Annotated in this window: 45 protein-coding genes (2 of these 45 cut by a window edge); 14 read left to right on the top strand and 31 right to left on the bottom strand. The window is 71.6% G+C overall.

Annotated elements, in window-relative coordinates; translation table 11 throughout:
* Positions 1-474, bottom strand: the start of a protein-coding gene (locus tag FHL80_RS03525; RefSeq protein WP_138732073.1) for a PDDEXK-like family protein. Its footprint begins 669 nt before the window's first position; 474 of the gene's 1143 nt are visible here — the first part of the coding sequence; the start codon lies at positions 472-474; its stop codon lies off the left edge, out of view.
* A 260-nt stretch (positions 475-734) separates the two neighbouring features.
* Here FHL80_RS03525 and FHL80_RS03520 point away from each other — a divergent pair, with 260 nt between their 5' ends.
* Complete coding sequence (locus tag FHL80_RS03520) at positions 735-1250, top strand: HAD domain-containing protein (RefSeq protein WP_138732072.1); 516 nt, start codon at positions 735-737, stop codon at positions 1248-1250.
* Positions 1251-1311: 61 nt separating this feature from the next.
* Here FHL80_RS03520 and FHL80_RS03515 read toward each other — a convergent pair whose 3' ends face one another.
* The 15 genes from FHL80_RS03515 to FHL80_RS03445 form a co-directional block, all read right to left on the bottom strand.
* Complete coding sequence (locus FHL80_RS03515) at positions 1312-2283, bottom strand: Lsr2 family DNA-binding protein (RefSeq protein ID WP_138732071.1); 972 nt, start codon at positions 2281-2283, stop codon at positions 1312-1314.
* A gap of 190 nt (positions 2284-2473) precedes the next feature.
* Positions 2474-5191 (bottom strand): MGH1-like glycoside hydrolase domain-containing protein, encoded by a 2718-nt coding sequence (locus tag FHL80_RS03510; RefSeq protein ID WP_246078432.1) that lies wholly within the window; start codon positions 5189-5191, stop codon positions 2474-2476.
* A 126-nt stretch (positions 5192-5317) separates the two neighbouring features.
* A complete protein-coding gene (locus FHL80_RS03505) occupies positions 5318-6955 on the bottom strand; it encodes an AMP-binding protein (RefSeq protein ID WP_216870384.1) in 1638 nt (545 codons plus the stop codon).
* Positions 6939-7184, bottom strand: a complete 246-nt coding sequence (locus tag FHL80_RS27180) for a FitA-like ribbon-helix-helix domain-containing protein (RefSeq protein ID WP_138732070.1) — start codon at positions 7182-7184, stop codon at positions 6939-6941. Before FHL80_RS27180 ends, FHL80_RS03505 begins: the two co-directional genes overlap by 17 nt.
* Before the next feature lie 29 nt (positions 7185-7213).
* Positions 7214-10447 (bottom strand): acetyl-CoA carboxylase family protein, encoded by a 3234-nt coding sequence (locus FHL80_RS03495; protein ID WP_246078431.1) that lies wholly within the window; start codon positions 10445-10447, stop codon positions 7214-7216.
* A gap of 153 nt (positions 10448-10600) precedes the next feature.
* Positions 10601-11275: a DUF4352 domain-containing protein gene (locus tag FHL80_RS03490; protein ID WP_138732068.1), complete on the bottom strand. Its 675-nt coding sequence runs from the start codon at positions 11273-11275 to the stop codon at positions 10601-10603.
* 188 nt (positions 11276-11463) lie between these two features.
* Positions 11464-11916, bottom strand: a complete 453-nt coding sequence (locus tag FHL80_RS03485; RefSeq protein WP_138732067.1) for a hypothetical protein — start codon at positions 11914-11916, stop codon at positions 11464-11466.
* A gap of 101 nt (positions 11917-12017) precedes the next feature.
* On the bottom strand, positions 12018-12809 hold the full coding sequence (locus tag FHL80_RS03480) for a matrixin family metalloprotease (protein WP_138732066.1): 792 nt from the start codon (positions 12807-12809) through the stop codon (positions 12018-12020).
* Positions 12810-12874: 65 nt separating this feature from the next.
* Positions 12875-13816, bottom strand: a complete 942-nt coding sequence (locus tag FHL80_RS03475) for a matrixin family metalloprotease (RefSeq protein ID WP_246078430.1) — start codon at positions 13814-13816, stop codon at positions 12875-12877.
* Positions 13817-13903: 87 nt separating this feature from the next.
* A complete protein-coding gene (locus FHL80_RS03470) occupies positions 13904-14599 on the bottom strand; it encodes a biosynthetic peptidoglycan transglycosylase (RefSeq protein WP_216870383.1) in 696 nt (231 codons plus the stop codon).
* Between the two features lie 245 nt (positions 14600-14844).
* Entirely contained in the window at positions 14845-18072 is a 3228-nt protein-coding gene (locus FHL80_RS03465) for a heavy metal translocating P-type ATPase (protein ID WP_138732064.1), read from the bottom strand.
* Positions 18073-18166: 94 nt separating this feature from the next.
* On the bottom strand, positions 18167-18610 hold the full coding sequence (locus tag FHL80_RS03460; RefSeq protein WP_138732063.1) for a hypothetical protein: 444 nt from the start codon (positions 18608-18610) through the stop codon (positions 18167-18169).
* 178 nt (positions 18611-18788) lie between these two features.
* Positions 18789-21014 (bottom strand): MMPL family transporter, encoded by a 2226-nt coding sequence (locus FHL80_RS03455; protein WP_138732062.1) that lies wholly within the window; start codon positions 21012-21014, stop codon positions 18789-18791.
* Positions 21015-21091: 77 nt separating this feature from the next.
* Positions 21092-21325 carry a heavy-metal-associated domain-containing protein gene (locus FHL80_RS03450; RefSeq protein WP_138732061.1) on the bottom strand — a complete coding sequence of 78 codons (234 nt, stop codon included), beginning with the start codon at positions 21323-21325 and terminating at the stop codon, positions 21092-21094.
* A gap of 88 nt (positions 21326-21413) precedes the next feature.
* A complete protein-coding gene (locus FHL80_RS03445) occupies positions 21414-22895 on the bottom strand; it encodes an MFS transporter (protein ID WP_138732060.1) in 1482 nt (493 codons plus the stop codon).
* Positions 22896-23026: 131 nt separating this feature from the next.
* Here FHL80_RS03445 and FHL80_RS03440 point away from each other — a divergent pair, with 131 nt between their 5' ends.
* Positions 23027-25726 (top strand): helix-turn-helix transcriptional regulator, encoded by a 2700-nt coding sequence (locus FHL80_RS03440; RefSeq protein ID WP_138732059.1) that lies wholly within the window; start codon positions 23027-23029, stop codon positions 25724-25726.
* 210 nt (positions 25727-25936) lie between these two features.
* On the opposite strand, the gene FHL80_RS03430 is transcribed toward FHL80_RS03440, so the two are convergent.
* Entirely contained in the window at positions 25937-26512 is a 576-nt protein-coding gene (locus tag FHL80_RS03430; protein WP_138732057.1) for an EAL domain-containing protein, read from the bottom strand.
* Between the two features lie 59 nt (positions 26513-26571).
* Here FHL80_RS03430 and FHL80_RS03425 point away from each other — a divergent pair, with 59 nt between their 5' ends.
* The gene (locus FHL80_RS03425; protein ID WP_138732056.1) at positions 26572-26829 is read left to right on the top strand and encodes a type II toxin-antitoxin system Phd/YefM family antitoxin; all 258 of its coding nucleotides are present in this window, start codon (positions 26572-26574) and stop codon (positions 26827-26829) included.
* Positions 26826-27251, top strand: coding sequence for a type II toxin-antitoxin system VapC family toxin (locus tag FHL80_RS03420; RefSeq protein WP_138732055.1), 426 nt, complete (start codon positions 26826-26828; stop codon positions 27249-27251). Before FHL80_RS03425 ends, FHL80_RS03420 begins: the two co-directional genes overlap by 4 nt.
* Positions 27252-27625: 374 nt before the next feature.
* Here the strand turns inward: FHL80_RS03420 and FHL80_RS26070 are convergent, their stop codons facing one another.
* The 3 genes from FHL80_RS26070 to FHL80_RS03405 all read right to left on the bottom strand — a co-directional run bounded on the left by FHL80_RS26070 (position 27626) and on the right by FHL80_RS03405 (position 31515).
* Positions 27626-28819, bottom strand: a complete 1194-nt coding sequence (locus FHL80_RS26070; protein WP_246078429.1) for an excalibur calcium-binding domain-containing protein — start codon at positions 28817-28819, stop codon at positions 27626-27628.
* A 141-nt stretch (positions 28820-28960) separates the two neighbouring features.
* The gene (locus FHL80_RS03410; RefSeq protein ID WP_138732054.1) at positions 28961-29599 is read right to left on the bottom strand and encodes a response regulator transcription factor; all 639 of its coding nucleotides are present in this window, start codon (positions 29597-29599) and stop codon (positions 28961-28963) included.
* Positions 29596-31515: a sensor histidine kinase gene (locus FHL80_RS03405; RefSeq protein ID WP_216870382.1), complete on the bottom strand. Its 1920-nt coding sequence runs from the start codon at positions 31513-31515 to the stop codon at positions 29596-29598. The genes FHL80_RS03410 and FHL80_RS03405 overlap by 4 nt, the downstream gene beginning before the upstream one ends.
* Before the next feature lie 200 nt (positions 31516-31715).
* Between FHL80_RS03405 and FHL80_RS03400 the strand changes: the two genes are divergently transcribed.
* The gene (locus FHL80_RS03400; protein WP_138732052.1) at positions 31716-32201 is read left to right on the top strand and encodes a hypothetical protein; all 486 of its coding nucleotides are present in this window, start codon (positions 31716-31718) and stop codon (positions 32199-32201) included.
* 44 nt (positions 32202-32245) lie between these two features.
* Positions 32246-32731: an allene oxide cyclase barrel-like domain-containing protein gene (locus FHL80_RS03395; protein ID WP_138732051.1), complete on the top strand. Its 486-nt coding sequence runs from the start codon at positions 32246-32248 to the stop codon at positions 32729-32731.
* A gap of 61 nt (positions 32732-32792) precedes the next feature.
* On the opposite strand, the gene FHL80_RS03390 is transcribed toward FHL80_RS03395, so the two are convergent.
* From FHL80_RS03390 to FHL80_RS03380, 3 genes are all read right to left on the bottom strand, one after another.
* Positions 32793-32975, bottom strand: coding sequence for a type II toxin-antitoxin system RelE family toxin (locus FHL80_RS03390; RefSeq protein WP_138732050.1), 183 nt, complete (start codon positions 32973-32975; stop codon positions 32793-32795).
* Between the two features lie 131 nt (positions 32976-33106).
* Positions 33107-34444, bottom strand: coding sequence for an NYN domain-containing protein (locus FHL80_RS03385; protein WP_138732049.1), 1338 nt, complete (start codon positions 34442-34444; stop codon positions 33107-33109).
* A gap of 94 nt (positions 34445-34538) precedes the next feature.
* Positions 34539-36194 carry a nuclease-related domain-containing DEAD/DEAH box helicase gene (locus FHL80_RS03380; protein ID WP_138732048.1) on the bottom strand — a complete coding sequence of 552 codons (1656 nt, stop codon included), beginning with the start codon at positions 36192-36194 and terminating at the stop codon, positions 34539-34541.
* Between the two features lie 443 nt (positions 36195-36637).
* On the opposite strand from FHL80_RS03380, the gene FHL80_RS03375 reads away from it, so the two are divergent.
* A complete protein-coding gene (locus FHL80_RS03375) occupies positions 36638-38305 on the top strand; it encodes a DUF6398 domain-containing protein (RefSeq protein ID WP_216870381.1) in 1668 nt (555 codons plus the stop codon).
* A gap of 9 nt (positions 38306-38314) precedes the next feature.
* Complete coding sequence (locus FHL80_RS03370; RefSeq protein ID WP_216870380.1) at positions 38315-39694, top strand: hypothetical protein; 1380 nt, start codon at positions 38315-38317, stop codon at positions 39692-39694.
* Positions 39695-40006: 312 nt separating this feature from the next.
* Here FHL80_RS03370 and FHL80_RS26660 read toward each other — a convergent pair whose 3' ends face one another.
* The 5 genes from FHL80_RS26660 to FHL80_RS26065 form a co-directional block, all read right to left on the bottom strand.
* Complete coding sequence (locus FHL80_RS26660; RefSeq protein ID WP_281283425.1) at positions 40007-40138, bottom strand: hypothetical protein; 132 nt, start codon at positions 40136-40138, stop codon at positions 40007-40009.
* Between the two features lie 145 nt (positions 40139-40283).
* Positions 40284-40655, bottom strand: a complete 372-nt coding sequence (locus FHL80_RS03365) for a type II toxin-antitoxin system death-on-curing family toxin (RefSeq protein WP_138732047.1) — start codon at positions 40653-40655, stop codon at positions 40284-40286.
* The gene (locus FHL80_RS03360) at positions 40652-40852 is read right to left on the bottom strand and encodes a ribbon-helix-helix domain-containing protein (RefSeq protein ID WP_246078440.1); all 201 of its coding nucleotides are present in this window, start codon (positions 40850-40852) and stop codon (positions 40652-40654) included. The genes FHL80_RS03365 and FHL80_RS03360 overlap by 4 nt, the downstream gene beginning before the upstream one ends.
* Positions 40853-41211: 359 nt before the next feature.
* Positions 41212-41373 (bottom strand): hypothetical protein, encoded by a 162-nt coding sequence (locus FHL80_RS25195; protein WP_216870379.1) that lies wholly within the window; start codon positions 41371-41373, stop codon positions 41212-41214.
* 85 nt (positions 41374-41458) lie between these two features.
* On the bottom strand, positions 41459-42607 hold the full coding sequence (locus FHL80_RS26065) for an NUDIX hydrolase (protein ID WP_246078428.1): 1149 nt from the start codon (positions 42605-42607) through the stop codon (positions 41459-41461).
* A 73-nt stretch (positions 42608-42680) separates the two neighbouring features.
* Here FHL80_RS26065 and FHL80_RS03350 point away from each other — a divergent pair, with 73 nt between their 5' ends.
* The 6 genes from FHL80_RS03350 to FHL80_RS03325 all read left to right on the top strand — a co-directional run bounded on the left by FHL80_RS03350 (position 42681) and on the right by FHL80_RS03325 (position 51609).
* Entirely contained in the window at positions 42681-43481 is an 801-nt protein-coding gene (locus FHL80_RS03350; protein ID WP_138732045.1) for an ARPP-1 family domain-containing protein, read from the top strand.
* A gap of 59 nt (positions 43482-43540) precedes the next feature.
* Complete coding sequence (locus tag FHL80_RS03345) at positions 43541-44962, top strand: ADP-ribosylglycohydrolase family protein (RefSeq protein WP_138732044.1); 1422 nt, start codon at positions 43541-43543, stop codon at positions 44960-44962.
* A complete protein-coding gene (locus FHL80_RS03340; RefSeq protein ID WP_138732043.1) occupies positions 44959-45225 on the top strand; it encodes a hypothetical protein in 267 nt (88 codons plus the stop codon). Before FHL80_RS03345 ends, FHL80_RS03340 begins: the two co-directional genes overlap by 4 nt.
* Positions 45226-45871: 646 nt before the next feature.
* Positions 45872-46573: an HD domain-containing protein gene (locus tag FHL80_RS03335; protein ID WP_138732042.1), complete on the top strand. Its 702-nt coding sequence runs from the start codon at positions 45872-45874 to the stop codon at positions 46571-46573.
* Between the two features lie 158 nt (positions 46574-46731).
* Positions 46732-48384, top strand: a complete 1653-nt coding sequence (locus tag FHL80_RS03330) for a hypothetical protein (RefSeq protein WP_138732041.1) — start codon at positions 46732-46734, stop codon at positions 48382-48384.
* 117 nt (positions 48385-48501) lie between these two features.
* Complete coding sequence (locus FHL80_RS03325; RefSeq protein ID WP_138732040.1) at positions 48502-51609, top strand: DEAD/DEAH box helicase; 3108 nt, start codon at positions 48502-48504, stop codon at positions 51607-51609.
* Between the two features lie 236 nt (positions 51610-51845).
* On the opposite strand, the gene FHL80_RS03320 is transcribed toward FHL80_RS03325, so the two are convergent.
* From FHL80_RS03320 to FHL80_RS03310, 3 genes are all read right to left on the bottom strand, one after another.
* Positions 51846-53861, bottom strand: coding sequence for an AAA family ATPase (locus tag FHL80_RS03320; protein ID WP_138732039.1), 2016 nt, complete (start codon positions 53859-53861; stop codon positions 51846-51848).
* Positions 53861-57091 carry a DEAD/DEAH box helicase gene (locus tag FHL80_RS03315; protein ID WP_138732038.1) on the bottom strand — a complete coding sequence of 1077 codons (3231 nt, stop codon included), beginning with the start codon at positions 57089-57091 and terminating at the stop codon, positions 53861-53863. Before FHL80_RS03315 ends, FHL80_RS03320 begins: the two co-directional genes overlap by 1 nt.
* A 526-nt stretch (positions 57092-57617) precedes the next feature.
* Positions 57618-57671, bottom strand: partial view of a C-terminal helicase domain-containing protein gene (locus FHL80_RS03310; protein ID WP_138732037.1) — the end only. 3138 nt of this gene lie beyond the right edge of the window; the window shows 54 of its 3192 coding nt (coding positions 3139-3192); its start codon lies beyond the right edge, outside the window; the stop codon is at positions 57618-57620.

The following is a 57671-nucleotide window of genomic DNA, read 5'->3' as shown; positions in this document are numbered from 1 at the left end:
GAGTCGACCGTCCAGCTCTTCCGCCCGCCGCTCGAGGATCCCCGCGGCCAGGTCGGCGAGCCACGCCGCCTCCGGATGGTCACTCTTCCGCCAGGCCCCGACCAACTCAGCGAGCGTGAGATCTGTGTGCCACGCCGGCAGCGCATCCGGGTCGTCGCCAGTGAGGGTCACCAGCCAACATGAGGCGGACAGGCCATGCTGCGCGGCCCACTCGTCGTAGACCGCGTACTGGCGGCCATGCTGTCCGGCTCCGATCTTCACCTCGACCAGGGCCAGCGGCCCACCGGCAGCGTTCTCCACCAGCAGGTCGACGCGACCGTCTCGGCCACTGACCAGGGCCTCTCGCCGGACCCTCAGTCCGTCGGCCTCGAGGCCGAGCACACGGGCCAACGGCTGTGGATCGAGATCGGCGAGAAACGCGACGAGGTCACTGACCTGGTCCTCTCCGTTGAGCAAGCGCTCCAGTCCGGCCATGCTGCCTCCTCCATCGACGCTCGTTACGACCGAGTCATCGGCCGCCCTGGTGCCGAGATGAACGGATTGCCTTCGGCGCAGGGGTGAGCGTGAGAAGGACTGGCGCAGTGATCCACTGCGGGGAGCCGCGGCGTGAGCCGCACCCCGCTGCCAGGACTGTCGGAGCGGAGCTCCCCACCGGCGACGACGGCCCTCTTAGGCTCGGATCAGGTCGTGCGTCGACGCCCGCTCGGGGCCGACGCGCCACGGGAGGGACCCGCATGTCATCGATCCGCCCACCCCTGTTGCTGCTGGACGTCGACGGGGTGCTCAACGCCATGCGCTGGGAACTACCGCCGGGCTGGCAGCAGGGCGTGTTCAACGGCTACGTGCTGTCCTGGGACCCCACGGTCACGGCCCGGTTGCGCGGGCTGCACGAGTCCGGCCGGGTGGAGATCCAGTGGCTGACCACCTGGGCGGAGAACGCAGACCTGCTGCTCGCCGAGCCCCTCGGGCTGCCCCGCGGACTGCGCGAGAGGTCCGGTGGACGAGCCCGACCGACCGGCTTCACGGGCCGGCTCGGCGGTCAGTCCGGCTGGTGGAAGCTGACCGCCGCGCAGGAGGTCGCCGCGGAGGAGCCCGGCCGGCGGATCGTCTGGATCGACGACGACCTGGCCGAGCAGGCGGCGGAGACCGGCGACTGGCTCGCCGCGAACCCGCACGTCCTCGTCGTCGCCCCTGACCTGTTCACCGGACTGACCCACGAGCAGCTGGACGCCATCGAGGCCTGGCTGTGACCTGGTGAAGCGGTCAACAGGTCAGCCTGAGTTCAGGCCGGAACGTCGGACCGCATCGTCGTCAACCCGGAAGGCCGGTGTCCTCCAGGTACTGGTGGACGACGTCCTGCGGAATCCGCCCACGGGCGCTGACCTGCAGTCCCCGCTCCCGCGCCCACTCGCGGACCACTGCCGGGCGGGGAGCCGGTGCCGGCACGGCGCCCCCTGGGGAGAACGTGTGCTCGACCCCGACCGTGCCCGCTGCGGCATCGAGCTCGGTCAGGCAGGCACCGAGCCAACGGTAGGCCCACTCCTGCGCCAGGGGTCGGGTCTCGCAGAAGACGATCGGCACCGAGGGGAACCGCGCCTGGGCCTCGGCCAGCGACTCCGCAGCAGCCGCTCCGGGGGCGTGCTCGAAGGTGAACAGCCGGCTGTACCGGTCCTCGACCGCCACGGCCGCGCGGGGCAGACCGGCGAGGTCGGCCAGGGCGTACGTGAGTCGCCCCGACAGCAGGCTGCTGACCAGGTCGCCGACGCTCTTCCGCTCGACCGCCGCCACCACGGCGTCGTCCCTCATCACCGCGTAGTCGCCGACCGGCAACCGCTGGCGGCGGGTGACGGCCTGCTGGTGGCCGAACGACCACGGGTACTTCTCGCCGGAGTCGACGACGATCTCCAGGACCTGACCGGCCGCGCGGGCCGTCGGGAGTGCTACCCGGGGGCGGGCCTGCTTGGTCGTGCTCGGGCTCTGCCAGAAGATCACCTGACGGCCGCGGACCTGGGTCAGCACGAACTGCGACCGGTTCTGCCGGGCGCGCGCCAGCACGAGGTCGATGGCCGGCCCTCGGCGGCTGCATGACCGCACCGCGTGCCGCTCCACGATCTCCGCGTCGGCGGGCCAGCCCCCGGCGCGGTGGCAGTAGACCTTGGAGGCACCGGGCCAGGTCTCCCGCGCCTTGACGACGATCCCGTCCGGACCCAGCGGGATCCGGATCACGTAGGGCAAGGACGAGCCGGGCTCGGGGTTGCGGGCCACCAAGAGGTCGTCGACCACGATCCCACCTTGGCACAGCCGCGGACGGCTGCGGGGATGGGACGTGGAGGCCCAGGACAGTCGTAGCTCCGGTCGAGCAGCACCCGAGGGCCCGACACAGAGGTGACCGTGCCCAGGTCCTCGGTGCGGCTGCGCCATCCCCCGTCACCACCTCGCCAAAGGCACGCTTGTGGCGACGGGCGGTCGAGCGTCAGACCCAGCGGGGGTCGGGTGGCAGCCGCGGGTTGAGCAGGTGGGCGACCAGCGCCGTCCAGCCGGTCTGGTGGGTGGCGCCCAGGCCCTCGCCGGTGTCGCCGTCGAAGAACTCGCTGAACGTCGGGTGCTCGCGCCACAGCGGCGAGTCGCTGGACTCGATCCGGTCGCCGTCCGCCGGGCGCTTGCCGTCGACCGGCCGGAACAGCGCGGTCAGCGAGTTGTCGATCAGGTCGGCGGCGTCCACCAGGGTGCAGTGGTTCCCCGACCCGGTCGGCAGCTCGATGGTGAACGAGTCGCCGTAGTGCCGGCCCAGCGTGCGCAGCTTGTCCGCGAGCAGCACGTTGACCGGGAACCAGACCGGCCCGCGCCAGTTCGAGTTGCCGCCGAACAGGCCGGTGCGCGACTCCCCCGGCTCGTACTCGATCGACACGTCCCGCCCGCCCACGTTGGCGAACACCTGCCCGGTCGACTTCGACAGCGACCGGACGCCGAACGGGGACAGGAACTCCGCCTCGTCGAACATCCGCTGCAGGATCCGCTTCAGCCGCTTCTTGTCCACCAGCGACAGCAGCATCTTGCGGCCCTCGGGTGCCCGGCGGGTGGTCAGCGGGCCCATCAGCTCCGGCCGGCGCTTCTGCAGCCAGCGCACCCGGTCGGCGACGTCCGGCAGCCGCTCGGTCACCCAGGCCGGGATCTCTGTCGTCCCCAGGATCGGCAGCAGGCCGACCATCGAGCGCACCCGCAGCGGCTCCGGCGAGCCGTCGGGTGCGACCAGGACGTCGTAGAAGAAGCCGTCGTCCTCGTCCCACAGCGACACCTCGTGCGAGCCGAAGGCGTTCATCGCCTCGGCGATGGCGAGGAAGTGCTCGAAGAACTTGGTGACGGTACCGTCCCACGCCTGGTCGAACCGGGACAGCTCGAGGGCGATCTTCAGCATCTGCTGGCAGTAGAACGCCATCCAGCTGGTCGCGTCGGATTGCTCCAGCCGGTAGCCCGGGGGCAGCGGCGCGGAGCGGTCGAACAGCGCGATGTTGTCCATCCCGAGGAAGCCGCCCTCGAAGACGTTCGAGCCGTCGGCGTCCTTCCGGTTGACCCACCAGGAGAAGTTCATCAGCAGCTTGGTGAACACCCGGATGAGGAACTGCTGGTCGCGGTAACCGTCGATCCGGTACACGTGCCACGCGGCCCACGCGTGCACCGGCGGGTTGACGTCACCGAACGCCCACTCGTAGGCGGGCAGCTGGCCGTTGGGGTGCATCGCCCACTCGCGGCACATCAGCACCAGCTGTTCCTTGGCGAAGTCGGGGTCCACGTGCGCCAGCGGGATGGTGTGGAAGGCGGTGTCCCACGCGGCGAACCACGGGTACTCCCACTCGTCGGGCATCGAGATGACGTCGGCCAGCGACAGGTGGCGCCAGCTGGTGTTCCGCCGCCCCTTCGCCCGGCGTGCCCCCGGCGCGGGGACGTCGGGGTCACCGTCCAGCCAGCGGGCGACGTCGAAGCGGTACAGCTGCTTGGTCCACAGCAGGCCGGCGTAGGCGCGGCGGGCCACGTGTCGGTCGTCGTCCGAGAGGTCGGCGTGGACGACGTTCGCGTAGAACTCGTCGGCCTCGGTCTTCCGCAGGCCGAGGACCTCGTCGAACTGCGCGCCGAACATCTGCGAGTCGGCGTCCTCCTGCCGCAGCCGCAGCTTCACGGTGACCGTCTCGCCCGGCTCGACGGCGTCCCACTGGTACCAGAACGCGGCCTTGGTACCGGTCACGTCGGGGTTGACCCCGGACTTGTCCTCGTGGACGACGCGGCGGTTGATGCCGTCCTTCGGGTACTCGCTCGAGTTGCTCTGCGCGCCGAACAGGGCGACGGCGTTGGTCTCGTTGTCGCACGCCAGCACCTCGGGGCCGCCGTCGGCGGCGAGCACCCAGCGGCCGAGGTAACCGTGCTCGGCGACGACCGTGGGGACGTCGGCGTCCGGGGTGTAGGTCAGGGTGGGCTTGCGGTCGTCGAGGCCCCAGGACCAGGTGTTGCGGAACCAGACCTGCGGCAGCAGGTGCAGCGGCGCGGGGTCGGGGCCGTGGTTGGTGGCGGTGACGGTGATGCAGACGTCGTCCGGGCCGGCCTTGGCGTAGGTCAGCTGGACGTCGAAGAAGCGGTCCTCGTCCAGGACGCCGGTGTCGCTGAGCTCGTACTCGCGCTCGAGCCGGGACCGCTTGGCGTTCTCCTCGCGCAGCTGCGCGTAGGGGTACTCGGCCTGCGGATAGCGGTAGAGCCACTGCATCCAGGAGTGCGTCGGCGTGCCGTCGACGGCCCACCAGTGCTCCTTGGCGTCCTCGCCGTGGTTGCCCTCGCCGTTGGTCAGGCCGAACAGCCGCTCCTTGAGGACCGGGTCCTTGCCGTTCCAGACGGCGACGCCGATGTTCAGGAAGCCGTAGCGGTCGCAGATGCCGCCCAGGCCGTCCTCGCCCCAGCGGTAGGTGCGGGCGACGGCGTGGTCGAACGGGAAGGAGGCCCAGGCGTCACCGGACTCGGAGTAGTCCTCGCGGACGGTCCCCCACTGCCGGCCGGCCAGGTACGGGCCCCACTTCCGCCAGGGCGAGGCCATGTCGGCGGACTCGGCCAGCCGGGCGTGCTCGGCGCTGCGAGGTGCGGTGGTGTCCTGAGGACCGGGCGGTGGGGTGACGCCGGGAGCGGAGGCGCCGGGCACTGCGGAAGACACGACCTCCACAGTGCCACGGCGCGTGGGTCGAACTCGTTACGCAGGTGGACAGACCTCGTCACATCTGGGTACCGACGCTCGTCACAATCTCGCCGTCTACCGATGCTCCATCGGGCGCAGGGCGGGTCAGGCCGGCAGGTCGAGCCGGTCCGCCAGCTCCCGCTTGACCACCTTGCCGGTGGCGGTCAGCGGCAGGCTGTCGACCAGCCGGACCTCGGGCACCTTGTACGGCGCCATGTTCTCCCGGCACCAGGCGACCACGTCGTCGGCGGTGTCGGTCGCGCCGGGAGCCAGCATCACGAAGGCGACCGCCCGCTCGCCGGTCGTCGGGTCGGGGACGCCGAGCACCCCAGTACCGGCGATCCGCGGGTGCCGGCCGAGCAGGAACTCCACCTCGGTCGGGAAGACGCTCATCCCGTTGACCTTGACCATCTCCTTGCGCCGGCCCAGGTAGCTCAGGCACCCGGTCTCGTCGAGCTGGCCGCTGTCGCCGGTGAGCAGCCAGCCGTCCTGCAGCACGTCGGCGGTGGCGTCGGGCCGGCCCCAGTAGGCAGAGAGCAGGGACGGCGACCGCACCGCGATCTCGCCCTCCTCCCCCACCGGCAGCAGGTCGCCGGTCTCCCGGTCGACGATGACGATGTCGGTGCCGGGCACCGGCAGCCCGCAGAAGATCGGCCGCCCGGCGAGGTCCCGGTCGGCCAGGCCGCCGGTGAAGGTGTCCATCGTGTGCGTCTCGGTCATCCCGAACGCCGCCTCGCGCAGCACCCCGGGTGAGCCGGTCACCTTCGTGAACCGCCCCCGCAGCGTCGCGTCGAGCTTGGTGACGAACGAGACGGCCAGCGGGACGCGCAGACTCGAGAGGTTCCGGCTCTCGGCCTCCGCCCGGTCCAGCAGTGGGATCCAGGAGTCGACCGGGGCGACCAGGGTGGTGACCCGGTGCGCCTCGATGAGGTCGAGGGCCTCGGCGACGTCCCAGCGCGGCATGAGCACGCAGGTCGACCCGTTGACCAGCGGCAGCAGCAGCGCGGCGTCCTCCCCGGCGATCCAGAAGATCGGCAGGAACACCAGCGAGACGTCGTCGGCCGGGGTGCCCATCGCGGTCAGCGAGCTTGCGGCGGTGTAGAGCATGTGCCGCTGGGTGTGCTCGCAGCCCTTGGGCAGCCCCGTCGTCCCGCCGGTGTAGTTCAGCGCGGCGAGGGCGTCCAGGTCGCCGTCGCCCACGGGTGCCTGCGCCTCCCGGCCGACGACGCCGGCGATCCCCGCCTCGTCGATGACGGTGCGAACGGCGTCGGTACGGCCGGAGTCGAACGCGTTCCGGAGTGCCGTGGCGACGAACGCGACCTGCGCGCCGGTGTCGGTGAGCTCGTAGCGCACCTCCTCGCCGCGGAACATCGGGTTGACCGGTACGTGCACCGCGCCGGCCTTCAGCACGGCATGGAAGGCGAGCACGAACTCCAGGCTGTTGCCCATGAACACGGCGACCCGGTCGCCGGGGCGCACCCCGCCGGCGACGAGGTGCGCGGCGAGCCGGTCGCTCTGCCGGTCGAGCTCGGCGTAGCTGAGCGTCCGGTCGCCGAGGACGAACGCCGCCCGGTCGCCACGCTCACGAGCCCAGTGCCGCAGGTGCGCCGTCAGCGGCACCTCGTCGAGCGGGTACCGCACCTCCCTCGGGACGTCGGCCGGCCAGATCTTTGCACGGCGCTCGTGCAGGTCGGCGATGTGCCCGTCGATGTCGGCGCGGAACCGGTCACTGAGGACGGTCACGGCTGCCCCTCCGCAGTTCGAGGACGACCTCTGCCGGAAGCTGGGACCCCGTCCCCTGCACTCGGCGCTGCACGCGGTCCCACAGATCGTCGGGACTCGGTCGCTGGGCCAACGCGGTCAGCTGTCCCCGCACGTACGCCTGCAGGGACTGCCCCGCCCGGGCGGCCCGCGCCGCCAACTCGTCCCGCGTCTCATCCGGAACACCGCGGATGGTGATCGGCACTGGCATGGATGCAGCCTGGCACCGGCCCGCAGCTCTCACCAGGTGTCGATGTTCGAGCGCACCCGGCCGGCCGGGCGGGGTGTCGCCGCGACCTCCCGGGTCAGGGTGGCGATCCAGCGGCGGGTGTCCGCGGGGTCGATGACGTCGTCGATCTCCCAGTGGGCGGCGACGTTGAGGCCGGTGCCGTTGGCGTAGGCGGCGGCGACCGCGGCCGAGTAGGCGGCCTCGCGCTCGGCGTCGTCCGCGATCGACTCCAGTTCGCGCCGCGTGCCGAGCCGGACCGCGCCCTCCAGGCCCATCGGCCCGAACTCGCTGGTCGGCCAGCCGACGGCGAACCGCGGCACCTTCATGCTGCCGCCGGCCATCGCCTGCGCGCCGAGTCCGTAGGCCTTGCGGACGACGACCGTGCCCATCGGCACCGACAGGTTCGCGCCGGTGACGAACAGCCGGGAGAAGTGCCGCACGGTCGCCGTCTTCTCCGACTCCGGGCCGACCATGAAGCCGGGGGTGTCGCAGAGGGAGACGACCGGCAGCCGGTGTGCATCGCACAGCTGCAGGAAGCGGGCTGCCTTGTCCGCGGCGTCGGCGTCGATCGCGCCGCCGAGGTGGGTCGGCACGTTGGCGATCACGCCGACCGGCGCGCCCTCGACCCGGGCGAGGGCGGTGACCATGCCGGTGCCCCAGCCGTCGCGCAGCTCGAGCACCGACCCCTCGTCGGCGAGGACGTGCAGGACCGCGCGCACGTCGTAGACCCGCTTGCGGTTCTCCGGGACCAGGTGGCGCAGCAGCCGCTGGTCGGGGGCACTCCACCCGTCGACGGGACCCTGGAAGTAGCCGAGGTACTGGCGTGCCGCCGCCACCGCGGCCGCGTCGTCGGCGACCCGGATGTCCACGACGCCGTTGGCGTGCTGGACGTCGATCGGGCCGATGTCCTCGGGGGCGACGACGCCGAGCCCGCCGCCCTCGATCATGGCCGGGCCGCCCATGCCGATGTTGGCGTCCTCGGTGGCGATGACGACGTCGCAGGTGCCCAGCAGCGCGGCGTTGCCGGCGAAGCAGCGCCCCGACGCGATCCCGACCAGCGGCACCAGGCCGGACAGCTTGCCGAACAGCGCGAACGCCGCGGTGTCGAGCGCGGAGACGGTGGGCAGGTCGACGTCACCGGGTCGCCCACCCCCGCCCTCGGCGAACAGGACGACGGGCAGCCGGCGCTTCTCGGCGAGCTCGAACAGCCGGTCCTTCTTCAGGTGGCCGCGCATGCCCTGGGTGCCGGCGAGCACCGTGTAGTCGTAAGACACGACGACCGCCGCGCTGCGCTCGCTGCCGACCCGGTCGCCGTTGATGTCGGCGAGCCCACCGATGACGCCGTCGGCCGGTGTCCGCTCCTGGAGCTCCTCCGTGCTCCGGCGGCGCTCCTGGGCGGCGAAGACGAGCGGGCCGTACTCGAGGAAGCTGCCCTCGTCGACGAGATCGGCCAGGTTCTCCCGTGCCGTCCGGCGGCCCGCGGCGTGCCGGCGCCGGACCGCCTCGGTCCGGTGCTCGTCGAGCCCCTGCTCGTGCCGCCGCCGGACCTCGGCGAGGTCGGGTCGCTCGGCGTCGAGGTCCTGGACCTCGGCCGCGTCCTGCTCCTCCGCCTCGCCGTGCTCGACGGTGGCGAGCAGCTGCCCCTGCCGGACGGTGTCCCCGGGTCGGACGGCGAGCCGGCGGACGGTGCCGCCGGCGGGCAGGGCGACGACGTGCTCCATCTTCATCGCCTCGAGGACGACGACCGTGCCGCCGGGCTCCACCGTCGTCCCGGCCGGGGCCTCGATCGCGACGACGGTGCCGGGCACCGGGGCGAGCAGCCCGTCCTCCCCCTGCTCCACCGCTTCTCCTGGCTTTCCGCGCGGAAGGTGAACGGCGTCAGCGGCGTCTGGTTCGTGTTGCTCCGCGGCGGCGACCAGCTCGGCGACGTGCTCGTCGACGAAAGTGGTGGTGGTCCGGCCGGCGAGGACGTCGGGGTCGGCGAGCAGCGCGCGGAGGAAGGCCGTGTTGGTGGCGACGCCGCAGACGTCGACCTCGGCCAGCGCCCGGCCGGCGTGCCGGAGCGCGTCGGCGAGGTCGCCGGACCGGTCGTGCACGACGACCTTCGCCAGCAGCGGGTCGTAGCGCAGGCCCTGCTCGGTGCCGACGCGGGCCGCGGTGTCGACCCGCACACCGGGGCCGCCAGGAAGGCCCAGCGCGGTGATCGTGCCGCCGCTCTCGGCGTTTACCCGGGCCTGGACGGCCCAGCCGAGCGGGCGGGGCGGGCCGTCGAGGAGGCCCAGGTCGGCGAGGGTGGCGCCAGTGGCCACCCGGAGCTGGAGCCGGACGAGGTCGAGCCCGAGGGTCTCCTCGGTGACGGTGTGCTCGACCTGCAGGCGGGGGTTGCACTCGAGGAACACGTAGGTGTCGCCGGCGACCAGGAACTCGACGGTGGCAAGACCGACCAGGCCGGCCTCGCGGGCCAGAGTGGTCGCGGCACGGTGCAGCTGGCCGCGGAGGTCGGCGGACAGCCCGTCGGCGGGCGCGATCTCGACCAGCTTCTGCCGGTTCCGCTGCAGTGAGCAGTCCCGGTCGCCGAGTGCGGTCACCGAGCCGTCGGCGTCCCCGAGGACCTGCACCTCGATGTGCCGGGCGCCGTCCAGCAGGACCTCGGCGAAGAGCGCGCTGTCGCCGAAGGCGGCCAGCGCCTCCGAGGAGGCACGTTGCAGCCCGGCCTTGACGTCGTCACCACGGCGCAGCACCCGGGTACCGCGTCCTCCCCCGCCCGCGCGGGCCTTGAGCATCACGGCGCCGGTGTCGTCCAGGAGGTCGGCGACGGCGGCCGCGTCAACGCCGGCCCTGGTGCCGCGGAGCACCGGGACGTCCGCGGTCTCCGCGAGGGCCCGGGCGAGGACCTTGTCGCCGAAGAGGTCGAGGGTGCCGGGCAGCGGGCCGACGAAGGTGACGCCGGCCGTGGCGCAGGCAGCGGCGAGGTCGGGGTTCTCGGAGAGGAACCCGTAGCCGGGGTGCAGCAGGTCGCAGCCGGTGGCGGTCGCGGCCTGCACGATCGCGGCCACGTCGAGGTAGCCGGCCGGGCGGGTGCCGGGGAGGGCGTACGTGGCGTCGGCCGCGACCAGGTGCGGCGCCCCCGGCTCGTCGCCGGCCGCGACGGCGACTGACTGCATGCCCTCCGCCGCCGCCGCCCGGGCGATGCGGACGGCGATCTCCCCGCGGTTGGCGATCAGCAGGCGATGGAGGTCGGCCACTCCGCGATGCTCGCACGCCTGCTTGGGCGGCATCTGGTCGCGGTCACCACCTGTGGAAACAGCGCCGCCCCGCCCTCCGGGAGGAGAGCGGGGCGGCGTGGACCGGCCGGATCAGCGGCTACCGCGGCCACCGCAGCTTCGGCGATGGGCACATCAGCCCAGGTTCACCTTCACGCCGCCGGAGAACATCGAGTCGTGCAGCTCCATCTGGGTGAGCTGAGTGCCGGCGGGCACGTCGTAGACCAACTGGCCGTCGACCGCGCTGCCCGGGTTCAGCTGCTCGAGGAAGGAGTTCGCGTCACCCAGGTAGATGGCCGCGCCCGAGTCGGCGGAGTACTGCTTCTGCTGCGCGTCGAACGCCTTCTGGCTGGACGCGTCGAAGTACTGCGCCTCGTCACCGATGTTGGTGACGTGGAGCGACACGATGCAGTAGACGCCCTGCGCGGTGGACTGGGCGTACTGGCTGGCGCCGATCGTCGTCTGGGAGCAGTCCTGCCCGGTGACGGTGAACTCGAACTTCCCGTCCTTGACGGCCTGGTTCAGCCCCGCAGCCTGCGCCTCGCCGGAGTCGGACGACGAGCCACCGTCCGCGGAGGAGCCACCGTCGGATGTCGAGCCACTACCGGAAGAAGACGACGAGGTCGACGAGGACGACGAACCGCTCATGTTGGCAATGATGATGCCGACGATCACGACAAGGATGAGAAGAAGGATGAAACGCTTTTTCTTGAACCACGGCCGGCTGGCCTTCTGGTACGCCTTCGCGGCCTTGGCCTGCGCCTTGGCGTCCTTCGGGCTGTCGTAGAGAGGCGGCGTTGCTTGCGACACTGAGGTACTCCTGGGATGCGATTGGTGCGGCCGCATGGTGAGACGCTCAGCGCCCGTCCGTGGGCCAGTTGGTTGCATTCAGCCTATGCATAGGTTCCGGATCGGTATCGCAAGTGAGGACACAAGACCGCCCTCGCAATATGGCAAGACCTGTTCCTGATGCACCCAGCCTGCGATGCCCCCGACCCTCAGTTGCCCGCGTAGGCCGAGACGCCGAAGTGCCGCTTGCCGTGCGCGTCCTTCTGCACCAGCACCGTGTAGGCCTGCCCGTTGATGACCGCGGCGCAGCGGTCGCCGTCGCACTGGACGGTCTCCACCGTGGCGCCCTGGGTGGCGACGTTCTGCGCGACGGCGGCCTCGGTGTCGGAGTTCCGGTCGTCGATGCGGTCCTTCCAGAGCATCACGCCGGCGATCGCCACCGCGGCGACGATGACGGCGACCATCAGCGCGATCAGCGTGGCGGTGTGCCGGGCGATCCAGCCGGGCTCCGTGTCGGTCTCCTGGACGTTGCCCAGCGTCCCCTCGCTGACCGACGGGGCGGGGGTGCCCGGCTCGACGGTCGTGGCGCCGGTCGGCTGGGGGCTGAACGTCTGTGGGGCGACGGTGTTCGGGTCGGTCGGGGTGGTGCCGTCGGTGCTCATCAGGGCATGCCTCTTCCAGGTGCAGGGTCTGGGATGGCCGGGGCGTCGTGCGGCTCGCCGGCTGTCCCTCACGGTGTCACAGGTCCCTGTGCCGCCCGTCGTCAGAGGCCCGGTGCACACTCCCCTGCACCCAGCTGGGCCAGCCCGGCGAGATCACCCGCAGCGAAGTCCAGCACGTCGGCCGACCCCTGCGCGTCCATGAGCTGCGTCCGGTCGTCGACGTGATCGAGCCCGACGACGTGACCGAGCTCGTGCAGCACGGTCGCCCGGGCCTGCGCCCGGCCACCGGGCACGGAGAGCAGCTCGGTGAAGTGGTCGGCGTCGAGCTCGATGGACCCGCTGAGGTACACGGCCAGCCCCTCGCCCTCCGCGGACGCCGCCCGGCTGACTCCCAGCCCCACCGGGGCGCCCGCGAAGTCGGGGACCTCGGCAGCGGTCGCCCAGCTGATCAGCACCGGAGCCCAGCGGTCGCCGTACCGGTCGGGCTGGAACAGCGGCCGGGCGGAGCTCGGGTCCTCGGAGGTCTCGCCGTCGTCGACGAACTGCAGGCCGGTGATCGCGCTGACCTCGTCGACCGCGTCGGCGATGAGGCTGCGGCCACCGGTCGGCTCGTTCTCCGGGCGGACGACGTAGTGGATCGGGCGGCACGGGTCGTAGGCGACCGGCGTGACGCCGTCGTCCTGGACCTGCAGGAACGCGAAGCCGTCGTCGGAAGGGACGCTCATCGGGACACCCAGCGGCTGGGCGGCCTCCTCACCGCTCGGCGACGGTGCGTCCCACCACGTCTCGGCCGCGCTGCCGCTCCCGCCGAGGGACCAGCTGTCGGCCGGCATCGCCTCGCCGTCGATGACCCGGTGCAGGAAGAGGCTGATCACGCAGGCCGACACCAGCACTGCGATCAGCGTGGCGTTGGCGATCCGGACCCAGGACCAACCCGTCCGCCCCTGGGGGCGCCCTGTCACAGCTGCGGTTCGCAGCTGCCGGCGCCGAGCTGCGCCAGACCGGTGAGGTCGCCGCCGGCGAAGTCGAGGACGTCGGACGTCGACGCGTACATGAGCTGCTGCGGGTCGACCACGTGGTCCAGCCCGACGACGTGCCCGAGTTCGTGCAGGACGATCGCCCGGGCGATCGCGGCGCCGTTGGGCCACGTCATGAAGTCGGTGAGATCGGCCGCGTCGAGTTCCACGGTTCCCGTCACATAGACGTGTGGCCCGTCGCCCGCGGACACCGCCTGGCTGCCGCCGAGGCCGGCGACGTCGGCAGCGAAGTCGGGCTGCTCGGTGACCGTCTCCCAGCTGATGAGCACGGGTGCCCAGCGGTCGCCGTACCGGTCCGGCTGGAAAGCCTCCCGCTGCCCGGTCGGGTCCTCGTCGGTGGCGCCGTCGTCGACGAACTGCAGACCGGTCACCTGCGACATCCGGGCGACGGCGCTCTGGATCACCGTTTCCCCACCGGGCGGGGCGTTGTCCGGGCGGACGACGTAGTGCACCGGCCGGCACGGGTCGTAGGCGACGGGCGTGACGCCGTCGTCCTGGTGCTGGACGAAGGCGTAGGACCCACCGCCCGCCGGCGGTGTCATCGGCGTGCCGAGCGGGTCGTCGGACGAGTTGCCGCCGGGCGAGGGCATGGCCGGCGCGGGGGACGCCCCGGCCACCGAGGCGCCTCCCGGGAGCACCCCGAAGTGGGCGCCGACGAGACCTAGCCCGACGATGCAGACGACGAGGGCGGCGCCGCCGATGGTGGACCAGTTGCGCCGCTTGCGCCGTCGCGGCTCGCGCGGGCTCCAGCTGCGCCACGGGTCCGGCGGCGCGAGGGCCTGCGCCATCTCGTCGTGGACCCACTGCGGGATCCGTCCGGTGGGTGAGGACGGCGTGCGTCCCCGGTCGTCCTGCTCTCGCACGTCTCCCCTCCCAACTGCCCGTTGGCGTTCCGCTCCTCTTGGTAGCGGAGCGCAGGGGGTCGGACGACCCCTTGTCGCCCGGAGGGGTCAGGCGGCGGGGAGCAGGTCCCAGCTCTCGGCGGCGATCTGGCCGGCCTCGGTGCGCGAGAGGGTGCCGACGGCGACGAGCCGGGCGAGCACGTGCGCCTGGCGGTTGGCCGCGAGGTCGGGGTGCAGATGAGGGTCGTAGGCGGACGGCGCCTGGAAGAGGCCGGCGAGCAGGGTCGCCTGCGGCCAGCTGAGGTCGGCGGGCTCCACACCGAAGTAGCCCTCGGTGGCGGCCGTCAGGCCGTAGAAGCCGTGGCCGTAGTAGCCGTCGTCGAGGTACATGCAGAGCAACTGGTCCTTGCTCCAGGTGGCGTCGAGCTTGAGCGCGAGGACGACGGACTGCACGCGGTCGGTGAAGCCCTGCTGCCCGCCGGCGTAGAGGTTCTTGGCGAGCTGTTGGTCCAGGGTCGAGCCGCCCTCGTCGTGGCCGGTGAGCGCACCCCAGCCGGCCCGGACGGCGCCGATCGCGTCGACGCCGATGTGGTGCTCGAACCTGCTGTCCTCGGTGGCGATGAGGGCCTGGGCGAGGTTGTCGGGGACGTCGTCCTGCAGCGGGGTGCCGCCGTTGGCGGCGAGCTCGGCGGAGACGAGTTGCTGCGCGTCGTCGACGGACGGGGTGACGACCCAGGCGATCCCCAGCAGGACGGCGAGGGTGACGACGACGGCGGCCAGCGCCCGGCCGAGACGACGGAGCACCGTGAGCGCACGGCGTGGCGTGTCGACGGCTCGATCACGCGAGGGCGCAGCGGACGTCACCACTGCCTGGTCGCCTCCTGATCGCCCGGACGCCCCGGATCGGGCAGCTCCTCCTCGATCATGGAACGCCGGCGTCCTGGGGGCTCACTGTCAGTAGCCTCGGTCACCCCATCGGGCGACAGGACCGGCGGTCCGACGTCCCGCGGGAACGTCGGGACGCCATCCGTACGTCTCGGGTCCAGGGTTCACCGGGCCTGGACGGTGAACGGGACGGTGATGACGTCGCCGTCGGCGAGCCGGAACTGACCCCACACCTGGTAGACGCCGACGGTGGGGAACTCGACGTGCACGTCGAGCTCCGGGCCGAACGTGGTGCCGGGCAGCGCGAACACCGGCCGGCCCGCGTCGTCCGCCACCTCGGCGTGCTCGTGGGCGAAGGTCTCCCCGTCCGCGCGCATGACCACCACGTGACCGGCGGCGGCGAGGTAGGGCCGCAGGTCGTCGACCGGGCGGCCGGTCACGGCGTCGGTGAACGTGTAGTGCAGCTCGCTGCCGCCGACCTCCGCGTCACCGTCCAGCCGGACGCGCACGCCGCCGACGACCGCGGTGCGCGGCGCCTCGGCGAGCAGAGCCGGCTGCGGAGCGGCGCCCGCGACGGTGAGCACCTGCCGGGAGTGCACGTCGGCCAGCTGCCCCTGCCGGCGGAACTCGGTGTTGACGACGTAGCGGCCCGCGGTCGGGAACGTGACGTCGACGGCCAGCTGGCCGGGCCGGCCGGTCGGCTGCGGGTGGACATGCGCGAACGTGCCGAGGTCCTCCCGCGTGGCGATCAGGTGCATCCAGGCCTCGTGGCTGCGGGTGAGGTCCGCGACGGGCTCCCCCGTCGCACCGTGCACGACGCTGACCACCAGCCGGGCCGGCCGGCCGGGCCGCGCGTCGGCCGGCAGCTGCAGCCCCACCTCGACCCCGGCGTCGGCGGCGTCGACGGGCGGCACCTCGGCGGTCATCATCACGCTCATGGCCGGGCGCATCGGCATGCCGGTGCCCTGCACCCAGGCCAGCTGGCCGTTCATGCCGCGCTCGGCGGCGTCCATCCGCGACACCGCGGTCAGGCCCGCGCCCAGCGCCAGGGCGACGACGGCGATCCCGGTCAGGTAGGCGTACTGGCCGAGGCGGTCGCGCAGCGGCGGGCGCAGCACCTCCGCGACGGTGGCCGGGCGCCGGAAGCGGCGCAGCCGCAGCGCGTTCGTCACCACGCTGACCGAGCTCATCGCCATCGCCGCCGAGGCCAGCACCGGGTCCAGCAGCAGGCCGTGCCACCAGTACAGCGCGCCGGCGGCGACCGGGATGAGCAGCACGTTGTAGATCCCGGCCCAGGCGAGCCCGGACTTCATCGTCGTCACGGTCCGCCGGGACAGGGCGATCGCCGAGACGATGCCGCGCAGGTCGCCGCCGACCAGCGTGATGTCGGAGGCGGCGATCGCCACGTCGGCACCGGTGCCGATGGCGATGCCGACGTCGGCGGCCGACAGGGCGGCGGCGTCGTTGATGCCGTCGCCGGCCATCGCCACGACGTGGCCCCGATCCTGCAGCCGGCGCACCTGCGCCGCCTTGTCCGCGGGCAGCACCTCGGCCAGCACGGAGTCGATGCCGACCTGGTCGGCGATCGCGGCCGCGGTGGCCGCGTTGTCGCCGGTGAGCATCCACACCTGCACGCCCAGCGCCTGCAGCTGCGCGACGGCCTCGGCCGATCCGGGCTTGACCGTGTCGGCGACGGTCAGCACCGCCACCGCCACCCCGCCGACCGCGACGAACATCGGCGTGCGGCCGGCTGCGGCCTCGCGCCCGGCGGCGCCGGTGAGCGGGGCGACGTCCACGCCGCGGGCGGTCATCAGCGCGAGGTTGCCCACGAGCACCCGCTGGTCGCCGACGACGGCGTCGATGCCGGAGCCGGGCACGGCCTCGAAGGAGCGCAGCGCCGGCAGGTCGAGCGAGCGGGCGGTGGCGGCGGCGACGATCGCCTCGCCGACCGGGTGCTCGCTGCCGGTCTCCGCGGCGGCGACCAGGGCCAGCACGTCGTCCTCGGCCCAGCCGCCGAGGGTGGTGATGCCGGTGAGGGCGGGCGTGCCGCGGGTGAGGGTGCCGGTCTTGTCCAGGACGACGGCGGTCACCCGGCGCGCGGTCTCCAGCGCGTCGCCGTTGCCGATGAGGATCCCCAGCTCGGCGGCCCGGCCGGTGCCCACCATGACGGCGGTCGGCGTGGCCAGCCCGAGCGCGCACGGGCAGGCGATGATCAGCACCGCGATGGTGGTGCCGATCGCCATCGTCAGCCGGCCGGTCTCCGGGCCGAGCAGCGCCCAGGCCGTGAACGTGACCGCGGCCAGCCCCAGGACGACGGGCACGAACACGGCCGACACCCGGTCGGCCAGCCGCTGCATCGGGACCTTCGCGCCCTGCGCGTCCTCGACCAGCCGGACGATCTGGGCCAGCGCGGTGTCCGCACCGACCGCGGTGGCGCGCAGGACGACGGTGCCGGTGCGGTTGAGGGTCGCGCCGATGACGGGATCGCCGACGGTCTTGTCCACCGGCAGGCTCTCGCCGGTCAGCATGCTCTCGTCGAGCGCCGTCGCGCCGTCGGTGACCACCCCGTCGACCGGCACCTTCTCGCCGGGCCGCACCCGCACGAGGTCGCCGAGCAGCACCTGGTCCACCGGGACGTCGACCTCAGTGCCATCGCGGAGCACCCGGGCGGTCTTCGGCGCGAGGCCGACCAGGGCGGTGATCGCCGCGGCGGTCTGCTTCTTCGCCTTGGCCTCCAGCCACCGGCCGGCCAGCACCAGCGCCAGGACGACCAGCGACGTCTCGAAGTAGACGTGCAGCGGAAGGCCCCACCGCTCGGCGGCGGCCGGCCACAGGGTGACGAAGGCGCTGTACCCGTAGGCGACGCCCGTGCCGAGCGCGACGAGGGTGTTCATGTTCGTCGACCGGTGCCGGGCGGCGGCCCAGGCGGCGCGGTAGACGTCGCGGCCGGCCCAGAACTGGACGACGGTGGCGACGACGAGGATCGCCGGCATCAGCCAGTCCATCGCGTCGAGGTACAGCGGCACGTACATCAGCACCATGAGCCCGAGCCCGGTGGCGAGGGTGATCTGCCACCGCCGCCTCAGTGCCGCGAGCTCCCCGCCGTCGTCGTGACCGTCGTCGCCGGTCTGCGGGACGGCGGGCTGCTCCTCGGAGCGTGGGGTGGCGGTGTAGCCGGCCCGGGTCACCGCGGCGGTCAGCTCGGCTGGTCCGACCTGGGCGGGGTCGAACCGGACGGTGGCGACCTCGGTGGCGAGGTTGACCTCAGCGTCGGTCACGCCGTCGACCCGGCGCAGCGCCTTCTCCACCCGGCCGACGCAAGAGGCGCAGGTCATGCCGCCGATGTCCAGCGTGCAGGTGGCCGGCGGCGCGGTCTGGGCGGTGGTGGTCATCGTGCTCTCCCTGGTCGGACGGGGTGCTGGAAATGATCATCAGGAACGGCGAGGTCGGCACGGCGGCGGGAGCTGGCTCCCGCCGCCGGACGGCTCAGCAGGAGGCGTACTCGGACGGGCGCAGCAGCATCGCCGCGGCCATCGCCGGGAGCATCAGGACGTGGCCCCAGAGCATCAGCGCGCCCTCGCCGATGAGCCCGAGGGCCAGCGGCACGAACAGCGCCAGGAAGGGCAGGTACATCGCCGCGGCCATCTCCGCGATGGGCCGCCGGCGGTGGCCGCGGACCTTCATCCACGCCGACATGGCCACCGTCATGTCCGTCGCCATGATCAGCGCGCCGGAGTAGGGGTTCTCCATCAGCCAGCCCGCGCCGGCGGCGTCGAGGGCGAGGTTCCACACGGGGTGCAGGGCCACCATGCCGACGGCCATCGCCACCAGCATCTCGGCGAAGTGCCGGGTGAACTGAACGGCGCTCGGGCGGTGCGGGGCCCGCGCAGACGACTCGGTGCGGGGGGCGGGAACGGTGCCGGTCGGCATGGGAACTCCTCGACGGGGTGGGGTGCTGCGGTCGGGAGGAAGCGTCGGCGTCAGCCGCGGGGCGTCTCACCGGGGAAACCGCCGGGATGTGCGCGGGCCCGTCTCCGGGGCCGGGACGTGCAGCGGCGGTGGCCGCTGGGAGCGCAGCGGCCACCGCCGGGTGGGCAGGGAGGAGGTGTCAGCCGACGGACGTGAGCTCCTCGTCCGCAGCCGGTCGCGGTGCCGGGATCTGGTCGGTGGCCGCCGGGGGCTCGTGGCGGACGGCCGGCAGCCAGGTCAGCCAGCGCGGCAGGTACCAGTTGCGGTCACCCAGCAGCTGCATCACCGCGGGCAGCAGCAGCGCGCGGACGACGGTGGCGTCGAGCAGCACCGCCACCGCGAGCCCCAGCCCGACCTGCTTCATGTTGGTCGTCGACAACGTCACGAAGGTGGCGAAGACGAACACCATGATGATCGCGGCGCTGGAGACGACCCCGGCCGAGGCGGTGATGCCCTCGGTGACGGCCCGGCGGGTGGGCAGGCCGCGGTCATGGCCCTCGCGGATCCGGCTGAGGATGAAGACGTGGTAGTCCATCGACAGCCCGAACAGGATGACGAACAGGAACAACGGCACCCAGTTCACGATCGCGCCGGTCGACTGCACCCCGATCAGTGAGGCGCCGACCCCGTGCTGGAAGACCAGCACCAGCGTGCCGTAGGCGGCCGCCACCGACAGCAGGTTGAGCACGATCGCCGTCGCCGCCACCACGATCGAGCGGAACGACACCAGCAGCAGCGCGAAGGCGAGCACCAGCACGAACCCGAACACCCACGGGGTCCGCCCGGCGAGCTGGTCGCGGAAGGCGACCGAGCCGGCGGTGCTGCCGGTGACCACGGCGGTGGCGCCGTCAGCCGAGCCGACGGTGTCGTCGACGATGCCTTCGAGGGCGTGCAGCGCGTCGACCGACGCGCGGTCCTCCCCGTCGCCGGCCAAGGGCACCGAGACGATCGCCACCTCGCCGTCCGGGCTGGTCTGCACCTCGACCGGCTCGTTCATCCGGCCGGACCCGAGCGCGCGGGTGCGCAGCTCGCCGATCGCCGCCTGGATCCCCGGGGTGCCTACGTCGTCGGCCTCGATCACCACGCGGGCCGGGGACGAGCCGCCGGGGAACGCCTCGGCGATGCGGTGGTACGTCTGGATGACCGGCAGGTCCTGGGGCAGGTCGGTGATGCCCTCGTCGCGCAGCTGGAGCCCGGCGGCGGGGACGGCCAGCGCCACCAGCGCCCCGCCCGCGGCGAGCGCCGCGACCAGCGGCCTGCGCAGCACCGCGCCGAGGACCGCCGCCCAGAACCGGCCGGGGCCGGCCGTGGTGCGGCGGTGCAGCAGCGGGATGCGGCCCTTCTCGACACGGTCGCCGAGCCAGCTCATCAGCGCCGGCAGCACGGTCAGCGAGCCGAGCACCGAGCAGGCGACGACCAGGATGGTGGCCACGCCGATGCCGGTGAAGACCGGCATGCCGGTGAGGAACACCCCGGCCATGGCCACCATGACGGTCAGCCCGGAGATCAGCACCGAGCGGCCGGAGGTGGCCGCTGCGATGTCGAGGGCATCGGCGGCGCCGGCGCCACGGGCCCGCTCCTCGCGCTCCCGCTTGAGGTAGAACAGCGAGTAGTCCACCCCGACGGCCAGGCCGATGAGCAGCATGACCGTCTGCGCGGTGCCGTCGACGTGCCAGTTCTGGCTGACGTAGGTGAGCAGCCCGAGCGCGCCGACGAACGCGGTCAGCGCGAACCCCAGCGGCAGCAGCGCGGCGACGAGCGCGCCGAAGGTCAGCAGCAGGACGGCGAGGGTGATCGGGATCGCCAGGTACTCGGCCCGCTGGAAGTCCTCGGACAGCGCGCGGTCGAGGGCGACGTTCGCGCTGGTGTCGCCGAACTCGTCGACCCGGACGTCCGGGTGGCGTGCGGCCACGGCGGCGACGGCATCGGTGATGGGGCCGATCGCCGCCTCGGCGTCGGCGGGGTCCCCGGCGAGGTCGAAGGTGACCAGCGCCGAGCGGCCGTCGGCCGAGGTCAGCGGTGCGCCGTCCAGCGGGCTGGTCACCTGACCGACGTCCGGCGTGCGGCGCAGCGTGCCGGCCAGGTCGGTGAGCGCGGCCGTCACGGCGTCGGCGGAGGTGCTGCCATCGCGCTGGACCAGGACCATCTCCTCCGCCGGCCGCTGCCAGCCGTGGGCGTCGAGGATCTCCTGCGCCTGCCGGACCGGTCCGACGTCCTGCTCGGCGGTGGTCAGCTCGCCGCGTGGCAGCAGGCTGCCGAGCGCGATCGCCAGGACGACGAACGTCAGCCAGCCGAGCACGGCTGTCTTGCGGTGGCGGGCGCTCCACCGGCCCGTGCGGCCTGCGAGGTTGCCGGGTGTGTGCACGGTCGTGCTCCTGTCTGCGGGGAGGATCGCCGGGGCAGTGGGGGCCCGCCGGCGGCCGGGCCGAGGAGAGGGTCCGATCAGGGGACGAGGGCGTAGCCGGCCTCGTCGACGGCGGCGGCGATGTCGGCGCGGTCGATGGGGTGGGCGGCGGTGACGGTGACCGCGCCGGTGGCCAGGTCGACGGCGACCGCCTCGACGCCGGCCACGGCGGCGATCCCCTCGGTGACCGCGCGCCGGCAGTGCTCGCAGGTCATGCCGGTGACGGTGAAGGTGGTCGAGCCGATGAAGGTGCGGGGCGTGCTGGCGAGCATCGGAACTCCTCGTGGGTCGTGGTGGTGTCGGGGACGAGCGTCGGCGCGGGGCTGAGTGCCTCTCACCGGGAGAACCGCCGGGGATTGCTCAGTGGCCGTGGCCGTGGCCGTGCGCGCCGTGCCCGTGGCCGGCCGCCGTCCCGGGAGCGGGCTTCCCGCCGGGCACCGCGACGAGGGTCAGCAGGAACAGCGCGGCGACCACGCCCGTGGTGACGGTGAAGGCGCGGCCGTAGCCGTCGATCAACCCGGCCGAGGTGGTCAGGGTCCCGGCGACGGCGGTGAGCCCGGCGACGCCCAGGGCCGCGCCGATCTCGTGGCGGGTCATCATCAGGCCGGACGCGAGCCCCGAGCTCTCGGCGGGGACGTCGCCCATGGCGGCCATCGCGATGGCCACGAACACCGGCCCCACGCCGGCGCCGACGAGCAGGAAGCCGGGCAGCACGTCGGCGGCGTAGGAGGTGCCGCCGGCGGAGGCGGCCAGCAGCAGCACCCCACCGGCCAGGACGACGAGGCCGCCGAGGATGAGCGGACGGGCGCCGAGGTGACCGATCGCCTGCGACGCTGCGGTGGCGCCGAGCGTGAGGGCGCCGGCCAGCGGCAGGAACTCCAGGCCCGCGACCACCGGCGAGGCGCCGGTGACGGTCTGCAGGTACAGCGAGGTCAGGAACACTGCGCCGACGACGACGCCGGTGATGCCTGCCATCACCGCCGAGGCCGAGACCAGCGACCGGATCCGCCAGGTCGCCGGCGGGACCAGCGGGTCGGCGGCGCGGCGCTCCAGCCGGGCGAACGCCGTCAGCAGCACGGCAGCGGCGGCCAGCGGGACCCAGGTGCGGGGTGCGGTCCAGCCGGCGGAGCGGATGGCCTCGATGCCCAGCACGAGCGCCAGCAGCCCGGTCACCAGGGTCAGCGCACCCGGGACGTCGAGCCGGCGCAGCGCGCCGGGCTGCGCGGCACCGCGGTCGACGGTGCGGAGGGTGCCGAGGACGACGGCGATGCCGATGGGCACGTTGATGAAGAAGACCGCGCGCCAGCCGAGGGCGCTGGTCAGCACGCCACCGAAGAGCACGCCGGCGGCGATGCCCAGGCTGCCGACGGTCCCCCAGGCGGCGAGCGCGGTCTGCCGCTGCCGCCCGGCGTAGGCCGTCATGATGATCGACAGCGCCGCGGGGGTGAGCAGCGCGGCGCCGGCGCCCTGCGCGGCCCGGGACGCGATCAGCTCCCATGGGGCCTGGGCCAGCGCGCTGGCCAGCGAGGCGGCGGTGAACAGGCCGACGCCGGTGAGGAAGGCCCCGCGGCGGTTGAGCAGGTCGGCGATGCGCCCGCCGAGCAGCAGCAGCCCGCCGGAGAGCAGCACGTAGGCGGAGATCGTCCACTGGTAGTCCGCGGCCGACAGGTGCAGGCCGCGGCCGATGGAGGGCAGCGCGACGTTCACGACGGAGACGTCCAGGACCACCATCACCTGGGCGGCGATCATCAGGCCGAAGGTGGTCCAGGGCCGGCGGGGTTCGTCCGGGGCCCGGTCGTGCACGTGCGGATGCGGGTGGGCGGCGGCGGTGTGGGCCGACATGGCTCCTCCTCCGGAGGCTGGGGTGGTGCGGTCGAGTGCCACGCTCGCCGCCGTCCCGCCCGCTCTCGCCGGGGATTTCGCCAGGTTCCGGTCCGGCCGCCACGGCCGCCGCGGCCGGTAGCGTCCCCGCCGTGCTGCGGGACCGGGAGCGCGCGACGATCACCGCCCTGCTGGACGCCGCACGTTCGGGCACCGGCGGGGCGCTCGTCGTCCGCGGGGTGGCCGGGGCCGGCAAGTCGACGTTGCTCGCCGACGCCGTCGCGGCCGCCTCCGGCATGCGGGTGCTGCGCACGTCGGGGGTGGAGTCGGAGTCGCCGCTGGCCTTCGCCGCGCTGCAGCGGTTGCTGTGGCCGCTGCGCGCCCGGCTCGACGGGTTGCCGGGGCCGCAGCGAGCGGCGCTGGGCGCTGCGCTCGGCGAGGCCACCGGCGAGGGCGAGCGGTTCCTGGCCTTCCTGGGCACGTTGAGCCTGCTCGCCGACGCCGCGGACGAGGCGCCGCTGCTGCTCGTCGTCGACGACGCGCACTGGCTCGACGACGCCTCGTCGGCGGCGCTGCTGTTCGTGGCGCGGCGGCTGCAGGACGAGCGGGTGGCGCTGCTGTTCGCCGCCCGCGACGGCGACGCACGGAGCTTCGACGCACCCGACCTGCCCGCCGTCGCCCTGGGCGGGGTGACCGGAGCGGACGCCGACGCGCTGCTGGCCGGCCACGACGGCGGCGGGATCGACCCCGGGGTGCGCGACCAGCTGGTGACCGGCACCGGCGGCAACCCGCTGGCGCTGGTCGAGCTGGCCCGGGTGCTCACCGGCGAGCAGCTCGCCGGCCGGGCGCCGCTGCCTGCTCCTCTCCCGCTGACCGGCGGGGTGGAGCGCGGGTTCCTAGACCGGCACCGCCGCCTGGACGAGCTCGGGCAGCGGTTCCTGCTCGTCGCTGCGGCCGACGACACCGCGCGGCTGACCGTCGTCCGCGACGCCGCCGAACGGCTCGGCGCCGGTGCCGACGCCCTGGACGACGCCGAGCGGTCCGGGTTGCTCGGAGTCGACGGCGACGTGGTGTCGCTGTACCACCCGCTGGTGCGCTCGGCGGTGTACCGGGCGGCGACCAGCGCGCAGCGTCGCGCCGCGCACCACGCGCTGGCCGAGGTGCTCGCCGGCGACCCCGACCGGCGTGCCTGGCACCTGGCCGCGGCCGCCGACCGGCCCGACGACGACGTCGTCGCGGCGCTCGACGCCGTGGCCGAGCGGGCCGCCGCCCGCGGTGGGCACGAAGCAGCGGCTGCCGCCTGGTCCCGCGCCGCTGAGCTGACCACCGGCGGGGACGCCCGCGGCCGGCGGCTGCACCGGGCCGCGTCCTCGGCCTGGCTGGGCGCGCACCCGTCGCAGGCGGTCGCGCTGGCCACCGCCGCCGCGGCCGCGGTGACCGATCCGCTGGTGCGGGCGCAGCTGCTGACGCTGCAGGCCCAGATCGCGTGGAACACCAGGTCCCTCGACGAGGGCTACGACGTCGTCCTGCAGGCCGTGCAGGTCGCCGCCGGGGTGGACGAGGCCATGGCGCAGCTGCTGGCGATGCTCGCCGCCTCGCTGGCCGCCTTCGGCGCCCACTCCGCCCGCGACGTCGACCCGGCGGCGCTGGTCGCTCCGCCGGCAGCGGACGCGTCGGCACGGGTGCGCGCCGCCGCCGCCCTGCGGCTCGGGTTCCTCGCCGCCGCCCGCCACGACTGGGCGGCGATGGCGGAGTGCTTCCGCGCCGGCTTCGCCCTCACCGACACCGACCCGCTCGACGACCACGTGCTGCAGCCCAACCTCGCCATCGCCGCGGTGTTCCTGGGCGACGACGAGCGGGCGCTGCGGCTGCACGAGCACCAGCTCACCGCGGCCCGAGCCGCCGGTGCGCTGAACATGGTGGAGCACGCGCTGACCCGCGGAGCGCAGGTCCAGCTCGTCGTCGGGGCCTGGTCGCAGGCCGCGGCGGCGGCGGAGGAGGCGCTGCCGCTGACCGCCGCCACCGGCCACCCCGGGCTGAGTGCGCTGCCGCACGCCCTGCTCGCCGCGGTGGCCGCGCTGCGCGGGGAGGACCCCGATGCCCACCTCGCCGAGGTGACCGCGATCCGGGCGGCGCACCCGCTCGGGGTCAGCGACGTCCTCGTCGTCGGCCTGCTGCACTGGGCCCGCGCGCTGGGCGCCGCTGCGCAGCCGACGACCGCGCTGCACCACCTGGAGCAGATCAGCGAGGCGGGGCTGCGCCGGGCGGCGGCGGTCGACCGGATCGAGACCGCCGTCCGCGCGGGACGTCCGGACCTGGCGCGCACCTGGGTGGACGAGCTGGCGGACTACGCCGCGGGGACCGGCACGCCGGCGGCGACCGCGGTCGTCGAGCACGGCCGCGCCCTGCTCGCCGACGACGCCGAGGTGCACTTCGAGCGGGCGCTCGCCGCGCACGCGCACTCCCAGCGGCTGCCCGACCGGGCTCGGACCGAGCTGGCGTACGGGGAGCACCTGCGGCGCGCCCGCCGGCGGGTCGACGCCCGCGCCCACCTGCGCGCCGCGCTGGCGCTGTTCGAGCAGCTCGGCGCCGGCTCCTGGGCCGAGCGAGCGGCGCAGGAGCTGCGCGCCTCCGGGGAGACCGCCCGCCGCCGCGACGTGAGCACCGCGGCCGACCTGACCGCGCAGGAACGCCAGGTGGCCGGGCTGGTCCGGCAGGGGCTGTCGAACCGGGACGTCGCCGCGCGGCTGTTCGTCTCCCCGCGGACGGTCGACTTCCACCTGCGCAACGTGTTCAGCAAGCTCGGCGTCACCTCACGCGCCGAGCTCACCGCCCTGGCGCTCGAGCTGTAGCGGACCCGGCGGTTTTCCCGGCCTGAGGTCGGCGGTCCGTTCCCGGCGTCGTCGGCATGACCTTCGACGTGATCGTGATCGGCGCCGGCCAGGCCGGCCTCGTCCTCGGGCACCACCTCGCGCCGCGCGACGCGGATTTCCTCCTGCTGGACGCCGACCACGAGGCGGACGAGGTGCTCGACGTCCGGCGCCGCATCAGGCACGACGGAGTCAGGACATCGATGGAGCGAGACTTCCGGTGGCCAGGCGGTCGGTGGTGCGCGGGTGGGCGGTCTCGCCGTCCGGTCGGTGGCCGAGGGAGGCGATGAGCACGTCGAGCGGCACCGGTCGGCCGTGCAACCAGCCCTGGGCGAAGGAGCAGCCGACATCCCGCAGCAGTGCATCCTGCTCCGCCGTCTCCACGCCCTCGGCGATCACCTTCAGCCCCAGGGCGCCGGCCATCCCCACGATGCTGCGCAGCATCTGCGCCCGACGGGCCGAGGTGGTGATCTGGGCGATGAAGGAGGAGTCGACCTTGAGGATGTCGACCGGGAGGGTGTCGAGCCGGCTCAGCGACGAGTACCCGGTGCCGAAGTCGTCGAGGGCCACCTGGACGCCCATGGCCCGCAGTGCGTGCAGGGTGGCGACGGCGGTGGTGGAGTCGGCCTCCAGCACGCTCTCGGTCACCTCCAGCACGGTCTGCTCGGCCAGTCCCCCCGCCACGGCCTCGCCGCCGGCGGCAGACGAGCTCCAGGTCGCCGAGTACAGCGAGCAGGTCGTGGGCTCGGACGTCCGGGCGTACGACACCTCCCGACTGTTGGACTGTGGCTACAGTTTCGGGATACTTGTAGCCACATGGAGGCGCTGTGACGAGCATCGGCATCCGCGAGCTGCGTGACGCCCTGAGCAAGCACATCGCACAGGTTCGCGAAGGCGCCACCATCACGGTGACAGACCACGGCACGCCGGTGGCGCGCATCGTCCCCGTCGGGACCCCGTCCGCCTTGGAGCAGCTGATCGCCGAGGGCGTCGTCCAGCTGCCGGCCCACCGCAAGCGCCCCGCGCCGGATCCGGTCGTCGCTGACGTGTCGCTCTCGGAGACCGTGCTCGCCGACCGTCGGTGATCCTGTACCTGGACACGTCGGCGCTCGTGTCCCTCCTGGTCACCGAAGCGTCCTCGCCCCGCTGCCGTCGCCTGTGGGATGACGCGGACCTGGTGCTCTGCTCGGCGCTCGGGCACGTCGAGGCGTGCGCTGCCCTGGCGCGGACCGAGCGATCGGGTCGCCTCTCCCACTCGGCGCTGGAAGCCGCGACGCAACTGCTGGCCGTTCTCTGGACTGACGTCACCGTCGTGCCGGCGGACGAGCCGCGATTGCATGCCTCCGCGGCGGCGGCGCTGCGCCACGGTCTGCGCGGGTACGACGCCGTCCACTGCGCCGCCGCACTGTCCGTCGCCGACGAGGACCTGATCGCGGCCAGCGGCGATCACGAGTTGCTCACCGCATGGCTAGAGGACGGATTGGCCGTCGTCGACACGAACGCCTGAGCCGGTCGCGCCCGACCGGGGCGCCACCGAGCGCTACGCGATACCGATCCGCGGTCCGTGATCCGCTCAGCCGCTCGTTCCGACGGCGCAGCAGCCGCGAGCGTCGCGTCGCGCCAAAGCGTCCACCCGGCAGCGGGCGGGTCGGTGGTGCACGCCGGGACCCCCACCTGTTCGAGCAGGCGGCCGAAGCTCTCGCCCTCCGAGAGCCGCCGGCCCTCATCGCTGTGGGCGAGCCTCTTCCTCAACGCCACCGATTCCGGTGCGCGTTCGTCGTCCCACGAGGCCGAGGACGATCCGCTGCCACCGCGGGACGAGCAGCGACGCCTCGACGTTCCCGCGGGAACGTCGAGGCGTCGTTGCTCAGGTGGCCGCGATCACTCGCAACCGACACCGTCGTCGTTGCGGTCGAACTTGGGCTGGAAGCCGGGGTCGCCGGGGTAGATCGGGGCAGCGCCCGCCGCGCGGACGGCGTCGCAGTTCGCGTACGAAGCGCCGCCAGCCGCCGGGGCCTCGACGACCCCGACGCCCGCTCCGGAGGAACCGGTCCCCGACGTTCCGCTCCCACCTGAGACGGTCCCGCTGCTGGACCCGCCAGCTGAGCCACCGGTGGCTGCCTGGACCGGTTTGGTCCAGGTGTAGGTGCAGCTGGCCGAGGCGGCCTGACCCGCAGAGTCGGTGAGAACAGCGCTCACCGCAAACGTGCCGGCGACCTTGTAGGTGTGCGAGAAGATGGCGGCCAGGTGCTGGTCGTCGCCGGTGTACTCGTCGCCATCGCCGTAGTTGATCGTCAACGAGTACGGGGCCGCTGCCGAGATCTGCTGGCCGTAGACCAGGGACGCCGCCGTGCCGCCGTTCGGGCAGGTGATGGCCATGACGGGGGCCGGCGGGAGAACGGGCGCCTGGCTCATCGTGGTCGCCGGCGCCGCCACCAACGGCTTCGGAGCCGCGGAGGTCGTCCTGGGGGCCGAGGTGGTCGGTGCTGCGGACGACGTCGGCGCCGCCGCTTCGGCAGCCGTGTTGTCCGTGGCGGTCTCCGGCGTCAGCGCTCCGCCGATGCCCATGGCGACGAAGCCGGCCACACCCACGGCCGCGGCAGCACGGCGACCCACGATCCGCGCCCAGGTCGCGCCGCCGCGTACGACAGCTATCGCGCCGATGACGAAAGCCGCAAAACCCAGCGTGCCGATGGCCGCACCGATGCCGCTCGCGATGGCAACGAGGACGACCAGCAGGCCGACGATCGTGGCGACGCCGATGAGGATCTTGTTGGGCTCACCTCCCGACCTTTCGGTGGTGTCTGACTGAGCCACATCGCTCCCCTCGATCAGCGCCCCTGTGACGCTGCTGAGCGGAGTCTGTACTCGGTCGGGGGCGACGCCACTGAAGGTGGATGCGTCAGGCAACCCCTGTGTCGAAGCAGGAGCAGAGTGGCTGATGGGACCGGGCCTCGCCCGGACGAGTTCGATGTTCGCCGTGCCGACTGGGTGAAGGCCCAGCTCGAACCGGAACCTTCGCGGTGACGACGACCGTCGCCGCAGGGGCGCCCGCAACTGCTTTCGTATGCCCATCAAGGTCTCGCGGGAGCCCGCTCGACCGCCATGCCAAGGGCTGAAGCGACGACCACGCTGCGACAACCCCAGGCAACGGCCTTTGACTCGGTGGCCCTGCATGGCGGGCGAGGGCGGCGATACCCCCACGGAATCAAGCGGTCATCGGCCCAGGCCCGCCTCGCGAGCTCGGGCGACGGCGGCCGAGCGGTCGGGCACCTGCAGCTTGGTGAGCACGGCGGAGACGTGGTTACGCACCGTCTTGTCCGACAGAGCCAGCCGCTGGGCGATCCGCCCGGTCGACAACCCGGCCGCGAGCAACTCGAGCACCTGCCGTTCCCGCTCAGTCAGCTCGGGGAACGCCGGGGCACGGGAGCCCGTGCCGGTGAGCGCGTCGACGACCCGCCGGGCGACCGCCCCGCCGTAGACCGCGTCGCCGCCGGCGACCGCCAGCACCGCCCGCACGATCTCCTCCCGGTCGGCCCCCTTGAGCAGGTAGCCACGGGCCCCTGCCCGGAGCGCGCCGAACAGCGAGGCGTCGTCCTCGTGCATGGTGAGCACGAGGACGCCCAGCCGGGGGTGCCGGCGGGACAGCTCGTCGATCGCGGCTGCGCCGGAGAGGCGGGGCATCGACAGGTCGGTGAGGACGACGTCCGGCAGGCAATGGTCCACCACCGCCAGCAGTTCGGCCCCGTCGGACGCCTCGCCGACGACCTCCACCTCTGGTGAGGCGTCGAGGACTGCCCGCAGGCCGAACCGGTACATCGGGTGGTCGTCGGCGAGAACGACGCGCACGGTCATCCGGATGCCTCCAAGGGCAGGCCGGCGACCACGCGGGTGCCGCCGGGTCCACTCGTCACGGTGAGCTCGCCACCGACCGCTCGCGCCCGGGTGCGCATCGAGTCCAGCCCCACGCTCCCGGGTCGCCCGGCGCCGGCCGCCTCGAAGCCGGTGCCGTCGTCGATCACGGCGACCTCCAGCCGTCCGTCCCGGGCGCACAGACCCACCTCGGCCGACCGGGCGCGGGAGTGCCGCGCCACGTTGGTCAGCGCCTCCTGGGCGATGCGGTAGGCGGCGGTCTCGACGTCGGGCAGCAGCGGCGGGAGCGCGTCCGCCGTCACCCGGACCGGCATCGTCGGGGCTAGAGCGGCGGCGTGCCGCTGCACCGCGGCCAACAGCCCGATGTCGTCGAGCGGGGTGGGGCGCAGTCCGTCGAGGATCCGGCGCACCTCCCGCACTGCGGCGTCGACCTCGTCCTTGAGCCGGGCGAGCAGCCCGGCGCTGAGCGGGTCCGCCTGCTGGCCAAGGTGCGCCTGCACGGCCTGCACACCCAACCCGATCCCGGCCAGCGACGGACCGAGGCCGTCGTGCAGGTCGCGACGGATCCGGTCGCGCTCGGTGTGCGTCGCGGACAGCACCCGGTCGCGCTCGCGTTCCAGCGCCCGGGTCAGCTCCAGCGCGCGGACGACGACGGCCACCTGCGGCGCCAGCGCGGCTAGCAGCTGCCGGTCCGCCGCGGTGAACGGCTCGCCGGGGCGCCGCTCGGCCACCTCGAGGGTGCCGACGTCGTTCCCGCCGACGCGTAGCGGTACGGCGACGGTCCCGGCCGGGTCGGCTGCCTCTCCGGCCGGTCGGACCCGGGCCGCCGGAGCGCGCAGGGCCGTGGTGACCGTGTCGAGGACGGCGGGCAGCAGGTCGTCCTCGTCCGCGCTGGCCACCCGGTCACCCAGCTCGGTCACCGCGGCGACCGGGTCGCGGCGCTGCCCGTAGACGAACCGGTCGGCCGCGGACTGCAGCCGGTTCCGCGCCGGGCTGAGCGCCACCGCGAGCAGCGCCGCCGCGACCGCGCCGGTGACCGGCGGGAGGGTGCGACCGAACGCCGCCGCGGCTGCCCCGGCGACCGCGAGGTAGCCGACGACGACGGCGCCGGTGAGCGCGAGGTAGACCAGGCCCCGGCTGACCACGATGCCGAGCAGCCGGTAGCGGACGACCCCGATGAGCACCGCCCCCGGCACCATGAGCGCCAGCGTCCCGGTCACCCAGCCCGGCGTCGGGGAGAGGAACACGGCGACCATCAGCGGCAGCACGACGCAGACCAGCCAGGCCAGTTGTGGGCGCTCCGCCGTCCGGGCACGGACGACGCGGACCACTGTCCCGACCCAGATCGTGACCGCACCGCCGACCACGACCCCGCCGGCGGCGACGAGCAGACCGGTCGTCCACCAGGTCTGCGGCAGCGCCACCGGTGCGGCTCCGGAAGCATTGTCGTCGTAGGCCTCCTGACTGAGGCTGCCGACGACCGTGACCACGGCCAGCCCCATCGCGACGGCGCCCACCGGCCACCCCCACCAGCGCGCCGGCAACCAGCCGGACGGGTAGACGGCGACCAGCACCGTCGCCGGTAGGACCAGCGAGGGCAGCCAGACCATCGAGGTCGCCTGGGCGACCACCCGGGCCAGCGGCCAGTCGGGGTCCGCGCGGTCCACGCCGTAGCTGCCGTAGGTGTTGCCCGCGATGCTCAGCGCCTGCAGCAGCCCGATGAGCACCAGGAGCCAGCCGATCGCGTTCCGCGGCCGCAGGTGCACCAGCAGCGCGCCGGTCGCGGCGCAGACGATCGCGTAGACCCCGCCGAAGTCGAGGACGTAGAGGTCCGGCGCCCGCGCCGCGACCCACACCGACAGTGCCGTCGCGGCTGCACAGAGGACGACCGCCGTCACGGCGACGCACGTGGTTCCCCACCGGGACCTCATCGCCTCAGTGTGGCCGGACGGTGTCCCGGCCAGGCCCCTCGACGTCCCGGTCGAACCGGGAGGAGTTCCCGGTCCGACTGGGACGCATCGCCCATCCGGCAGGCCGGATCGGGCGGCCACGGTGGTCCGCATCCGGCCGTTCGGTGCCGGCCCAGGGGGAGACCGCCATGACCAGTTCCCAGAGCACCGCCGTCCGCCCGCTCCGATCGGTGCCGGCACCCGACAGCTGGACCATCGCCGGCGCGGGTGTCGCCCTCGGTTGCGCGCTGGTCGGGAGCTTCGTCGAGACACCCTGGAGGGACGGAGGCGACGGGTGGGCTGTCGATCCGTCCGGCGGTGGCGGCTGGGGCGGCCTCGTCCTGCTCGTCGCCTTCATCGCCGTCGCGCTCGTCCTCGTCGGCCTGGCCACCTCCCGAGCCCGCGACCTGGCACCCGAGCGGACCGCCCGGCGGGCGCTGGTGCTCGCGGTGCTCGGCGTCCTCATGCTCGTCGCCTTCTGGACCGGCCTGCCGCCGGTCCTCGCCGGCGGCGCGGCCGGGCTGGCGATCGACAGCCGCCGTCGGCTGGGTCGCCTGCCGGCAACCGGCGCGGTCGCCCTCGGCCTCGCCGTCCTGGTCGTCGCCGCCGCTGTCTACCTGGCCTTCACCGGCTGAACTCATTCCCTCCCATTCCGATCCCGATCACCCGAGGAGTTCCGATGACCCTGTCCCGCCGCACCCGCGGCATCACCTTGACGACCGCCGCGCTGGCCGGTGCCGGCTCCCTACTCGTCGCCGTGCCGGCCGCCGCCCACGACAACCCGTTGCGACTGACCACCGTTGCCGTCCCCGACCGGAACACGGACCTGGACCTGGGCGCCCCTGGGCCGAGCGCCGGTGACGGCCAGGTGTTCCTGGACGACGTGCAGCGCGACGGCGAGACCGTGGGCACCAGCGCCGGCAGCTGCATGCTCGCCGTGTTCACCGAGACGCGGCTGGTGGGTGCCTGCACCGCCACGCTGACGCTGCCCGAGGGCACGATCACCACCCAGGGCGCCTCCGACGAGAACCCCAGCGTCGGACCGACCCGATTCGTGTGGGCCGTGACCGGTGGCACCGGCCGCTACGCCGGGGCCGGCGGCGAGGTGACCGGCACGTTCCGGCCGGGCACCGACATCGTCGACCTGGAGATCGACCTGAACTGAGCAGTACCGCCGACCATGGCGTCCGGTCCACGGGGCCGGGCGCCATGGTCGGCGTCTGCAATCAGGCTGCGATGACCGCGACGCAGCCGGTCGACGGTGAGGGCGGCCGGTAGGCCTCGGCGCGGTGGGCGATCCGCACGACGAGGACGGTGCGGGAACTTCCATCGACCTCGATGAGCACCCGGTAGTCGCCGCTGCGGCCGCTGCGGAGCCCCTCGAACCCTCCGGTCAGCGGGTTGCTCATTCGTGGTGCGCGCCGCTGTCGCCGGGCGATCAGCACGATGGGGACGGCGTTACGCTCCGGCCGGGGGCCTCAGGACCGGCCCCCAGCGGCGGGTGCCCGCCGTAGCTGCCGATGTGGTCGTCGACGCTGACTCACGGCGATCCGATGAGGCCGCCGAGTACCCAGTCCCGAAGAGCCACGTGGTCGGGCTCGTCCAGGTGGAGTTGGGCGTTCTCGGCCAGCCGCAGCATGTTGCTGTGGAAGCAGCCGCCGACCGCCCGCGCGGTGTGCCGGTCACGGGAAGCCAGGTCATAGCCGGCTTGCGAGAGACCGACTCCCACGAACCGGACGGATGCGCGCAGTTCTCCGGCCGAGCCGGCGACGACCCGCTCCAACGTAGCCATGTCGCGGAAACCGTGAGCGGTCAGCTCATCGGCGATCCCGGTGAAGATCCCTGCCCACTCCGAGGGCAGGAGGGCTGGGAAACCGAGCACTCGGCAGACACGTGCGGCTGCATCGGCCCACAGCCCGGCGAAACGCTCGGTGTCCTGTGGCACGCGTGGGCGGGCGCTCGACTCCTCGGCGCGGGCCATCGCGGCGTCGATGTCGTGCCGTCCGGGCTGGTAGACGAAGCCGACGACACCCCGGACCCGACATGCCAGCCGTTCGTCGGCCACCGACTGCACGAAGGCCTTGAACCCGCCGGTTCCGGCCCACTGCCCGGCGGTGACCTCCGGCCCGAAGCGGTCCCGCAGCTTGCCCGCCGCGAAGGCCATGCGCAGTGGTTCCGGAGCCTCCGTCACCATCGCGACCAGAGCGTTCCTCAGATCTCGACGCATCCGGTCCGGGTCCGCCCTCCGCGGCGTCGCCAGCGGGTCCGATGCCCCGGGCGTCGGCGCCACATCCTGGGTTGCCGCGGGAGGGGCGTCGGCGACAGCGACGGCTTCCTCACCCATGAGCGCCTCGGCAATGAACACGTCGTCGGGGATGACGTAGTCGCAGGTGTTGCGCAGCGCGGCCGCTGAGGGCCCGCTGCCCAACATGATCACGCGGCGGTCGAAGGAGCGGAGTCGCTGGAACAGCGGCGTGAAGTCCGCGTCCAGGCTGAGCACGATGAACTCGTCGTAGCGGGTGGGGTGGGCCAGCAAGTCCAGCGCGTCGATCACCATGTGGATGTCTGCACTGTTCTTCCCTTGCTGGGTCAGCGTCGGGCAGTCCACGACACGGAAGCCGGCGCGGGTGAAGTAGGCGCGGAAGCTGCCCCAGGTGGAGGGGTTCAGGTAGCAGGTGCGGTGCAACACGACCCGGGGCGTCGTCTCGTCCGAGTCCGGCCCGACCGCCCCCAGTCGCTCCTCGAGCCAGCTGGACCACCGCATGGGGTCGGTGGCGAAGATCCGGGCCGCCGCGGGATCGACGCTTCGCAACGAGGAGTAGATGTTGTCGAAGTCCACCAGCAGGGCCGTCCGCCGGTAACCACTGCCGAAGGCCATCCGGTCCCCTCTCAACTGGCACGGGGGCCGGCAGAGTGTGCCAGCCGCCCGTCTCTCAACGGCGCGACGTGCCGGTCTCGGGGCGCGTGATCGCTCACCGCGAGCTCCGACCGGAATCCGCGGTCAGCCGCCGCGCGACGGCCTCGCCGCCGACGCGGCGGATCAGCTCGAGGTCACCGCAGACGACGAGCAGGTCCCGGGCCCGGGACAGGCCGACGTACAACATCTCCCGGGCCCGTTCCTCGTGCCGGAAGCCGTTGACCGCGAGCACGATCGCCGGCCGCTCCAGGCCCTTGAAGCCGAGCACGTGCCCGTAGAACAGGTCGTCGTCCTCCCAGTAGGACGCCCAGTAGGCCTCCTGCCCCTCAGCCTGGCGCTCCACCTGAACGGGGTGCCGGCTGAACGTGGTCAGCAGTGCCAGCGACTCCGGCGGCCAGCCCTCGTCCAGCAGGCCCTCCGCGGCGTCGTCGGCCGCAGCGACGGCGTCCTCGGAGGGGCACTGGATGAACCGGACAGGCACGCCTGCGCCGCCGCGCATCTTCATCTGCGCCGGCGCGAGGCTGGAGAACGTGCCGGCGATCTGCTTGGTGTTGCGCAGGTTCTCGGTCAGCGGGATGGGGATCAGGTCGACCGTCGGCCGCCCCTGGCGGGCGAAGACGCGCTGCCCCTCGTCGGCGAAGACGCACAGGCAGCCCTCGTCGGGGTCCTTCAGCGCGGCGAGGACGGCGGACCACCAGCTCTCGGCGAAGTCCTGCGCCTCGTCGATCACGATGGCGTCGAACCGTTGGTCCACCGGCAGTTGACCGGCGAGCGCGACCATCTCGCCGGGCAGCAGCTCCTCCCAGTACCGGCTGTCGTCGTCCGAGCCCGCCGGCACACCCCAGCCGATGCCGAGATTGTGGAAGGTGCCGACGTATGCCGGCCGCTCCCGGTGCCGCAACGTGCCCACCCGGCGGGTCAGGAACTCGGCCAACCCCCGCGAGTAGCACATCAGCGCCACCCGCTTGCCCTCGTTCCCCAGCCGGCGGGCCTTCTCCACGGCGAGCCAGGTCTTGCCGGAGCCGGCCCCGCCCCGGATCTCGACGCGGTTGAGCAGCGCCAGCCGGTCGAGCACGTCGGCCTGCTCGCGGGTCAGGAGGTCGCAGGCAGCCTCGCGCTCGGCGAGGTCGGCGAGGAGGTCGTGCTGCGGGATGGCGGCACCGGTGAGGCAGTCGACCAGGGCCTCGACGTCTGCGGCGGTCGGCGGCTCGGGGACGTCGACGAGCTTGCGCAGCGCCGTCTCGATCCGGCTCGCGGCGTAGGGCAGGTCCGACTTGTCGATGAGCATCCACCGCGGCAGGTCCGTCGCTCTGAAGTCGTCGGGCACGGTGGTCGTCGGGAGGGCGACCAGGTGACCGAGTCGCGGGTTGCCTGCCGACCAGCGCGGGTGCTTCTCCAGGTAGTTGCGGAGCAGGTACTTGCAGATGCGCGCCTGGTCGACCGGGTGGATGACCTTGTCGGTGCCACCGCCGACCTGACGCCACTCGCCGCCGCGCAGGTGAACGCTGCCGCCCTTGACCTCGACGACGGCGATGCCCACGCCGGGCCAGGCGACGATGACGTCGGCCTCGCGGTCCTCGACGCGGTCGCTGAACCGCTGACCGCAGATGAGGACGACGTCGTCCGGCAGGTTGTCCTGCAGCGCCTCGACGAACAGCCGTTCGGCCGCCGAAGCGAACCCCGGCGCATCCGGGAACCGGCGTGCGGTCACCGCCGCTCCCCCGTCATGACGTGCTCCGACATGCCACTCCCCGTGATCCCTCTCGTCACGCGCAGCATCGCACCGCTGACCGGGCGTCCAGCACTCACGAGCGCCGATGTCACCCCATCGGTCACTCGCGGCTCGCGCCCATCACGCCGCCGAGAAACGTGGCCTGGCACGTCCACGTCCACGCATCGCCGGGAGCGTCGCGGCTCTCAGCCGTACGGCGAGACAGATCGGTGACGACCACGTTCTCCTGCGTGGCGTACCCACCGAGGGTCTGCACCAGGAGATCGAGATCTGGCTTCGCCAGCTCTAATCTGCTCCCGATGCCGAAGCGCTCGCGTCGTCAGAAGACCACTCACCCCCGGGCCGGGCGCTCGAAGACGAGTTCGTCGCCCCGGGGATCGAGTCGCGGTGCCTCCCGACGGCAGCAGCAGGAGCCCGACCTGATGGACGACGTCGCGGCCGCGCTGGCCGCGGACGACCCGTTGCCCCTACTGGGGGTGGCGAGCTCGCTGCTGGCGGCCTTCGACGACCGGCCGGCACTGCGCCGGTCGAGCGAGCCTGCGCTGCCGCCGCTGGACGAGGTGGTGCAGAGCTTCTTCGAGGTGGACCTGATCGAGACGTCGGCCCTGCTGGCGGCCATCGCCGGGCTGGCCGGCGACGACGTCCTACGGCACCGGGTCCGCCGCGAGATCGCCGCCCGCCGCCACGTCCTGCCACGGTGGCTGCTGGGCATGGACGAGGCCGAGCCGGTGGACAGCGTCGTCGAGATGCGGCACGTGCTGGGAGACGGCGTGAACGTCGTGCTCGGCGTCCGGCTGCCCGGCGGGCACGAGCTCTGCGTGGTGGTCTACATCGACCACAACCTGGGCACGCTGGTGAAGGACGCCTTCCTCGTCCCTTTCGGGCCGGCGGAGCTGGTGGACGTGATGGCGGCGAGTGCCGACGATCCGGACACGGCGCTGAGCGATTTGGATCCGGCCGACGCCCGGGCACGGATCACCGAGGCGATGGAGCTCAGCGCCCTGACGTTCCCGCCGATCGAGACCGACACCTGGCCGGCCTGCCGCCCGCTCGTCGCCTGGGCCGTCGGCCTGCTGCCTGCCGGGGGCACCGGGTACGTGCGGCCGGTGTGGACGGACGACGACAAGGAGGCGCTCGCCGGACGATTCTTCGCCTCGCCGTTCGGGGCCGGCCTGGACGATGCCGACCGCCGCAGCCTGCTGGAGTCACTGCTGTGGTTCGGCACCGACTACGGGCCTGGCGATCCGCTGCGCTGGAGCCCGGTGGCCGTCGAGATCCTGCTGGCCGACTGGATCCCGCGCAAGATCGTCGCCGACGTGCCCTACCTGGCGCAGGCGCCGGACCTGCTCCGGGCGTTCATCCGGTACAGCCACGCGGAACGCGGCATCCGGAGCGAGCTCACCGACGAGACGCTGGCCGCGGTCGACGAGCTGGAGCCGGAATACCAGGCCACGATCCGGACGCCGCGGCCACAGGGCCCGGAGGCGCTGCTCGCCGCCATCGGCGCGCTGGATCCGGACGGCCCTTGGCCGACGGCGGACGACGCATTCAGGGCGTTCGACCCACGCGAGGGGCTGGCCCAGGCCGTCGGTGGCCATCAGCCGCTCGAGGACCTCGACGGCGATCCGCTGCCGGATGAGCCGTTCGACTGGCATCAGGTGCCGGACGACGTCCACGAGCGGGCCGCCGAGGTGTTGGACCTGGTCGACCGCTGCTGCACCGAGCTGCTCGACGTCGAGCTGCGCACCGCCGCCCGCCGGCTGCTGGCCCGGGTCGTCGCAGCAGACCCGGAGATCCTTCGGCGCCGAAGCCGGGCCGAGGGCTCTGCCGCGGCCATCTGCTGGATCGTCGCGACGGCCAACCACGTGTTCCGGGACGGCGACCTCACCGTCAAGCAGCTGACGAGCTGGTTCGGCATCGCCGGCACGCCCTCGACGCGGGCCAAGCCGCTGTTGAAGGCGATCGGCGTCGATCCCGACGGCTACGCCTACGGCGACGGACACCTCGGGTCACCGGACTACCTGACCGGGAGCCACCGGGCGGGCATGGTCGCCGCCCGCGACCGTCTGCGCGGCGACGACCCTCGCTAGCGTGCGGCCATGGAACCTGGGGACGACGCGCCGTCTACGATCCGGGGCACCGAGGCCGAGGCGCTCGCCAACGTCGCCGCCGTCCTCCGGCTCTGCCAGGCCGGGAAGCTGAGCTGCAGCGCGGCTACCCACCGCCCGTCGGCGGCCACGGTGCGCGCCGTCACCGACGTCCTCGTCGCCGGCGACTTCTACCCGGACGACGCCATCGCCGCCTTCGCCTGGCCGCTGCTGCTGCAGGCCGGCGGGCTGGCGAAGCTGGACGGCACCCGGCTGGTCCTGACGCCACGCGGCCGCTCAGCCCTCGGCCAGCCCACGGCGGACGTGGTGCGCGCGATCTGGGAGCGCTGGCCGCGCCACGCGCCGATCGACGAGTTCAGCCGGGTGGAGCAGATCAAGGGGCAGAAGGCCGCTGCGGCGCTGAGTGCAGCCGGGCCGCGGCGTGCCGCGGCGGTCGCCGCACTGGCGCACTGCCCGCCGGGTGAGTGGATCGGCGTGGACGCCCTCTTCTCCCTGCTCCGCCGCACCGAGTCGCGGCTGACCATCGCCCGGTCGGAGCGCGGCCTGTGGAAGCTGTACATCGTCGACCCCGAGTACGGCAGCCTCGGCTACGACAGGTACGACTTCCCGGTGCTGGAGGGCCGCTACGTCCTCGCGGTCCTGTTCGAGTACGCCGCGACGCTGGGCCTGGTCGACGTCGAGTACGTCCCGCCGGCACATGCCCGCGACGACTTCCGCGACATGTGGGGAGCTGACTGGGTCGACGCGCTCAGCCGCTACGACGGGCTGCAGGCGGTCCGGCTGACGCCGCTCGGCGCCTACGCCGCCGGGCTGGCACCTACGTACGTCCCCGCCGCGCCGGCGGTTCCCGACCGCGGGTTGCAGGTGCTGGCGAACTTCGACGTCGTCGCCGTCGCCGACCTCCCGCCCGGCGACCGTCTGGTCCTCGACGCTTTCGCCACCCGCACGGCCGACCGGGTGTGGACGCTGTCCACTGCGAGCCTGCTGAGCGCGATCAACCAAGGCCGGGCGCCCGGTGACCGGAGTGCCTCCGGTCGTCGAGACGCTGCTGGACGACGTGCAGACCCGGGCCGGACGGGTCCGCGACCTGGGCCTGCACCGGGTCGTCGAGTGCGCCGACGCGCAGCTGGCAACCCTGCTGGAGCGGGACCGGACGCTGCGGGGCCTGTGCACCCGGGTGGGCGAGCGGCACCTGCTGATCGATCCGGCCGGAGAGGCCAAGGCCCGGGCCGCTCTGCTGAAACTCGGCTATCCGCTGGGCGCTGGGTTCCGCTGAGCCGCGGTGCTCCCCCGCCGTCCTGTCTTGCCCTTCGCAGTCAAGCGGACGTCGTCGGGGAGCCCGTCGGACTGCGCAGATCGCGGCTGGGATGACGAGCCCCATGGTGGCCACGCGGCACCTCGCGGACGTGCGTCAGGGGGCCACGATCACGGTGACCGACCATGGCACGCCGGTGACCCCGCATCAGGCCCGTGGCGTTCCGACGGCCCTCGAGTAGCCGATGGTCGAGGGCATCGTCCAGCCCCCCGACTCATCGCAAGCGCCCAGCACCGGCCCCGGTCGTCGCTGGCGTCTCGCTGTCGGACACCGTGCGCGCCGATCGCCGGTGATCTGGATTGGACCTGAACACGGACGCCGACTGGCCGCTCGCCGAGCAGATGGGCCTGCCGAGGGGGCTGCGGACCCTAGGAGTGCCGCCCGCTGTCCACCAGCTCACTGTGCTTGGTCAGCGAGAAGACGCTGCGGGCCTCGGCCTGGACGCCGAAGGCCCACCGGGGATCGTCGGCGACGCTCGAGTCGTGGACTGTAGAAGGCATGCGGACGACGCGGTGTCGCCTATCAGGGTGCCTTGTGCTGCTGAGCGCACGGCGGCGCGTACGGCAGGCGCTCGGCCTCCCCGCCTGATGAGCTGGAACAACGGGGCTGCTGAGCCTGCGGGCCCTCTCCCGTGCACTCGGAGCGTCAGCGCGGGACGACGCGTAGCCGGGCGGCGATCTCCTCGACCTCGGACGTGCCGGCGGCGACGTCCATGACCAGTCGAAAGGCGGCGTCGTCATCGAGGTCCGGCTGGTGAGCGTTGAGGTCCAAGAACACAACGGTGGCCAGCCAGCCCAGGCGCTTGTTGCCGTCGACCAGCGGGTGGTTCCGCGCCAGCGAGTGCAGCAGTGCGGCGGCCTTGAGCGGCAGCGTCGGATAGGCGTCCTGCCCGAAGGCCGTCGCCCGAGGTCGCGCACCCGCTGAGTCCAGCAGACCGACGTCCCTGACCGGACCGGCCCCCAGCGCGCGGACGAGAGCGAGCAGATCGTCGAGTTCGAGGTATTCGACCTCGGTCACACGCTGCCCAGCCGGTCCAACACGTCGCTCCACTTGTCGATCAACCGTGCCGAGCTCTCCTGGACCCGGGCGGCGTGACCGCTCCGCTCATATCGCTCGAGAACGGCTCGCCTGACGATCTCCTGACGCGAGGTGCCCTCTGCCTCCGCTAGCGCGGTGAGTGCGCGCTCGAGTTCGTCGTCAGTTCGCAGGGTCATCGCCACCGGACGATGGTACCGCGGCGATACCAACCAGCCCGGCTCTGGCGTCGATGTGCTCCGAGGCCCAGCGCCGGAGCCGGCACGGGCGCTCTCGGCTCGGACGAGCGCCGCCTCGGCCGTTACCGGCAGACCGAACGCCTCGAGGACGGTGAAACGGGTCGGCGGACTCGATCGGCAGCCGACGTCCGGGAGCGGACCAGGGCCCGGAATAGAGGCGGTGAGCTGCTTGACGGCCGCGCCGGCCGCGGAGAACCCGGTCGCGTCGACGTACGAGATGTCCCCCGCTCCAATCCGTCGGGCGGTCGACGCGAGGATGTCAGCAGGGACCGACAGAACCACGCGGCCGAGCGGCAGCCTCAGTAGCGACTGGTGCCGCCCGGGCGCTTGCTACCGCGGCGCTTGGCCTGGAAGTCGGCGAACGCCTTCTTGGCCTTGGCCTGGTTCTCCGGCTTGCGGGCCTCCTGGAAGACCTTCGTCGCGATGGTCGAGATCAGGAGCTTGCGCATCGTGCCTGCCATGGTGGTCTCCCTCTGTCCGAGCGGCCGGTGTTGGCCGCGCCTTCGTATGGGTGTGCCCCGGAGAAGCAGAACCCACTCCCGCGGCTCAGTGCGCGCGGCCGAGCGCCTGCTCCAGCGCAACGCGGGCGGCCTGCCGGCGTGCCGGCTCGTCCAACGCGGACGCGGGCACGTGCACGTGGTGCGTGGCGGCGGAGGTCTGCTCGAGCCGGAAGTCCGGGTGGGCCCGGGTGACCGCGACGGCATCGTCTGGGGCGAGGCCGACGGAGAGCGTCAGCGGCTTGGCGTAGGCGGCGACCCGCTCCGACCCCGCCGGGCGCACCGCCACGTAGTGCGGCATCACCGTGAGCGTCAACGGCATCTGCCCGCCGACCACGTCCACCAGGCCCTGGATGCGCGGATCGACCTTGGTCCTGGCCAGCTCGCCGAACGCCCGCGCCGGGCCGGCGTCGTCCACGGGTCGGTCGGCCCTGTTGCGGTCCTTGCGCACCGGGCGGACGCCGAGGACCTCGGTCAGGTCTCGGCTGTCGGCGGCGCGGCGGTAGAGCTCGGCCGGCTTGCCCATCACGCCCGACCCCGGCTCTTTGCGGGCGAACTCGCCGGTGGGTCGGATGAGCCCCTTGCCGACCATGTACCGCCGGAAGGTGTCGATGGACGGGCGCGTCTCGCCGGGCCCGGGGCGGGGCGCCACCGCGTCGTGCAGCGCCTGCAGGCCCTTGAGGGTGAATGCCTCGCCGAGCAGTCCCACGGGGTCGGGCTGCAGCGCGTAGTCCGAGCGCACCCGGTCGACGGCGAGGCGCACGATCTCGTCGTGGTCGAAGGGCAGCCCCGCCACCTCCTCGGCCGGCACGACCCGGAGGTCGCCCCGGCTCGACAGCACCGCGTCGACGTCGTCGGCGAGGAGCAGGACGACATGGGCGACGGAGAGGACCCACCCCCGGTCGTCGCGCCCGGGGTCGTCGAAGACGTGCAGCTGCTGCGGACGCGTCCCGCGCAGGCCGACCTTCTCCGCGAGCGAGCGGAGGACGGCGTCCGCCAGCGTCTCGCCCTCGTGCAGGAACGTCCCCGGGAGCGCCCACCGCCCGCCGTGCGCCCCGCCGTCCTCGCGCCGGTGCTGGAGGACGCCGAGCGCGGCGTCCCGCACGTCGACCACGAGGACGGCGGTGTCCACTGCCACCGACGGGCGGGGGTAGTCGGCCAGGGTGCGGCTCGACCTGTCCCGGTGCGGCGTCGTCACCTGGTTGACAATGATGCATGTCTGCGTCATTGTCTAGTTGGACGCAGAAGTGCTGCGAACTAGGGGTGACGACATGACGCTCTCCACCACACGGCTCCACGTCGGCCAGGGCACCACCCGCGGTCCGCTGACCGTCTTCCCGGTCTGGACCGACGCACCGTCGCTGGGCTCCGCGCACCTGACCGGTTCCGACGCCCCGGTCGACGTCGCCGAGCGGTCCGGCTCCCCCGCCGTCAACCAGCTCGTGGTGACCAACCGCGGCGACCGGCCCGTGCTGCTGCTGGCCGGCGAGCTCCTCGAGGGCGGCATGCAGCACCGCGCGCTGACCGCCACCACGCTGCTCGCGCCGGACACCCCGACGGTGCTGCCGGTCGTCTGCGTCGAGCAGGGCCGCTGGCACGGCGGCGGGGCGCACCGCCGCCGCAGCCGCCGGGCGCCGCTGTCGCTCCTCCCCCACCTCGAGCGCGCCGACGGCCAGCACGAAGTCTGGCGGCGGGTCAGCCGCTTCAGTGTGGTGGCGGGCCCGTCGGCCACCGAGTCGCTCCTCGACCGGCTCGACGCAACCGGCGCCCGGTCGCTGACCTCCGGGCTGCGGCCGCTGTCCGATCAGCGGGGGCTGCTCGTCGGCATCGCCGGCCGCCCCGCGTGGCTGGAGGTGTTCGGATCGGGCCGCGCGCTCGCCGAGCACTGGGCCGGGCTGCTGGACGCCGCGACCCTCGACGCGCTCGGCCGGCCCGCGGTGCGCACCCCGGCCGCCCTCGCCCGCGCCTTCGCCGAGCGGGTCGAGACGACGCCGCTCACCTCCACCCGGAGCGCCGGCCTCGGCGCCCGGGAGCAGGGCGGCGGCCGCGTCAGGGTGGACGCCGTCCGCTGACACGACCGCACGGCGCACCTGTCCGCGATCGACCTCACCCACTCCCTGCAGGAGGCCTGATGACCCAGCCCATGCCCCGGAGCCACCGCGTCGCCGGTGCGCTGATCGGTTCCGCCGTCGGCGACGCGCTCGGCGCGCCGTTCGAGTTCGGCCCGGCCGGGCGGTTCTCCGCCCGCTTCCCCACGGACGCCCGCGGCGTCGCCACGGAGATGTGCGGCGGCGGCTCGCTGGACTGGGAGCCGGGCGAGTTCACCGACGACACCCAGATGGCGCTGCTCGTGGCTGCGTCGCTGGTCGAGTGCGGCGGGCTCGACGAGGCGGACCTGTTCGACCGGTTCCGCACCTGGCTGCGCGGCGGGCCGCCGGACGTCGGCAACCAGACCCGCGCCGTCCTCGGCTCGGGCCGGGCGTGGGACGTCGCCGCGGCCGAGCACTTCGCCCGGTCCGGCCACGCGGCCGGCAATGGCTCGCTGATGCGGACGACGCCCGCGGCGATCTGGTTCGCCCGGTCCGGCACCGCGGCGACCATGGACGCCGCCCGGCGGATCTCCGCGCTGACCCACGGCGACCCGTCCGCCGGCGAGGGATGTGCGGTCTTCCACGAGCTGGTGCGGGTAGCGCTCGACGGCGACGACCCGCTGGCGGCGATCCCCGCAGCGCTGGACCTGGTGGCGCCCGAGCACCGTGACCGCTGGGCGACCGTGCTGGCGCCGGGCTGGACGCCGGAGCAGGCGACCGAGGGCAACGGCGCGGTGTGGCCGACGCTCGGCCAGGCGGTGTGGGCGCTGCGGAACGCCGACGACTTCGCCGGGGTGCTGCGCCGGGTGATCGACCTGGGCGGCGACACCGACACGGTGGCCGCCGTCGCCGGCGGGCTGGCCGGAGCGGTGTTCGGCATCGCCGGCATCCCGATGCGCTGGACCTCCGTCGTCCACGGCCGGGTGCCCGGCTACGCGGACAAGCGTTGGGACCTGGCCGACCTGCACGCCCTCGCCACGACGCTGGACGGTGAGCCGACCGACCGGCATGTGGCCGCGCGCAGCCCGCGGATCGAGCCCCGGGAGGTGGCCGACGGGGTGTGGGCGTCGGACCTGGACGGCGCCCGGGCCAGCTCCCGGGACTTCGCCGTCGTCTCGCTGTGCCGCACCGGTGAGCCGTTCGGCCACGAGGTCCAGCGGTTCGCGTACCTGACCGACGACGACGCAAACAGCGAGGTGGACGCCGTGCTGGCCGACGTCCTGGACGACATCGCGGCGCTGCGAGCCGAGGGCCGGCCGGTGCTCGTGCACTGCCACGGCGGGGCGTCCCGCACCGGGCTCGTGCTGCGCGGCTGGCTGGTCCAGGAGGACGGCCTGTCCGTGCAGGAAGCCACGGCCCAGGTCGCCGAACAGTGGCCGCACCTGGGGTTGTGGAACGACAGCTTCACCGCCGCGCTGCAACGCCTTGCAGTGCGACCCCGCAACGACAGAGGAACCCGATGACGACACTGCAAGACCACCTGGACGACTTCGACCCGGCTGCCCCGGTCCGACAGTTCGCAACCGGACTGGCGTTGAAGACGGCGATCGAGGCTCACCGCGCCCATGATTACGTCAGCCTCAGCCCGTCGATGGAAGGCGGCATCGCCGTCTACGTGCACCGGCGCCGGGTCTCCATCGCTCTGAGCCCGGAGCGGGCGGCCGAGGCGGTTTCCCGGTTCCAAGGCGCGACGGCGGAGAAGAAGGGCGCGACGACGTACCTGTAACTCGACGACGAACTGTTGGCGCAGCATGCTGCGGCCGCCTTGGACCTCGCTGTTGAGGCCGTCGCCTGGAGGGCGGCAGGGCCCGCGTTAACCCTCGGTGGACACGCCAAAAACTCGCAGAAGGTGCTTCAAATCTGCCCCAAGCACTTCTACGAGCTGTCTCCGAGCGGCGCCTGCCCGACATGCGGCTGATACATGGACACCGCGAAGCTCGACCTAACCCTTGGGAGACGAGCGACTGCACTTTCTTTCAAACCACACAATTCGGACGACTGCCCCGCCTCGGCCGAGCATGTGTGGCCTCAACCCACATGCGCGTCATGGGCGCTTGACCACACGGGCCGAACACCGATCCCCTACCGCACCCGCTACGGCAAGTGCCAGCCCGGCACGAGAGGGGTTGATGGGACGGCGGTGACGGGCGGTGGTGCTCTTGGGCGTCATACCCCGGATGACCGCCGCCGCAGAGTTAACGTCTCCCGACCGTTCCGATTCACCGGGAACTTCCGCACGCACCTCTGCGGCGCTCATGGACGCGGCAGCCAACTGCTCGACGCGTCACGGTGCCCGGCGAGGTAGATGACGTCGTCGCTGTCATCACGGCACCACAATCTTGACCTCCACTGGCGCACCGAAAGAAGGACTCATGACGACCGCCCTTGAGGCACGCAATCAGTTGGGCGCCGGACCGCTGAGCGAGCGCTTCGACGAAGCTCTCGTGTACGCGGCCCGCCACCACCGGCAACAGCTTCGCAAGGGCTCGCGGGTGCCATACATGTCGCACCTGATGAGCGTCAGCGCGCTGGCCATGGAACACGGCGGTAGCGAGCACCAGGCGATCGCCGCGCTGCTGCACGACGCGGTCGAGGACGCACCGAAGGGACAGGGTCCTGCGGTGCTGAGCGACATCCGCGGGCGCTTCGGCCCGGCGGTGGCCGAAATCGTGCTGGCCTGCTCGGACGGGCTGAACGAGGAAGGCCAGCGCAAGGGGACATGGGCGGAGCGCAAGGTGCCGTATGTCGCCGGCCTGTACGACCCCGCGAAGAAGTCGGACGAGGCGATCCTCGTGACGGCCGCCGACAAAATCCACAACGGCTCGCGGATCGCTGCTGACCTGCGCGAGTTCGGGCCGGCCTTCTGGTCGACCTTCAACGCCTGCGAACACGAGTTGCTCTGGTACTACACGAGCGTCGAGAGGGCGGTCACCGAGCGCCTGCCGGATAGCAGCATCGCCGGCGCGCTGCACCGCGCGGTCGACAACCTCGTAGCGGCGGCTCATGCAGACCGCCCGTCGATCAGCCGGGAGCTGCCGACGTGCGGATGCCGCGACAGCGCGCCCTCCGCCTGATCGATCGATCCTCATACGACGACCGGGATGTGGCTCGGACGTCGCCCAGGTGGGCCCCCCGCCCTTGGCGGAGTCGGACGGGTCAACGGCTATTAGCTGTGCCCCGATTGAGGGAACTCATTCAGCTTGAGGTTCAGCATTCTCGTCCGACCCACACCATGAACGTTAAAGAGCAGCCGCACGACCTGATGAGCGAGGACGACGTGGCCAAGAACGCGGCAAGTCACCAACCGAGCAGCCCAGACAAATTCTCGCCCCGAAGCGGTGGGAGCGACGACGAGTTCGCACTCGAACTCATCGAAACCGGTGAAGACGGCCTCTTCCTGGTCTCGGGCAACATCGAAGCGCTCGGTGCCCCCGTCATCCCACTCACCGTGGTGCCCGCATCGTCCCGCTGGTCAACAACTGACTTGTGGAGCATGGGATTAGGAGGAGCGAACGCCGCCGCTCAGGCGGCCCACGCCATCAGCTCCGCCCACGGCCTTGTGCGGCTTGCGCCAGACACCATCGCTGCTTTGCAGGCTGGCGCACAACCCCTCACCAGCGGCGGATGGAATCTGGGAACACTGGCTGCGGGCGGCAAGATCAGTCATGCCGTCCGGTGGACCTCCGCTGGCTCGCAGGCGGGAGTCGCGGTCCTCGCGAGTCTGGGACCTGCCGCAGCCCTCCTTGCCATCCAGTACCAGCTCGCGCAGATCTCATCGCTCGTCAAGGAGAACATCGCACTCACGCGAACGGTCCTGCGATCGATTGGGTTGGAGCAGTGGGCCCGATCGAAGGCGCACTTCGAATCTTTGGCAAAAGAGTTGGGGCATGCGCAAGCGATCGGCGAGGTCACTCCTCAGATTTGGCAGCAGGTGCAGGCCCAGGGCAGTGAGACCATCTTGCGGGAACAGTTGGACATCGCCCTGGAGAACACCGCCGGAAGCAGGAGGGCCCTCGATCAAATCACTGCAGCAAAGGAGCGCCGGGACTGGCTGCAGGACAACGCTCAGACCATCGTGCAGGCGACTCAGTCATTGCTGATGGCCGAGCACGCGTGGTTCTTGTACCAAGCCCTTCGCGCGGCTTCGCTGCAGAACGCAGCTGCGACCGACGAGAAGGCAGCGTTGTTGCAACGGCGTATTGTAGCGGGCGCGCGGGAACAGCACGATCGGGTCGCTAGCGTCGTCACGAGCCTGTTGAGCGAGCTACATGGCCTCCTGCGCCTAGTTGAAGAGTCCCCTGGATCGCTCGGGATGACGCTTCTCAATCGAGCCAAGACTCGAGAGGAGGTCCGCGGCGCTGCCCAAAGCCTTGCCGCGCAACTGGCAAGCCTTGCAGTTGACCGTGAGCGCTTCAGCGCTGACCCCCCGGGCCGGTACCCACTGATTCCGTTGACAGCGCCCGAGCACGACGAGGAGCTTGCTCGCCGACTCCGCTGGGTCCTCACCGCGGATGAACGGCTGATCACGACGATGAGGTCGGCCGGGTTCTGGTGGTACACCCGCTTTCTGGCGTTCACAAGTGAGCGGGTCCTCATTCTGGAGGAGAGCTCATTCCTCAGCCGTGGGGACATTGAGCGTCAGCTTCCCTGGTCCGCCGTGCACAGCGTCAGCAAGGTGGAGGGGAGCGATCACGACGACGGCTTCGACCTGCAGATCCGATTCTCGGAGGACCCCGCCGGTGTGAGCGAGTGGAGCTTTCCGCTACGAGGCGACTCGCTCACGCATCAGGGCGATGAGGTCCTGCAGTTGCTGAGCGGGCACACCAGACCACCAAACACCGAGTCGAGCAACGCTCAGGACAAGGCGATCACCCTGTACCCCTAAAGCTCTGGTCTGCGAAGCCGTAGCCACCTGGCGCAGTCGCCGTAGCTGGCGGCGTTCATCGGCGGCGTTCACTGGCCGCTCAACCGATAGCGGTGACGGCCCAGCTACGTTGAGCACATGGGGGATGTGCGCGCAGGAATCTATGAGCACCTGGTAACAACGGGCCTGGCCGAGCAGCTGTCTACGGCGGATCAGACACTGGTGCAGTTGGCGGCTCTTGACCCAGGAGAGGCGCATGAGGCGCTGACCCGACATGTCACGCGGCTGGTCAGCCGCGCCCTTCGTATTGCCGGCGGCGATGATCAGGCTGGTGTCGCGCGACAGGTTGACCTGGCGAACAGCATCGTCAAGGCCGTCGGTGCACTGGCGCCCGCAGCTGCTGCGGAGGACGAGATTGCGGAGCCCGGACGGTCTGTGCTCGCGGTCGTAGACCCACCCAGCACCCCCGGACCGATCACGTTTCCCGAACGACCCGAGGTACCGCTGTCAGCGAGTGCCTTGCTGGTCAACGGTCGCGGTCAGCCCCGCATCGGCCACGAGGTCAATCGCGAGCTCGCCTCGGCCGACCGAGTCGACCTGCTGTGTGCCTTCATCAAGTGGCAGGGTCTCCGCATCCTGGAGAAGGGCCTCGCGGACCTTCGACGCCGCGGCGGCCGGATGCGCGTCATCACCACGACGTACATCGGCGCCACCGACCAGCGAGCGCTCGACCGACTCGTCGAACTCGGCGCCGAGGTGAAGATCTCGTACGAAACCAGGACGACCCGGCTGCATGCGAAGGCGTGGCTGTTCCACCGGGCGACCGGACTCTCGACTGGCTACGTGGGTTCGTCCAACCTCTCTGCGCCGGCGCTCACCGACGGGTTGGAGTGGAACGTCCGACTCTCCAACGTCGAGCAGGCGCACCTGCTCGAGACCTTCGCGGACACGTTCGACAGCTACTGGGAGGACCAGTCCTTCGAGTCGTACGACCCGGAGCGGGACGGCGAACGGCTGAGCCAGGCTTTGAGTGCTGAGCGAGGCAGCAGCAGGGACCTGCCACTCGAGATCGCGACACTCGACGTCCGACCGTTCGGCTACCAACAAGAGATCCTCGACGAACTTGATGCCGAGCGGGCCATCCACGGTCGCTGGCGGAACCTCGTCGTCATGGCCACCGGCACAGGGAAGACCGTCGTCTCGGCGCTCGACTACCGGCGGCTGCTCGCCGCCGGCACTGTGGACTCAGTCCTCTTCATTGCTCACCGGAAGGAGCTGCTGACCCAGAGCCGGTCGACGTTCCGGCACGTGCTCCGGCGCGGTGACTTCGGCGAGCTGCTGGTGGATGGCGAGCGCCCACGGGACTGGCGGCACGTCTTCGCGTCGGTCCAGTCCCTTGCCCAGTTGGACCTCGCGCAGCTCGACCCCGCGCGCTTCGACCTGGTCGTCGTCGATGAGTTCCACCATGCGATGGCCACCACCTACCGTCGGCTGCTCGATCACCTGCAGCCGAAGGTGCTCCTCGGCCTGACTGCGACACCTGAACGAACTGATGGCGCCGACGTCCGCAGCTGGTTCGACGGCCGCACGGCCGTGGAGCTGCGGCTCTGGGAGGCATTGGACCAAGGCCTGCTGGCGCCGTTCCAGTACTTCGGCATCCACGACGACGTCGCGCTGCAGCAACTGCAGTGGAAGCGCGGTCGCGGCTATGACGTCACCGAGTTGAGCAACGTCTACACCGGCGACGACCACCGCGTGCGGCTCATCTTGCAGGCTGTCAAAGACAAGGTCGACGCCCCGGGACGCATGAGAGCCCTCGGGTTCTGCGTGAGCATCCAGCACGCTCAGTTCATGGCGCAGCGGTTCACCGACGCTGGCATCCCAAGCCTGGCCATCACTTCGCAGACCGGGGGTGCCGAACGCACCGCCGCCCTGGCGGCCTTGCGTAATGGAACGGTCAACGTCCTCTTCACCGTCGACCTGTTCAACGAGGGCATCGACTTGCCCGCCGTCGACACGGTGCTGTTCCTCCGACCGACGGAGAGCGCGACGGTGTTCCTGCAGCAGCTCGGCCGCGGGCTCCGCCTGTCCGAAGGCAAGGCGTGCCTGACTGTCCTCGACTTCATCGGCGCCCAGCACCAGGAGTTCCGCTTCGATCTGCGCTTCCGTGCGCTCACTGGCGCCTCGAGGCGAGGACTACAGCGCGAGGTCGAGCAGGAGTTCCCAAACCTTCCGGCCGGATGCCACATCGAGCTGGACCGGGTGGCGCAACGCATCGTCCTCGACAACATCAAGCAGTCGCTGACTGTGTCGTGGAAGGGCTTGGTCAACGAAGCGAAGACTCAGCAGGGGCCGAGCATGTCGGCCTTCCTCGAGGAGTCGGGGGTCGAGCTCGAAGACCTGTACCGCGGCAACAGACGCAGCTGGCTGGACCTGAAGCGAGCGGCCGGCTGGGATGACGCTGAGCCAGGCGAGGACGACCGGGCGTTGGGCGGCGCCTTCGGCCGCATGTTGCACATCGACGACCTGGAACGGCTGCGCTTCCTTCGTGTGCTCACCCAACAGGGAGCGGCTCCCCTCGACGCGACCGAGCGGGTGCGGCGCATGGCCGCGATGCTGCACTTCTCGCTCTACGGCGCCAGGACGCCGTTCAGCACGGTGGAAGAAACCCTGACGCGGCTGCTCGCGAACGCGGGCCGCCCCGAGGAGCTCCTTGAACTGAGCGGCGTGCTCCAAGACCGCATCCACCGCGTGGCGCCGGCTCTGGAGCTGGCCGGCCCTCGTCCGCTGCATGTCCACGCCCGCTACAGCCGTGACGAGGCTCTCGCTGCCTTCGGCATGGACGACCTCAACGGAACGTGGGGGTCGGGAGTGCGGTGGGTGCCCGGTGACCAGGCGGACGTCTTCTTCGTGACGTTGGTGAAGACGGAGGCGCACTTCTCTCCCACCACGATGTACGCCGACCACGCCATCTCTCCAACGCTCTTCCAGTGGGAGTCACAGAACACAACAGCCGAACAGTCGCCAACGGGCCAGCGGTACATCCATCACCGGGACATGGGGACGTCGGTGCACCTCTTCGTCCGCGAGACCAAGACCGCTGACGGAACACTCGGCACTCCGCCGTACATGTACGCCGGCCCGATGTCCTACGTCTCGCACACCGGCGAGCGCCCGATGCGCATCCTCTGGCACCTCGACCATGCACTTCCTGGCGACATCTTCCACGCGGCGAGAGTCGCGTGATCAAGCTACGACAGAGAAATGGGACGGCTCTTCGCGGCTGACAAGAGTGCGGAGCGAAGCGCGACTGAACCGCGTGAGAATGCGCAAACTTGCAATCGCTCCTGGCAGATCGACGCCGCGGCTTTACAACTCGGGTATCTCGGCTGGTACCGAGTTTCGCGCGCTACAAGCGATGGTTCACCGGTGTTCTCGCAGCACGATCGCCCTGGATGGCACAGCGCTCTCGACTCGACGACTCAGTCGATTCGGTCGGCGGGGGCGCGCCGGAGTTGGTCCGGAAGTGCCTTGGAGTGCACGACCGCGAGGGAACGATTGGCTCGTGTCAGGCTTGTGTAGAGGAGTCCGTGACGCCCCAAGTTCTTGGGGAAGTCGATCGGCTCGACTACAACGACACCATCGAATTCCAAGCCCCGGGCATCATTCGCAGAGAGCACCCGCACGGTGAGCTGCCCATCCGAGTATTCATCGCTGCCCGCCGCACGCGCCCGCCAACCGTGTCTGGCGAATGCCGCACGCAGCGAAGAATGCTCAACGCCGATAGCAGCCACCGTACCTCCGGGGTGCTCTCGTGCCAGCTTGGCCCCAGCTGTGACGATCGCCGTGGACATGTCGGCCGGACGCACTTTCAAGATGGTTGGGCGACGTCCCTCCTCCTGCACGGGCACGCCATGTCGCTCCTGGCTCGGCAGGAGGTGCCCTGCGAACTTGTGGATCGCCGTTGTTGATCTGAAGACGCTTCGGTAGTCCTCGATGTGGGTGTCAACGGCGAGATTCAGGAACTCGAGGCTTTGCTTCCAAGACAGGCTGCTGTGGTCCGAGCGGCGCTGGTTCATGTCACCAACCAGGGTCCAGCCGACATTCGGGCGCACCAGTGAGCGGAGAATGCGCCACTCGATCGGTCGCACGTCCTGAGCCTCGTCGACGATGACGTGCCCCGGCGACTCGAAGCGATGCAAGCCTGAAGCCAACGCGCAATAGGCCAGGAGCGGCGACAGACGTTCGGTGCACAGAGCCGTGCTCCAGTCTGGTAACGCGCGGAGGTAAGGAATCCAGTCCGGCGAGGCGAAAACCGCCTTGGCGTGCAGCTCCTCGTAGATCATGCGCGCCGCCTCGGACCTCGATTTGGCCTCGTCGAGGCCGCCTCGCCGGCGCAACATTCCTGCGGCCGAATCCACCAAGGTGCAGAGCCCCGTATCGAAGTCCTGGTAGGTCTCGGCGCGGCCGTCCTCAGCTGCGCGTCTGACGTCCAGATCGGGAACGAGCTTCTGGAAGAGCTCACCGAGACTGCGAACGATGACCCCGCCATCTGGCACGAGGTCTCGGACGGCATGCGTCGTGTGCTTCACGTAATTCTCGGTGGGCCCGAGGAGGAGCACCTTGCCCGCGACTGGAGCACCCTCCCGGTCCGGGTGCATCAGGTAAGCGGCGCGGTGAACCGCGACGATCGTCTTCCCGGCACCGGGGTGACCCTGGACCACGAGTGGTCTCGCTGAATCCCACTTGACCAGGTCGTGTTGCCGCGGCTGCAGAGTCGCTAGCACCTGCTGGAGCCCTGCCCGCCGAGGGATGGCCAAGGTCCGAAGCAGCGCCTTCCTGTGCCGAAGGGCTGTTGCGTCAGGCTCGCGCGAACCGATCGGCGTCCCTCGCCCGCTCGTAGCCGGATCGGCCGGCGCCGAGGCTGGGACCGATCGCTCAGCCGGCTGCGTAGCGATCGCCTTCCTGTATGGAGGCGCAGCCGCGCGCGGGCTGACAACGGCAGCCGTTGCATCTCGAGCGCGCGCCGGCGGCCGCGGCACCACCAGTGCCGCCTTGCGATCGAAGGCCGTCTCGCCGTCTCCCGAGTCCCGGCGCTCGTCGTCGTAGGCCACGATCTCGTCACCGCGAGGCGTGAAGGCCCTCGTGACTTGCACGTCGCCGAGCAGGTCCGCACCGGGGCCGTGGCCGTAAAAGGCATCCGCCGCAGGTGCGGCCCAACTGATGACCACGAAGTCGCGTTCGCGGGCATACCACTGCCCGATGTAGATGCTGTCTGTCTGCAGGAGGGGGTCTGGTGCAGCCAGACCCATCCGTCCGACAAATGGTTGCGGAATCGGCCGTTCGAGCTGCCTCACCCCCTTCCTGTTCTTGGTGTCGTCGGATACGCGAGGCTTGGCAATTCGAACCACTCGGCTGGCCTTGTCCGTCAGCGTCTGCACGTACCGCTTGTTGCGCGCCCGCTCGTCGGCGAGGACGGCCGGATCCGGCACGCTCACTAGCCCACCTCCAAGACACAAATGGCGAGCGGAGACACCGTCACGTCGGGCGTGCCAGTCTTGTCCAGCTCGCTCAACGTCTGCCGGTGAGCCTCCTCGCGGCTAGCCAACTGGCTGTCGAAGAGCTTTACGCCTCGGCTCTTGCCCCGCTCGTGAGCCGTGCGTCGGCGCGCATGGATTGAGGCACGCGCCCGCTCGTGCTGGTCTTTGAGCAGGACTCGGCGAGACTCGATGAGCGCAGTGATCTCGCGTCGGCGTCGCTCATTCTCGCGGAGCATCCGGTCGTCCATGAGCCCCTGTAGGGAGTCCACGCACCTACCAAGCGAGTCCGGGACCGGCCGCAGCCCCTCCTGCAGCCCACCGGTGGCCAGTCTCGCGAGCAGGACATCCACGTACTCGTCGCCAGCCGGCCGACCATCGGCCCCGACGGCAGTTCCCCAGATCTCCTGGCCCGCGCGCGGCGCCTCCCACCGCGCCACCGCCAGCTCGACGACGTAGGTTCCCGGCTCCAGCTCTCCCCGGGCCGCCACACGGACAATCGCGAAGCGAGCACGACGATGTTCGGGGACGTTGACAGCAGCCAAGACGAGCGGGTGTCGCGCCGACAGCAGGTCCATTGTCTGGCTCGTCCGTGCGGTCTCCTGGTCAAGCACGAGGTGCAACTCCTCCTCGTTCCGGAGAGCGCGTTCGTATCGGCCAGCCTCTTCGCGGCTCAACCGTTCGTCGACGACGAGGCGGTGAAGTCGGTCGGCCATGTCCCGGTTTCCCCGGAGGCGCAGACCCACTCCCTGGTCAATCACCACGGGAGGGGGAGCTTGGCAAAAAGAAGCCCAGTCTTCGAGCACGTGTTGGAGCTCCGCCGTGCCTACATAGCGACCTGAGGCCACGAGGTCCTGTTCCAGGCCGGCGACATCTGTGGTCGATGCCCCTAGCAGGAAGGGCGTGGCCGTCGCGAGATCTTCGAGGCTGCTGCGCTGCTCCTCGATGGCGGCCAGGGCATGGTCGGCCTTCGCTGCTCTTTGTTCGTCACTCAAAGCGAAGTCGAAGACGACGTCTTGGAGTGCCTTGAGGTGGTCCGTCACGATTGGCTCCAGCGCCCCGATGCTGCCCTCAAAGACCCCGATTCGAGAGAGGAGGCGCTGCTTGATGCGATCGTCGAGAGCCGCAGGGCACCAGACGTTGAGGATAGAGATTCTCTCCTCCGCCTGTCCGATCCGATCGATGCGTCCGATGCGCTGCTCGACCTCCATGGGATTCCACGGCAAGTCGTAGTTCACGATCACCGAGCAGAACTCGAAGTCCAACCCTTCGCTTGCGACCTTGTTGGCCAGCACGAGGTCGTACCGGCCTGCTCGGAAGTCGGCGATGACCTCGTTCCTGCGGTCGCGGTCGACGCCACCGTGGAGAACGGCAACCCGGCACTGATCCCGTAGCCGGCGTTCCAGGTAGGCGAGCGTCGGGCGCGAGAAGGTGAAGAGCAGCGCTCGACGTCCCGCATTGACCACATCAAGCAGCTTTGGAGCGACGGCGTCGAACTTGCTATCGACGTCGGCGATGGCATCTGCCGCCTGCAGAAGTTCCGCGTGAGGCCTAAGCATCGGAGCCTTCGACGTCGCCGGCAGCACTGTCGAGTCCTCGTCTGCGACTTCGTCCTCGACGCTCCACCGCAGAACCGCTGCCCGTGCAGCCGGCAGACAGGCAGAAGCCAAGCGCAGAGGCATCTGCATCGCAAAGCCCGGCGGCTGACCAGCGGCCGCAGCACGATTGCGGCACCACGTGACGTACTCGTCATAGAACCGCAACTCCGCGGGGGTCCACACGACTTGCGTGTCCATGGCGTGCCGTACGGCCTTCTTCTCGTCCACCTCAACCCGTCGAGTGCGGGTGAAGACGGAGGACAGGACGTTGAGCTCGGCGAGGTAGCGCCGTGCCTGCACGATGTCTCGCGGACTCAGGTCGTCTCGTCCCACGATCTCGCGCAGTGACGCGAATTCGCTCCGACTGACCAAAGGTCGCCCCATGGAGAGGGAGCGCATCTGGTCCAGCGCTCGTAGCCGAGTCGCGCCTTCGACACCTGGAGCTGCGAGGAGGCCACCCACGCGGTTGAGGACGACGTTGGGTTCCAGCTGCAGCTCCATGGATCCGGCGTCACCGAAGTCGCCCGGAGAAAGCAAGTCCAGCAGGTTGTACAGGTCCTCGTTGCGCAGGTTGATGGGTGTCGCCGTCAGTAAGACGAGCGCCTCAGCCCATTCGCTCAACAGCGTCCCCGCCTGATGAGACGCAGTGCTCACGTTCCTCATGTTGTGGGCCTCGTCAACGATGACGAGACTCAACGGCCCCGCCAGACTGGCCAGCTCCTCCATCGATTCCCACATGCGAAGACGCTCGAGGCTGACGATGTAAGCGAAGCGTCGCGGCAGGCGGTTCTCCCGTGCTCGCTGCTCGAAATCGCTGGCTGCGGCTCCCGATAGCTCAATCAGCTGGAAGCCGAACCGGTCCTCCATCTCGCGACGCCACTTGGCGACCAGCGATGCCGGGCACACAACGAGCACTCGATCGGCGGACTTCCGCGCCTCTAGCTCCGTCCACACGAGGCCTGCCTCGATGGTCTTGCCCAACCCGACCTCGTCGGCGATGAGGATGCGGGACTTGCCCGACTCGAGCATCCGAATGACCGGGCGGAACTGGTAGGGGCGAAAGAGGGTCCGCGTCGCGCGGAACGAGAAGAGCGTGTCGGTGAAAGCGCCGGCGAGCTTCGCGCGCGTCAGCGTGGCGCTCAGCCGACGAGCAGTGTCGGGAGACTGACGGATCCAGTCATGGACCGTGTCACTGGACTGCAGCCCAGTCAGCATGTCCTCGCCGAAGGCGATTTGCCGTCCGTCCACCCGCAGTTCGTAAATCCATTGCCCAGCCGCAAACCGGCGGGCCCGCACAGGGTGGTCACGGCCCGAATTGATGACCATGACGTCGTCGTTGACCGCAAACTGCGGAGTGGGAACATCGGCTCCGAGCGGCCAGAGGTGGTCCATCCACGCCTCTGCGTCGCGCAGGGCGTGATCCTCCGAGAGCGCATCACTTTCGACGCGCTGGCTCGTGCCGGCCGGCGCGCCACGAGAGACGACCATGGACCGGGTTTGCGTGGATCGTGAGAACCAGTACACCCCCTCGGGGAGCTCCACTTCTGGCTGGTTCAGGTGACGAACCTCCCCAAAAAGGTCGCGCTGCTCCAACCGAGGTGGTCCGACGAACAGAGCGTCGATACCAGGAACGACCCCGGCTAGATCCGATGCGTCCCGCGCTTCGGGGTGGTACCCGCAACTAGCCCTGACCTGTTCCGCCGTGTACCCGAACAACCTTCTTCACTCCCCCGCTAGAGACCGCCATCAGCAGATCACAAAAAGGCGACCTGGATCATTCCTGTCGGATACGAGTCATTCCGACGAGTAGCTTCGCCATCTCCGCCCGACAAGTGAGCCTTCAGTTGTGAGGTCGTCGATCGTCAACTCTTTACCAACTTCACATCGCCGGGACTTCTGGCAGCGATGATCGCTGGGAGGCAGGTCGTCCTGCCCTCTCCGGCGCGGGCGTCCTGAACCGAGTCAACAGTGAGACGGGGTCGCATGATCGCCAGACAGTCGTTGACCCCAGCCGGGCAGTCTCGTAGATCCTGTGCCCTAAGCCGCCAGCACAGCTCGGCGGCCTCGTGCCATGAGAATGTCAAGAGGAAGCGCCCGAATTGCTCCGGTGGCTCGGCAGTCATAGTCCATCGCCGTGGCCCACTCGCGAGGGCGCCCGCAGGTCTATGACGTC

The sequence above is a fragment of the Modestobacter excelsi genome (assembly GCF_005930495.1).
Lineage (GTDB): Bacteria > Actinomycetota > Actinomycetes > Mycobacteriales > Geodermatophilaceae > Modestobacter > Modestobacter excelsi.
Note: the sequence above shows the minus strand (reverse complement) of the source record. Positions and strands in the feature narration are given on the sequence as shown.

What these genes read in the sequence shown, in the direction of transcription:
- FHL80_RS03400 (WP_138732052.1), top strand. Translation starts at nt 31,716, where the DNA reads ATGACCAGTTCCCAGAGCACCGCCGTCCGCCCGCTCCGATCGGTGCCG.
- FHL80_RS26070 (WP_246078429.1), bottom strand. Translation starts at nt 28,819, where the DNA reads ATGGGCATACGAAAGCAGTTGCGGGCGCCCCTGCGGCGACGGTCGTCG.
- FHL80_RS03465 (WP_138732064.1), bottom strand. Translation starts at nt 18,072, where the DNA reads ATGACCACCACCGCCCAGACCGCGCCGCCGGCCACCTGCACGCTGGAC.
- FHL80_RS03390 (WP_138732050.1), bottom strand. Translation starts at nt 32,975, where the DNA reads ATGAGCAACCCGCTGACCGGAGGGTTCGAGGGGCTCCGCAGCGGCCGC.
- FHL80_RS03520 (WP_138732072.1), top strand. Translation starts at nt 735, where the DNA reads ATGTCATCGATCCGCCCACCCCTGTTGCTGCTGGACGTCGACGGGGTG.
- FHL80_RS03370 (WP_216870380.1), top strand. Translation starts at nt 38,315, where the DNA reads ATGGAACCTGGGGACGACGCGCCGTCTACGATCCGGGGCACCGAGGCC.
- FHL80_RS03410 (WP_138732054.1), bottom strand. Translation starts at nt 29,599, where the DNA reads ATGACCGTGCGCGTCGTTCTCGCCGACGACCACCCGATGTACCGGTTC.
- FHL80_RS03340 (WP_138732043.1), top strand. Translation starts at nt 44,959, where the DNA reads ATGACGACACTGCAAGACCACCTGGACGACTTCGACCCGGCTGCCCCG.
- FHL80_RS03385 (WP_138732049.1), bottom strand. Translation starts at nt 34,444, where the DNA reads ATGGCCTTCGGCAGTGGTTACCGGCGGACGGCCCTGCTGGTGGACTTC.
- FHL80_RS03350 (WP_138732045.1), top strand. Translation starts at nt 42,681, where the DNA reads ATGACGCTCTCCACCACACGGCTCCACGTCGGCCAGGGCACCACCCGC.
- FHL80_RS03485 (WP_138732067.1), bottom strand. Translation starts at nt 11,916, where the DNA reads ATGAGCACCGACGGCACCACCCCGACCGACCCGAACACCGTCGCCCCA.
- FHL80_RS03375 (WP_216870381.1), top strand. Translation starts at nt 36,638, where the DNA reads ATGGACGACGTCGCGGCCGCGCTGGCCGCGGACGACCCGTTGCCCCTA.
- FHL80_RS03325 (WP_138732040.1), top strand. Translation starts at nt 48,502, where the DNA reads ATGGGGGATGTGCGCGCAGGAATCTATGAGCACCTGGTAACAACGGGC.
- FHL80_RS03460 (WP_138732063.1), bottom strand. Translation starts at nt 18,610, where the DNA reads ATGCCGACCGGCACCGTTCCCGCCCCCCGCACCGAGTCGTCTGCGCGG.
- FHL80_RS03345 (WP_138732044.1), top strand. Translation starts at nt 43,541, where the DNA reads ATGACCCAGCCCATGCCCCGGAGCCACCGCGTCGCCGGTGCGCTGATC.
- FHL80_RS03360 (WP_246078440.1), bottom strand. Translation starts at nt 40,852, where the DNA reads ATGACCCTGCGAACTGACGACGAACTCGAGCGCGCACTCACCGCGCTA.
- FHL80_RS25195 (WP_216870379.1), bottom strand. Translation starts at nt 41,373, where the DNA reads ATGGCAGGCACGATGCGCAAGCTCCTGATCTCGACCATCGCGACGAAG.
- FHL80_RS03395 (WP_138732051.1), top strand. Translation starts at nt 32,246, where the DNA reads ATGACCCTGTCCCGCCGCACCCGCGGCATCACCTTGACGACCGCCGCG.
- FHL80_RS27180 (WP_138732070.1), bottom strand. Translation starts at nt 7,184, where the DNA reads ATGCCAGTGCCGATCACCATCCGCGGTGTTCCGGATGAGACGCGGGAC.
- FHL80_RS03445 (WP_138732060.1), bottom strand. Translation starts at nt 22,895, where the DNA reads ATGTCGGCCCACACCGCCGCCGCCCACCCGCATCCGCACGTGCACGAC.
- FHL80_RS03335 (WP_138732042.1), top strand. Translation starts at nt 45,872, where the DNA reads ATGACGACCGCCCTTGAGGCACGCAATCAGTTGGGCGCCGGACCGCTG.
- FHL80_RS26660 (WP_281283425.1), bottom strand. Translation starts at nt 40,138, where the DNA reads ATGCCTTCTACAGTCCACGACTCGAGCGTCGCCGACGATCCCCGGTGG.
- FHL80_RS03450 (WP_138732061.1), bottom strand. Translation starts at nt 21,325, where the DNA reads ATGCTCGCCAGCACGCCCCGCACCTTCATCGGCTCGACCACCTTCACC.
- FHL80_RS03330 (WP_138732041.1), top strand. Translation starts at nt 46,732, where the DNA reads ATGAACGTTAAAGAGCAGCCGCACGACCTGATGAGCGAGGACGACGTG.